The organism is Virgibacillus alimentarius, assembly GCF_017874635.1.
Lineage (GTDB): Bacteria > Bacillota > Bacilli > Bacillales > Amphibacillaceae > Virgibacillus_B > Virgibacillus_B alimentarius.
Map to the genome: position 1 here is coordinate 1 of NZ_JAGIKX010000006.1, position 57671 is coordinate 57671.

The window sequence follows — 57671 nt, forward strand, 5'->3', positions numbered from 1 at the left end:
CCCAGAGCTCAGTAAAGAAGAGCAAGTACAGCCCCTTTGGATGCTTTTTTCCTTGAGGTAAGTCTTTCACCGAAGCTTCCATCAAAACCCTCCTAAATGATTGCAACGTTACTAATTATAAAATAGTAAGAATCGTTATACAATAAAAATTCTAAAAGAATAAGTTTTAGCATTTTTGAAATTATTCTTAAAAAATGAATACAGATCCACTTTAGTTTGTTGCGAATAAAGAATGATATTCTTTTTGAGGGATATTAATTAAAATGGGAGTACAGGATAATATTCTTTCTTTAAAAAAGAAGGTTTATCAATTGTTATTAATTAACTGGTTAGTAAAGCTTTTTTCGTCAGAATTGATGTTTGCAACTGCTGATAATTACATTTTTGTTCACATTGCATCTCATTTTTTAGGGTGTTTTTAGTATTTGTTTCTATTCTCCTATATACTTAAGTGTAATAATACATACTGTAATTTCACTGTAAAAACACAGCCATTTAAATTAATAAAAAAATTTTTTCGATTTTCATCAAATTTTCATATTCGTATTGTATGATACGAATGGAATGCAATGGACTGGAGGAAATCAATGATGGCAGTAGCGAGTAAATTATCATCTATCGCAGTCATAGTCATAACCTTCATCTTAGGGTTTGCTTTTTTCTATCAGATAAGCAACTTACCCAAGGCACAAAAAAAGCACCATATGGAGGAAATGGCTAGTCAGCTTATTAATTTTTTTATATTTTTATGGATCGGAAAAATTGTATTAAATTTGTCTGTATTTGTTCAAGATCCATTGGCGATTTTAGCTTATCCAAGTAATTCTTATGCATTTTACTTTGCATTTTTCGCCTGCGCTGTGACGTTTGTTTATAAGTCGAAACGTAAAAACAGGAACATTTTTTCATACATGGATTCCTTTATGATAACGATTTTGGTTGCATCGTTTGTCTATGAGTTTATTCAGCTGGTGTGGGTGAATGATACGTTTTCAATTGGATATATGATTTTACTCTCTGTTCTACTCCTGTTTGTCCTGCTCATTCGTGATCGGATAGCTACTAACACATTGACATTGATTGTGTTAGTGATCTGGTTGATAGGAATATTATTATTAGCATTCATACAACCGTATGTAACAATTTTTGGCTACATAATAGCACCATGGTTTTTAAGCCTGTTGTTAGCAATATGTTTAATAGCTATCGTTATAAATCTAAGAAAGAGGGTGTCGTAATTGGGTGGAATAGAAGCAGATACGATGTTGGTGGTAGGAATGCTTCTTGCGATAGGCGCAGGTGCGTTATCCTTTTTATCACCTTGTGTGTTGCCGATTTTTCCAGCATATCTATCGTACATTACTGGGATCAGTGTAAAAGAGTTGCAGGGAGATAAAAATATAAAGATTCGCAGTAAATTATTAAGTCATTCTGTCTTTTTTCTTTTAGGGGTTTCACTTGTATTTATTAGCTTAGGTGTAGGAGCTTCCTTTTTAGGAAAGTATATTCAGGATTTATTAGTCGGTGATTCGGGACTTTTAATACAACGTCTTGCGGGAATCTTTATTATATTTATGGGTTTGTTTGTTGGTGGCTGGATTAATATAAAGGCGCTGATGGTGGAGAAACGTTTCCATGCTTCTAAAAAACCAGTCGGCTATTTAGGAACATTTTTTGTTGGTTTGGGATTTGCTGCTGGATGGACACCATGTATTGGTCCTATTTTTGCATCTATCCTGTTTTTAGCAGCAAGTAACCCTGGCCAAGGTATATTTTATACAGCAATGTATGTTGTTGGCTTCGCATTGCCATTTATTGTTTTGACCTTTTTCCTTGGCTCTACCAAATGGATTGTTCGCCATAGTGGAATCATCATGAAAATCGGCGGCGTTATTATGGTAATAATGGGAGTTGTCCTGTTTTTGGGACTAATGCCGCGTATCACAGAATTTTTACTTAAGTTAGTACAAGACACATGGCTAGAAAAGCTAGGCTAATCATAATCATTAGCTGCTTACCTTTAAGTTTAATATAGTAGTATATAAATGTAGAATAATACTATATAAACGTTGAGATAAAATAAATTCATTACGTTTTGCGAGCTTGAATAAAACGAAAGGAATGGATATAAGCATGAAAAAATTAATAATTATCTTGATTGTGGTAGGAATGGTCGGCTACGCTGTCTATGATTTTGCCTTTACATCGGATAAACAGGTATCAGAAGAACAAAACAGTCAAGAGCATAGTGTTTCGGATAATGCCATCACCTCCCCTCCGAAAGAAGATGAAGAGGTCAAGGAGTCCGATGAAGTAGGACTTGATAAGGGGCAACTTGCTCCAAATTTTGAACTTACTACTTTAGACGGAGAAAAAGTAAAATTATCCGATTTCAAAGGTGAGAAAGTGTTTCTGAATTTCTGGGCAACATGGTGTCCGCCGTGCCGTGCAGAAATGCCAGATTTGCAAAAGCTTCATGAAAATAAAGATGTAAAGATTTTGGCTGTTAACTTAACACAAACAGAGTCAGACCCAGATAAGATCCAAGCGTTCATGGATAAACTTGACCTGACATTTACTGTTCCTTTAGATAAGCAATCAACCGTAGGAAATCAATATCAAATACAGCCAATACCGACTACTTTTATGATTGATTCTAATGGCCGTATCCAGAATAAGGCTTTTGGTGCCTTGAACTATGAAATGATGGTTCAAGAGGTAGAAAAGCTGAAATAAGCCATGATTACGCGTAAACTAGTACTGGGGTGAACGTGATGAAACAAACTGTCATGGTTGTAGAAGACGATAAAATGATTCGCGACCTTGTAAGTATTTATTTGAAGAAAAACGATTATCATGTTGTAGAAGCATGTGATGGTGAAGAGGCACAAGAAGTGTTCCTTGAGCACCATCCATGCTTAATTATATTGGATTTAATGCTGCCTAAAATAGGCGGTGAAGAATTTTGTACATGGGTGCGTGAACGGGAAGGAAATGACGTATCAATTATTATGCTTTCTGCCAAATCCCAGATCGATGATAAAATTTCTGGACTGAAATTAGGAGCGGATGATTATATGACAAAACCTTTTGACCCAAATGAGCTCATCGCTCATGTTGAGGCCGTTTTGCGCCGAACTGGCCAGTTTTGTCAAAAGATCGTGCATGAAGGATTATGTATTAAACCGCGAAAAGGAGAAGTCCTGCTTTTCGATAAACCAGTAAATCTAACAAAATATGAATTTAATATTTTGTATTACTTCATGCAAAATCCAAACATTGTTTTATCACGAGAGCAGCTCGTCAATCAAATTTATCCAAATACAGAACACGATGTAATGGAAAGAACAATCGATGCGCACATCAAAAAAATACGCGAAAAGGTAGAAGAACATGCGAAAAATCCAAAGCGCATCCAAACTGTTCGAGGAATGGGGTATAAATTTGTCACTAAGTAAGAAAATAAAATCAATTATACCCTCTGGATTTTTGTGGCGTTTAACCTTTTTAAATACAATCGTTGTTTTCATAGCTACTGCAATTAGTGGGTGGGCTATATATAATACAGCCTGTTTTCTGGCTGCAGGTGTGGGAGACTTCAATGCACAAAGACAAGAGCAGTATAATAGCACGCTTCTAAATTATTTGTGGATATTTATGATTATCGCTGCTATTGCGGGAAGTTTATTTCATTATTTTTTAATAAAGCGATTGATAAAACCAATAAGACAGTTAATTCATTCGACCAAACAGATGAAACTAGGGCATTTTCCAAAACCAATAGAAGTTTATAAACAAGACGAAATAGGACAATTAGTCATACAGTACAATGAATTGCTTGATCAATTGCATGAAAATGAACGGCATAGGAAAAAATTAGTTTCTGATTTGTCTCATGAAATCAGAACGCCGATATCAAATTTAAATGGTTATCTTCTTGGACTGAAGGACGGGGACATTACAGGAGATAAAGAATTATACGCATCACTTTATCAAGAATCCAAGCGTCTATCACAAATGATTGAACAGCTTGAACAATTAAAGGAGTGGGATAATCTATCTGCTCAATCTTTAACTAATAAAGAAGAAATAGAAATAGGAGGTTTACTTAAACAATGCGTAGCGATGTTCAAGTGGACGCTTAGTCAAAAAAACATTACCGTACAGGTAGATGCTGTTCCTTGTAATACGTTTATTCATATTGAAGGGATACAACAAGTTATTAGTAATTTACTTGATAATGCAATTCTTTACTATGAGGGGGAAGGCCCAATTTTCATAAAAGGTGAAAAAAGAGATGAAAATTATCTTATCTCTATCACTGGACCAAGTAAACCTATACCAGATCAAGAAAAAGAAAATATATTTAAACGTTTTTATCGATTAGATTCCTCACGCAGTCGCGAAACAGGTGGATCTGGTCTTGGACTTGCCATTACGAAGAAAATAGTTGAGAAGCACCACCAAGGAGAAATTGGAGTTAAAATGGGGTCAAACAGTAACACATTTTGGTTTTTGCTTCCAGTAGATGAAGAAACAGATTGATAAAAGGTTTAACGGGATTGTAAAGCAATTGACAATATACGCTTGAGGGTATATCATATATTCTATAAGTGACTACTCTGTATAAAATGAAGAGTTATACGATAGATTGGTTGTAAATAGAATAGACAGGAGAGATTACTTATGGAATATGATGATAAAATAAAAAATAGAGTAAAGCGTATGGAAGGTCAACTTAGGGGTATTTTAAAAATGATGGAAGAGGGAAAGGACTGCAAATCAGTCACGACACAATTGTCTGCTGTACGTACAGCGGTAGATAGAACGGTGGGTGTCATTGTCAGTTCAAACCTTGTTGAATGTGTTTTAGAAGCAGATGAAAATAAGGATAAAGAAACGGATGAATTAATAAAAGAAGCAGTTAATTTGCTTGTTAAAAGCAGATAAGTTGTTTTCTTCCTTTTTTTATCTCATTAAGAACAATCAAAAAGTTGATCAAACGTTTGAATAAAAAGTAATGGACCAAAAGTTATATCTTTTTCTGTTTTTTTATTATAATGAAAGTAACTAAATTTTTAAGGAGGGATTTTAATGGCAGAGTTAAAAAAGATTCATTCCAATGAAGATATGAATGAAGTATGGGAGAGGTCTGAGCAAAAACCAGCTATTCTTTTTAAACACAGTGCAACTTGTCCCGTCAGTGCAAATGCTTTTAATGAACTTAACGCTTTTTGGAAAACTACACAAGAAGATGTTGATTGCAGTTATTTAGTAGTAAGTGAAAGCAGAGATCTATCCAATCAAATAGCGGAAGAAACAGAAGTGAAGCATGAGTCACCCCAAATCTTTCTTATTTCAAATAAAAACGTAATTTGGCATACTTCTCACTCAAAAATATCGCAGGAAAGTATAAATGAAGCGCTAAAAAATGTAAAATAGGGGAAAGACTAGTCAAAGCCACAGTAAGAAGCTGTGGTTTTTAATGTATCTTCTATTAGGGTGATATAACAAAACATGCCAATCATACTTAAATTTGATATACTTAAGTTAGCCTCATTGCTTACAAGGAGGAAAATAAGTTGAGCAATAAAAAGTTACAAAAAGAAGCTATGCATATATTAAAACTTACAAGCAGAACTTTCTATATTCCAATTACGTTGCTTGGATCAACACTAAAGAAAACAGTAGGGTCCGCCTATTTGTGTATGCGTGCCATTGATGAAATAGAAGACCATGAAGCATTGGATATAGAAACAAAACAACATTTATTACGCTCCACCAGTGCCCTTTTAAAAAGTGAATTCGATGCGGCAGCTTACGAACAATTAATGCATCCATATAAATCTGTAATGCCTGAAGTAACCTTACGATTAGGTGACTGGATTAGCGTATGTCCTCCTGAAATAGTTGAGAAAGTAAAAGAATCAACAAGCGTAATGGCAACAGGTATGGCTAAATGGGCAGGGGAAAATTGGCATGTAAAAACAAAGGAAGATTTGGATGATTATACATACTATGTAGCAGGTTTGGTAGGTGTTATGCTTTCAGATATATGGGAATGGTATGACGGTACACAGACCGATCGAGAGCTTGCTATCGGGTATGGAAGAGGGTTGCAAGCAGTTAATATGCTCCGGAATCAACAAGAAGATGAGGAAAGGGGAGTTAAATTTTTTCCTGACGGATGGAATGCCAACGACATGTTTATGTATGCTGAGAGAAACATAGAATTAGCGGATGAATATATGAAAGACATAAGTACTCGAACGATAACACTGTTCTGTAAAATTCCGCTAGCACTAGCAAAAAAGACGATAAAAGCTTTAAAGAGCGGCAGGGAAAAAATTTCTCGAGATGAAGTGGAAACGATTGTAGATAAGATTAAAAATGAGTAGTTTACACCCCCCCTTAGAATCAAATAAAGCCAACGTATGTTTACATTGGCTTTATTTGATATCATTCATTTAAGTTTTCTAAATAGGTTAAGGACACTTTTAAATTAGCATTTTTCTCCCGGACATGGTCAAGTAGTTCTTTATCTTTTGTAGTGTTTTTACTTCGGATCGCATAGGTATATAAAATCATTGTACCAAGATTCGTCGTTTCGACTTGTCGAAGTTGATAGCTCTCTGTATACATATCAAAAACATCATCTAGCAAATGTTCATGATTTAAATTTTCTGGTATCGTTACCTTTAATATTTGTGTGTCCTTTCCTTTTCCATATTGAAACTTATAAAGTAAGTAAAAGATAAGGCTAGCAAAAATAGTTAATATAATGGCTAAATCAAAATGGTATAACCCGCTCGTCATACCTACACAGAGGCCGAAAAAAATATAGGCAATATCTTTTGCATCTGTAACGGCACTCCTAAAACGAATAAGCGAAAAGATAGCAAATAACCCAAAGGCAACACCTGAATTTCCGCTGATCACATTCATAACAACCGAAACAATGACACTCATCATAATAATTGTATGCACAAAAGCCTGTGAATATCGCTCACCTGTAAACGTGACTTGATATATCTTCGTAATAATTAAACTTAATCCTGTAGCAATAAGCATGGCTAATATAACCATGTATATAGATGTCTCACTTCCTGTATCATTTGTTGAAATAAGTTCGTTAATAAAATCCAATGTTATCTTCCTCCCCCTACAAATACGTTTTCCATCACAATTTCATTCGGTATCTCTTCACTTTTTAACAATTCTGTACTCGTGCAGTACTTGGATGCACTTTTTTGCTCGCAATGTAAATCTTGCAGTATACGAGTCAGCCACAAAGGAACACTATCATTTACCTTCACTTCAAGAACCACTAGATTAGGATCAATAAAGTGTTCCCCCTGCGGACCATACTCCAGAAGAAGATCATCCTCGCGCAGCGTAAATTTAAATCGAATGTCACTCTAAGTTCCGGATCATATACGCCATGAAGCGCGTGTCTGTCATAACTAACGATCATCTCAGGATGTAAGTTATACAAACGGCGAAAATTATCAATCTCCCGCAGCACTTGTGTGTTAGAAGCTTCAAAGTGATTCAATGGTTCTTCAGGTGTATCTAAATAGCGATAAGCTTCCGAAAGCGGAAGAATCATCCGTCTTTTGTTCACCACCTTTTTATGCTTTTGTTTGATTTCAAAAAAAGCAGTTCCATCTTTATCTATGTCATCATATACACGCAGACGAAGCTTTTGACGAAACGCTAATTTGTTTTTTGTTTCAAAATAAATCGTGTTTTCCGGACTCTCAAAGTATAGACTTGTTACCGTATATTTACCTTCCTCTCCATTTATGTCTGCACGCATATAAGGAGACATTCGTCTGACCAGCTCTTCATACTGATCCGTGGTAATTAAGTATTTTTGCTCTTTCCTCCTAAAAATTTCAATCGTCATCTATTTCATCTCCCTCTGCTATGTTTATCGTAAATGTTTGATCTGAAAACATACTGTGAGAAGGATTAGAATCTCATGAGAAATCTAAGGTCATTCTATTTTAAAGTAAAAGGGTAATGGTCTATTTAACACTGATCAGGGGTAAACTATTTTTTCGATTAAAGAAAAAGAGACCATTTATGATCTCTTTTCAAAAAGAACCAAAGGGATAGGAGCGTTAGGGTTGAATGCAGAAGTAAAAATAGCCTTTGATACGTTAACATACGCTTTATAAGGAAAGGTGGGGCTGGTTTACATGGATGGTAAGAAACAAAACTAGCGCCCGTATCTTATTTTTATAACATAAGTGTCTTGACAATGGGACCACTTTATTTCATTTAAAAACATTGAAATGATTGGATGCTGTTTAGATCAATTCCGAAGTAAGTCCATCTATTATGACTCCATCTGAATCCAGAAATAGAGTTTCTGCCAACAAAGATGGGAAAAAACCAAAAAGCTTCTCTTGAAAGCCAAATATAGGTGAAGCGGAAAAGGCAGCCTTGTATTGCACCAGGATCAATAGCAAAGGGCTGAATCTGCTGTTTTGTTGGTGTGAAATTAGGTGGAGGTGTTGTTGGGGGCCCACCCCCACCTTGAAATCCCGGATATTCGCCATCAGGAGATCCGGTAAATGGCGGATAATAGCCGGTAGAATTTACGCTATGCTGTCCTCCTCCGAAAATTTGTCCAAGCAAATACCCCGGCGGATTAAATTGTCGATTGTTTCCAAAATCATTATGCATTATTTTTCCTCCTTTATCACTTCTTTCTTTTTAATATATGGGGATTCGCATAGAGTGGGAATGATAATGAAAAACGAAATGAAAAATAGGCGCAATAAGAACTTGCTATGATAGAAGATATATGGTAAGGTTACTCTACAATTTCTGAACGGAGGTTTTTTAAATGAAGCATATCCAATTCCGATTAATTACTGTGCTTGGCTAAATGAATAGTATGTAAGACTCTGCTTGTGTGGAGTATTCGGGATTGGTCTGCTTAATTTAGGAAACCTAATATTAAAAATGGGGAGAGGATCAAGTCTTACTCTCTTTTTTTGTTTTAAAGAAAGAACTTGAAGGGATTGCTTTGTTTATGGAGCTGCTAAAGAAATGCAACAGCTTTCTCATGCTCTTGCAAATGACCAATAAAATGGGAAATAATTTATTTGTTTCTAATATCGTTCAAACTTCCCGATTACTTCTGCACAAACTGAAACTTGTGTTTTTAATTTGTATACGTACGGAAAAGGAGATTTTCTTAGATGAATGATGAAACAAATAATAAGGAATATGAATTTTTAGCGGATGACCCCAATGGAAAAGTAATGCCTATTATGCTTTCTTTAATTATTGGTGCATTTTTCGCAATTTTAAATGAGACGTTGCTGAATATTGCGCTTACAACGCTAATGAAAGAATTCGATGTATCGGTTTCGACAGTACAGTGGATGGCAACAGGATTTATGCTTGTTATGGGAATCGTTATCCCGATGTCCGCTTTACTGATTCAATGGTTTACGACAAGACAAATGTTTATAGGAACAATGACTGTTTTTACCATTGGTACGATTATTTGTGGCCTAGCTCCAGTGTTTTCTGTATTACTAATAGGACGCTTCCTGCAAGCAGCTGGAACAGGTCTGTTAATTCCAATTATCTTTAATACGTTTCTTTTACTATTTCCGCCGCGACGCAGGGGGGCAGTTATGGGGATTGTAGGATTGGTTATCATGTTTGCCCCCGCGATCGGTCCAACATTATCAGGGATTATTGTGGAACATCTTGGGTGGCGTTACCTCTTTATAACGGTGATTCCTTTTGCTTTATTTTCAATTGGATTTGCCTATAAATATTTAGTAAATGTTTCAGAAGTAACCAAGCCAAAAATAGATATACCCTCCATCTTATTTTCTACGATCGGATTTGGAGGGGTTGTATTTGGTTTTAGTACTGCCGGAAATCAGGAAGAGGGATTTCTTGCTCCGGTTGTTTATATTTCAATCCTTATAGCGATTATTTCGTTAACGCTGTTTTCATTCAGGCAATTAAAGCTAAATGAACCGATTATAGATATCCGTGTGTTTAAATTCCCTATGTACTTACTTGGTGTGGTTATGTTTATTATCATCATTATGGCAATGTTTGCCTCGGAGATTATTTTGCCGATTTTTATGCAGGGTCCCTTGGCTTTAGCTGCAGCGACTGCAGGATTGGTTCTTTTACCAGGTAGTTTGTTAAATGGACTATTATCACCAGTGATGGGAAAATTGTTTGACAAAGTAGGACCGCGTTTTTTGATGATCCCGGCAACAGTACTATTATGCGGCACCATGTTTGTTTTAACGAGATTAAATACAAACACCCCGGTTGTAGTGATCATTATTAGTTATATATTGTTAATGATTTCGGTTTCAGCGATTATGATGCCAGCGCAAACAAATGGATTAAATCAATTGCCCAAGCATTTATATCCACATGGAACAGCTGTGATGACGACCCTGCAGCCTGTAGCGGGAGCGATTGGAGTTTCTGTGTTTATCAGTATTATGAATGCCAAGCAAAACAGTATTTTAGAAAAAGCAGCGAACCCAGCTGACCCGGAAGTAATTAATAATGCAATGGTTGCTGGTGTTGAATTAGTTTATTTTATTGCATTTTGTTTTGCTATTTTTGCATTTATTGTCTCCCTTTTTGTTTATAGAGCAGAGCCAACTGAAATGGAGCAGCTGCATGCAGAAGAATAAAAAAACAGTTTTATTGGTCAAAAATGATACCAGACCATGGTAAAAGAGTAAGCAAAGGTATCAGAATAATAGTGATTCGTTGTAACCTTTTCCATGAAGTTGTAAAATAGATACAGGTTGACAGAAGGCTGTCCCATTTCTTTTGGGACGGTCTTATCTTTTTGTTTGAATATATATTTGCCAAAAACGGGTAAAACGATTGAGAAAGGAAGGAGGATGTTTCTTTACATGACAAGTCTAATATATACAAATTTGAAGCAGGCTTTTGAAATCAAAAAGAATCCACTTCCTTGGATAAAGGCTATTAGTGCTGGGGTAGCTGCAGCACTCCCGGCATTCATTGGATTGTTATTTGGTCAATTGCAATACGGGCTGTTAGCTGTAATTGGGAGTTTCACTTTTCTATATATGTTTAATGAGCCTTATGTGCAGCGGGCGAAAAAACTCTTTTTTGTTTTATTAGGAATAAGCTTTTCTGTTGGCTTAGGAACACTTCTTGCTCCTTTTCCAATAGCTCAAGCCTTCACAGTTGGCATTATTGGTATGGTTGCTACATTTATTTTTGGGGCACTGAAAATACCAGGACCAGCGGCAATATTTTTTGTTTTAGCATTTACTATGACGTCCGCTATGCCAGTTGACCCTGCTCTTGCACCTGTTCGGACTGGATTCGTATTTCTTGGAGGGGTTTTATCATGGCTCATTGCGATGGTTGGTTGGTTTTTTAATCCGCGTAGACCTGAAATAAACGCTGTTAGAAATATTTATAAGGAACTTGCTGCACTATTAGATGCCACCGGGACAGAAAGATTCAGCGAAGCAAGGCATCAAACAGTGTTGAAAATAAAAGCTGCAGAAGAAGTATTAAAAGCAGGGTATGCACCTTGGGGGAAACCACAGCTTTATAAGCGTCTCTATCTATTATATGAACAGGCAAATGCTATCTTTTTAGAGATACTTGAAAATGATGCAACGAACAATACAAAGCTGTCTGCAGAACTGGGAGAGTTTCTCAGGACCATTGTAAAAGCAATTGATAATAAAGATAATAATATATCATTGGATACGATCGGTGTTAACGATATACAAGTAGAGAATACGGAACTTATTGAAAAGGTACGTAAGGCTGGATCGATTTTAATAGATGAGCTAAGTGAAGAATCGATACGAATTTCAAAACCTTCTTTCAAAACTATCTTTGGTGGTAATATCCATAAAAACTCCATCGTTTTTGTGTCCGCATTACGATATGGTTTTATCCTAATGATTGCTGCATTAATCGCCCATGCATTTGGTTTTGACCGTTCATACTGGGTGACCCTATCATGTGCAGCAGTGATGCTCGGTTCAACAATCATGAGTACTTTTCATCGTGCTATCCAGAGATCGTTTGGAACCATTATCGGTATTTTAATAGCTATGTTACTTTTATCATCGCATCCAGAAGGGCTCGTGATCGTTATAATAATATTTTGTTTAACTACGCTTACAGAGCTTTTTATTGTACGGAACTATGCACTTGCAGTGTTTTTCATTACACCGAATGCGATCTTTATGGCGGAAAATACAACACAAATATATGATTTGAGTTTTTTTGCTGCGACTAGAATAACAGATATTTTTATTGGCTGTATCATTGGGTTAGTGGGAATCTTTTTGATTGGGAGAAGGTCTGCTTCGAGTCGACTTCCGCATTTAATTGCTAAATCAATCCGAAGTCAGATGCAGTTTATTGTGTTGCTTTTTTCTGTGCAAAAAGGAGATATTGACCTTAGTGAAAGTAAAGAAAGCAGAAAAATGCATACAAACCTGACTAATTTAAAAGTTGTTTATACAACTGCATTAGGGGAAATTCCAAATAATAGGAAAGTATTAGAATTTTTATGGCCAGTCATGTTTTCTATCGAACATTTAGGATATTTACTGGATGCTTCGGCAAAGCACCCAGGACGTCCGATGCTTTCAGATGCGAATCTTGCACAATTGTTGCTTGTTTTTGAAACAATGGCAAAATCTGTGGAGCACAAACAATTGCTAGTTTCTAAAGTTGTTCCGAATATTAATGGTTTTCCACATATTGAAAAGGAAATCAAAGCTCTCCAAGAGGCGTTGCAAATAGGCGGACAGGCCTCTATTAAGTACGGATCGAAACGCAACAAATAGAAGGATAACGTGCAAATATTTTGTGGGGATTGTACTTGACAGATGATGAATCTAGGCGTATAATCCTTCTTTGTTCGTAAAAATTAGTTTAGTACTAAGATACTTTTAGGTTAACTAGTTTTAATAAGGAATGGACAAAGGGGATTCTACGGTGGACAAAGATTTTTTTGAATTAGAGAAGGTACTTAGACAGATTGTAAAAAAAATTCCAAATGAATGGCGGAAACATAGTAAATTGGAGCTATCACGAACGGAGTCTCTGGTTTTATATAAATTAAATAAGGATGGAAAGCAGCGTTCTTCTCATTTAGCCAATGCCCTATCCGTTACAACTGGCGGCTTGACTGGTATTACGGATAAACTCGTTCAGGAGGATTTTATCTTTAGAGAAAGAGATAGAAAAGATCGAAGGGTTGTTTATTTAACCATTTCTGAAAAGGGAAAAGATGCCTTAAAGATGATGTATGCGGCCAGAAAGTCGTTTATTGAATCACTATTTCATGGTTTAACACTAGAAGAGCTGGATCAGTTGAGTACGATCACAAACAAAATAGTAGCAAATCTTGAAAGCGAGACAGAATAATAGTGGACATTGTTTTAGGAGGAAGGAGTTGAAAAGTCATGACGGATACAGTGAATATCAAAAAAGGCCCGATTTTATTTGTCATTATTATGGGAGCGTTTGTCTCCCTTTTAAACCAAACATTAATGAATGTCGCGCTGCCTTCGATTATGGCAGATTTAGATATAACAGAAAGTACTGCACAATGGATAACGACTGGATTTATGTTAGTAAACGGAGTGCTTATTCCGATTACAGCATTTTTAATGGAAAAGTTCTCCACAAGGCAGTTATTTATAACTGCTATTAGCCTTTTTACTGTTGGAACGTTGATTTGCGGGATAGCTCCAGGATTTGAAATACTTATGACTGGAAGAATTATTCAGGCAATTGGCGCAGGAATTATCATGCCACTTTTAACAACGGTTGTGCTCGCATTATTTCCAGTTGAAAAGCGTGGCGGAGCAATGGGGCTAATTGGTGTTGCCATTATCTTTGCACCCGCAGTTGGCCCGACACTTTCGGGATTTGTCGTACAAAATTATTCTTGGAGAGTACTATTCTACGTTATTTTTCCGATCGCACTCGTAAATATTATCCTGGCAGTTATTTTTCTTAAAAATGTTACAAAGCAAACCTTTCCTAAAATCGATATGATAGCAGTTATTTTGTCTACATTTGGGTTTGGTGGTATATTATACGGTTTTAGTACAGCAGGTACAAATGGATGGACCAGTGCTTTTGTATTGACAGGGCTTTTTGTTGGCTTTGTAAGTTTGTTTTTATTCGTATTGCGTGAATTAAAATCTGAAAGTCCAATGCTTGATTTTAGAGTCTTTAAAAGCGGAATTTTTTCCTTAACAACGGTTATTAATATCATGCTGACAGTAGCTATGTTTGCACCAATGCTGCTAATACCAATCTACCTGCAGCAAATTCTCAATATCAGTCCATTGAATTCAGGTCTTATGCTTATGCCGGGGGCTATTGTGATGGGCATCATGTCTCCAATCACTGGTAAGATTTTTGATAGGGTCGGGGCAAGGCCGCTAGCAATTGTCGGTTTATCGATAACAGTGGTGACAACTTATCTATTTACCCAGTTGACAGACACAACAGGATTTCTTTATTTAATCATTATTTATACAATCCGTATGTTCGGGATGTCCATGATTATGATGCCAATTATGACAGCTGGACTAAATCAGCTTCCACAACGTCTTTACCCACATGGAACAGCGATGGTTAATACAGTAAGGGCAGTTGCTGGTGCGATTGGTACGGCATTCTTAGTTACAGTCATGACGAATCAGGCTAAGCATAGCATAGAAGGCATTATCGCTTCTCATGGTTTTAATCCGGCTAATAGTCTGGATATGCTGGAAGCTGCCAATTTAGCCCAAGTTCAAGGGATCAATGATGCATTTATGGTATCAACAATCTTTGCATTGATTGCACTTATTTTATCTTTCTTTATTCAACGTGGAAGAACAACGCAAGACCAAGTACCAGGTTTACAAAGACAAGATAATTTCAATGTTGCAACAGATTAGTAAATAAAAATGATAGGGGTTTTCACATGCTATTTACTACGAATGACGGAGACTTTAATTGTATACCCCCAGACTGCACAGTTGTTTTAGGTATTGTAAGTAATCAATGAAACCCTTATTCTTTGTAATTTGATTGGAATCGGTCACTCATCCTTTATAATTCCCTAATAAAATATAGATATAGAAAATAGCAGGGCAAATGACCCTGCTATTCTTAATCCTAAATTACATGCTAAACCAAGAAATACAGTCACCGAAATGATATGTCTGCTCCTTTTTATCTGCTTTTTAAACGTATGTTGCCTGGAAGTCTCATTGCTAAGAATAATACGAAACCACAAAAAATGAGACAGATGAGCGCTACACGATGAAAATGTTCAAAACTGATATTATTGTTAAATGCAAGACCTAATAAACTTGACGATAAAATAGAACCAAGATAACGGCTTGTTTGGAATAATCCAGATGCTGAACCAGTCTCTTCTGGCTTAACATGCTCAAAAAGCGCTGTTTGCATTGAGATATTATTAAATCCGTTACTCGTACCAAGGATTGCCATGATGATAAGCAGCCAGAACAGTGGTGAAGATTCATTAAAAGTGAGCAGTAATGCTGTTCCTATTAGAAGGGTTGCTGCCCCCATAAGGAGTGGCAATTTCGAACCATACCGATCAATAAGACGCCCTGCAAATGGTGCAATAAACACGCCAAATCCTGCCAGAGCAAGCATGATTAGCCCTGTATGCTGTGCGTCGTAGTGCAGCACTTGCTGTAAAAATGTTGGAAATCCAAAGAAATAACAGTAATAAACAAGATTAATACTTATAAATTGCAGATAAATAAAGGATACATTGGAATTGCTTTTTAATGACGCCAGATCAATAAAAGGTTCTTGCTGCCGTTTTTCAAAAAAGTAAAAAGCGAACATACCAGCAAGAAAGATAAACATGGCTACAAAGTTAATGTTATTTTCCAGTGAGAGTAAAAATAAAATTAGTCCAACGATGGATACCATAAACAGAGAGATACCAATAAAGTCAATACGTCCTATTTCAAGCTTCGCCTTTCCGGTATTTGGCAAGACGAAAATCGCTAAAATGAACGATAAGATAATAAAAGGAAAGTTGATGATGAAAATAGACGGCCAATCCCAGGAAGCAATTAAAAAACCGCCCACAGATGGTCCAAAAGCTGCGGACGTTGTTGAAAAAATCGACAACGTGGCTAATGCCTTGGCTTGGCCATCTGTAATATTGGTTCGCACCATACTCATTCCACTAGGAAATAATGTAGAACTGCCAATCGCCTGCAGTGCACGGCAACCTAATAAAAAGGGAAGATTAGGCGAAAATGGAGCTAAAATACAAGATACAGCTACCAAAAAAAGACCGGTTAAAAACAGCCTTTTAGGACCAAACATATCACTTAGTTTTCCCATAACAGGCTGCCCGGCTGAACTTGCAAGGTAAAAAATGGATATTAACCATGACGCATCAGCAAATGTTAATGCGAATTCATTTTGAAGTCTAGTTAATGCTACTGAAATCATAGATGAATTTAATGGATTAAGCAATGTGCCAAGCCCAATCGTTAATACAAATAACCTTTGCTTCTGTAGACTTTTAGTCATTATATCACCTGAATTTTTTAAAAAATATAATAATAACTTCTATCATATACAACTCTTTTGTAATAAAAAAGTAGATTGCTTATAAAGTGTGTAGAAGCTGTATAATAAAAAAATGCCTTCTGTTATTACAACAGAGACATTTTAAATGAAACTTCGATAATTTTAAATGATTAGATAAGCTAATAACGAAAGACAAACTGATGTGATCGTCATAGCTGCCAGAGGCTTTAATGCCCTTCTTCGCAAGTCCTGTAAGCTGACATTCAGTCCGAGTCCAACCATCGCAGCAGTTAGTAACCAGGTTGATGCTGTATATACACCTTCTAATACATTTTCTGAAACAGGAATGGAATGACCAAATACGTAGCTTCCTAAAATACTAAGTAAAATAAAACCAAGTAAAAACCATGGGAATGCTACCTTATTTTGTTCTTGATTAGAGCTTTTTCTTTTCATGAAATAAATAAAGATGAAACAAAGCGGCACAAGTAAAAACACACGTCCTAATTTTGCAAGCAGGCCTATTGCCAGTGCATCTTCCCCTGCAGGTGCGGCTGCAATTGCGACGTGGGCAAGTTCATGTAAACTAATACCTGACCAAATACCATATTCGTCAGGGAGTAGCGGTAAAATAGGTCTTAATAACGTATATCCTATCGCAAATACAGTTCCCATTAAAGCAATAATGCCGACTCCTATCGCGGTGTCTTCATCTTTTGCTTTTACAATAGGTGCGACAGCTGCTATTGCTGCTGCTCCGCAAACCCCGGTTCCAACACCAAGTAATAGGGAAATGGATTTGTCTGCTTTTAGCACTTTAGCAAGCCAGACTGTTACCGAAATGGCAAAGACAATGACCAAAGCATCACGAGCCAGCAACCCCAACCCCTCATTAAAGACGGTAGCCATATTCAGCCTAAGACCATATAAAATGATCGCTAATCGTAGTAATTTTTTCGAAGAGAATGTAATACCTTGGCGAAGGACTTCTGGATATCCAAAGATTTGACGATAAAGAACTGCAATTATGATGGCACATGCTAATTGGCCAATATGATCAAATCCGGGTATCAATGCTAATAAATAACCTAGTAGTGCAATAAAAAAGGTAAATGCAATTCCTGTAATCCATAAAAGCGATTCATTTGGAATTCGTTGTGGTTTTTCCTGCTGTAATTGTGATCCCATTTAAACACCTCCTTACTTCAGCATAGTTGAATATTGTTTATAAGGAAAATAATTTATCGTGATATTAATGATAAGTAAAATGGTATAATAGCAAAAGAACAGGATAAGGAGGTGTAGGACAATGGATCAACATTTACAAGTATTTGTAACAGTGGCGGAACAACAAAACTTCTCCCGAGCAGCTAATGAGCATCATATGACACAACCAGCCGTCAGCCAATATATCCGTGCTCTTGAAGATACGATTGGAACAAGACTGCTTGAGCGAACGAATAAATATGTACGTTTAAATAAGGCGGGTGAAATTGTTTACCATCATGCAAAGGAAATTCTAGGGCTTTATACAAAAATGCAAAATTTAGTGGATGATTTGGAACATAAAGCAAGTGGCCCGCTGTCGATTGGAGCGAGCTATACATTTGGTGAATATGTACTTCCGAGGATCATTGCTAATTTACAGGATATCTATCCAGATATTGTGCCTACTGTAACGATCGGAAATACATTTAAAATTGCTGATTTAGTAGCAAGTCATCAACTGGATATCGGGATTGTTGAAGGGCATTTTAATGAATCGAAGTTAATAGCAGAGCCATTTGCGGAGGATCACATGGTAATTGTAGCCTCCCCTGACCATAAATGGATTCAAGGGAAAGAACGAGTAAAAATCAGTGATTTAGAAAATGAGACATGGATTGTACGTGAACATGGTTCAGGCACGCGGGAAGCAACGGAAAAAATGTTTCAGCTCTTTCATATTACCCCCGATAATTTTATGCATTATAGTAGCACACAACCGATTAAAGAGTCTGTTGAGGCTGGTTTAGGAATTAGCCTGCTATCACAATGGGCAATTCAAAAAGAATTATGTCATGGTGATCTGGAAATCATAAAAGTCAATGGTTTACCGCTTTCCCGTCAATTTTCCATTGTGACGAAATCACCATTTCAAACAAAGGCTTTGGAAGTTTTTATCGAATTATTACGTAATAATAAGATGTTAACTACATTACAACAAACGAAGGAACCCAACTTATAAGCGGGTTCCTTCGTTTGTTGCTTAACGAAAAGATGTCTTAAATTGTTTCTGTGAAGTGACCAAGGAATGAACAAGCAGAGCGATTTCAATAATTAAAATAGCTGCAATGATCCATTTTCCATAAATTAAAATTGCCTCTTGAGTGGAAGCAATACAAGCCGGTTTGATATTAAAATTTGTATTAAATTTCAAAGTAAATGTATAAAACATACAAAAAGTAAAGATACGTGACCATTGTGAAGGGTGATAAAAAGCAATTCCTTTTATAAAACCATACCGCTGTATTCGAAACACACCCCGACTTATTTCCAATATCTCATGAATGATAAAGATAAAGAATACAACACTCCATAAAGCAAGAAGATTTCTGTAACTGAAAGTTTGTGAGATCAATGCAGCAGAGCCAATGATAGAGAGTGCCCCGTGTAAAATACAGTTGGGTGCCATCCAGTCATCCACCAGACTCCATGTAAATTTTACGTAGCGCTTAAGCATTAATAAGGCACTCAATAGGTAAAAAATAAACCCTAAAATAATTAATGTCATATTAATATAAAAATAAGAGCTGAAATCGTCCCACACATTATTATACATAAGTGCTAATGATTGTGTGCTCACTGTAGTTAATAATAAGATTCCGTTAACATTTTCATTTGATTTTCCTGTCCATATTTGTATTATTGTTTTTATAGATACAATAAAATAGATCAGCCATAAACATGTATTTATAATGATTAACGGGATTACGATCCGATTAAAGATAGGAAAATAGTTGCTAATAATGATGACAGTTACTGATGTACTGGCTACCCATGTTCCAATACGAAAGCGTCCAATAGGGTGTTCATAATGGATTTTTTTAAATTTGCTTGTCAAAATAGAAGCTGCAAAAGATGTCATAAAGAAAGCCCAGATGATGATTGTTACTAATGCCAGTAATTTATACCATAAAGCATTTTCACTGAAATTTGGTCCAACATTTAAGCTGAAGACACCAACCGCCATCACAATTGCACCGGAAACCGTTTGAACAAAAATTAGCCTTTTATATATGAGATAGTAAACAAGGAAGAATAAAGCAATAAACCCTATAATATATAACACACTAAATCCTCCTTGAATAGTTAGCTTTACCTACTCTATTAGTATATATTATTTGATATCGCTATGAAAGCAGATTATCTTTTCACTCGTTTCGTAATCTTAAAAAATTATATAAAAAAATAGTATGACATATTTATAATCTGTTATACTAGAGTTGTATTATAGTAATAGTCCCTCTTTTTTAAATCTTTGCAATTAAGTGGAAGTAGATGAAGGAGGAGTTATACGCGTGAAGCAAAATGATTTGAAACAGGATGATTATCGTTTTAAAGTAGCGAATAGAGAAGCATTAATAGGGGTCGGATTAGTTGTTTTTAACTTTATCTGGTGGTTTGCTTTTGCATATGGTTTAGGTAGTAAAGACCCAGCTAATTATAAGTATGTATTTGGATTTCCCGCATGGTTTTTTTACAGTTGTATACTCGGCTTTATAATCATGACTGTGTTAGTAACAGTAATTGTAAAGAAATACTTTGTTGATATTCCATTTGATGACGAAGGAGAAGTAAAATGAACTGGCAAGCATTGGTTCCTTTACTTGGATTCTTGATCATCATATTTGGTGTTGGCATGTGGTCCAGCAGGTATGTTAAATCATCTCATTCATTTTTACAGGAATATTTTTTAGGAAACAGAAGTTTGGGTGGTTTTATTTTAGCAATGACAATGACGGCAACATATGGCAGCGCCAGCAGTTTTATTGGGGGACCGGGTGCCGCTTACGACAAAGGATTAGGCTGGGTATTATTAGCAATGTCACAAGTTGCGACAGGCTATTTTGTGTTAATGGTATTAGGGAAGAAATTTGCCATTATCACTCGTAGGTATAAGGCAGTAACTATGATCGACTTCCTAAAAAAAAGATATCAATCGAAGTGGGTTGTATTGTTTTCAGCAATCAGTATTATTATTTTCTTATTTTCAGCAATGGCGGCACAATGGATTGGTGGCGCTAGATTAATTGAGTCTTTAACAGGGATGCAATATACGACTGCATTATTTATTTTTGCCGTCTCTGTTTTGTTTTATGTAATCATTGGCGGATTTCGAGCTGTTGCTTTCACTGACGCTATACAAGGCAGTATTATGTTCCTTGGTACACTCATATTACTGATTGCAACAATTATTGCCGGAGGCGGGCTTTCTAATATTATGGCAGACCTTTATACGGAGAACCCAAATCTATTAAGTCCTTATGGAGCAGAAAGGGATTTGACGCCTGCTTATGTATCTTCATTTTGGATTCTTGTAGGGGTTGGAGTTGTAGCACTGCCGCAAATTGCTGTACGAGCCATGTCTTATAAAAATGCTAAATCCATGCACCGTGCCCTGATCATTGGGACATTTGTCGTCGGCTTTATTATGTTGAATATGCACTTAATCGGTGTGCTGGCAAGACCCATCTTGCCGGATATCGAAATAGGTGATAAGGTGATGCCTCTTATTGCATTAGAAGTTTTACCGTCATGGCTGGCAGGAATTGTTTTAGCAGCCCCAATGGCAGCAATTATGTCTACTGTAGATTCTTTATTGCTAATAGTAAGTTCATCGATTGTAAAGGACTTATATTTAAACTATATACAGCCAAAAGCCTCACATGTACGGATCAAGCAATTAAGCATAGGTGTTACAGCAGTTTTAGGAATGATTGTTTTTGTTATGGCACTGAATCCGCCTGATTTAATAATATGGCTGAATTTATTTGCATTTGGCGGACTGGAAGCGGCCTTCATTTGGCCGATTATTTTAGGGCTTTATTGGAATAAAGGAAATAAATACGGTGCACTTGCTTCTATGATCGTTGGAGTAGGATTGTATATTCTTTCGGATACATTTTATCCAGAGCCATTTGGATTTCATTCTGTAGTGTTGCCGACAGTGTTAGCATTGTTGGCATATGTAGTAGTTAGTCTCGGTACGCAGAAAAAAACTTTTAGAACTTAATAAAAAATTCTACTCGATTATGATATGCTCTCCTGAAGGTAGACAGGCCAAAAAATAAAAATCTGTTTCACTAGACCAACCTATATAAAAGAAACAATAAAAAACACCTTTGAAATGGTATAATCAAAATATACTAATTCGGAGGTGTTTTTGCGTGGGCAAAAACGTGTAAAGCGGTATAATGGTCATAGAAAATTAATAGATACGGCAAAGGGAAGGACGACCTCTATGAACAAAGATAGAAAAACAATTTGGAAAGTACGTATGGATATTGTGCAGGACGCTTTAGCGGCCTTAGCCCTATGGAATATAGAGCTAAAGCCGCTCAGACCCTGTTATTATTTCCGCTGTCTACTCGACAGAGGGCAGTTCAAATTTGAGTAGACTTTTTTGCAAATGAAACAAAACTTTCCAAAGACTTTGCATTCGCCAATGACCCTTTGTTAACAACCTCTTCAACGTCTTTTCCCATTAATATTTTTTTCACTGGAATTTCCAATTTCTTGCCGTTTAATGTTCTAGGTAAATCGCTAACTTCATAGATTTCGGTTGGTGTATGCCTTGGAGAGCATTGTGTTCTAATTTGCTTTTTGATTGCTTGTTTGATTTCGTCGGTTAATGGATATCCTTCTTTCATCACAACAAATAATGGTACGAATGAGTCTCCATCATTTTTTGGAATATCCACTATTAAACTATCAGCTACTTGACTAATTTGATCTACAGCCCGGTAAATTTCACTTGTACCAATACGAATACCACCGCGGTTTATCGTTGCGTCAGATCGGCCGTAAATCACACAAGTATGCCGGTCGGTTATTTTTAAATAGTCTCCGTGTCTCCAAATGCCTGGATATACATCAAAATAGCTTTCATGCAATCGAACACCATCTTGGTCATTCCAAAAATAAATCGGCATGGATGGAAACGGTTCGGTTAAAACAAGTTCTCCTACTTCGTCAATCAGGGGTTTACCACTGCCATCGAAGCTTTCAATTTTTGCCCCAAGTCCCCTGCATTGCAATTCCCCTGCATAAACGGGGAGGATCGGTGCGCCTAATATAAATGCTGTGCAAATATCAGTTCCTCCACTGGCAGAAGCTATCCACAAATCCTTTTTCACATTTTCATAGCACCACTGGAAACCTTCTGGTGGCAAGGGAGAGCCAGTCGAGCTGATATTTTTCAAGTGTTGTAAATTAAAGTCTTCTTTAGGTGTAATTTCATCCTTCATACAGCCAGTGATGAAACTGGCACTTGTGCCGAAGATAGTCATTTTTGTCTGCTCTGCAAATTTCCAAAGCATCTTTTTATTCGGATATCCTGGGCTTCCGTCATATAAAATAATGGTACTTCCAGTTAGCAATCCGCCAACAAGAAAGTTCCACATCATCCAGCCGGTTGTGGTAAACCAAAAGAAACGGTCGTCTTCACTGAGATCCGCATGGAAAGTTAACGCTTTTAAATGTTCCAGTAAAATACCACCCTGGCTTTGTACGATCGGTTTTGGTTTTCCCGTTGTACCGGAAGAAAATAATACCCATAGTGGGTCATTAAATGGAACATATTCATAAGTAAGGTTTGCTGTTGGGCTAGGTTGCATTGCTTCTTCCCAATGAATAACGTTTTTCAGTCTGCTGAAATCTGGGTTGTTATCTAAATAAGAAATAGCAATCGTTGCTTCTAGTGTTGGAAGTTCCGACTGGATTTCTTCAGCAATTTGACTACGATCAAAGTCTTTTCCGTTATACCGGTAGCCATCAACGGTAATCATCACTTTAGGTTCAATTTGTTTAAACCGGTCAATAACACTTTGTGTTCCAAAATCCGGAGAAGCACTGGACCATATAGCACCTAAACTAGCTGTAGCTAGAAAAGCTACAATTGTTTCATAGATATTTGCTACGTAAGCAACAATGCGATCTCCTTTTTTTACTCCCAACTTTTTCAGTGTATGCTGGAGGTTTATCGTATCCTGATAAAGCTGTTCCCAAGTTACTTCAGCAGTCTCCCTGTTTTCGGAAGCATGAATAATCGCTGGCTTTTTTTGATTACGATTTCTGAAAATATGTTCTGTATAATTGATAGTCGCCTCCGGAAACCATTTTGCTCCAGGCATTTTATGTGTTGTTAATACATTTTGGTAAGGTTTATTGGATTGAATATCAAAATAGTCCCAAATGGATGCCCAAAAGTCTTCCAGTTCATCGACAGACCACTTCCAAAGCGAATGATAATCCTGAAAATCAAGTTCCTTATGTTGTTTTAACCATTTCATATAGGCGTATATATTTGATTGCTGCATCCTGTTGTGAGTCGGTTCCCATAATAAAGTACCTTCTTTCACTGTGTTCATATTATTCCCCCTAAATGGTTCGATGCGTACCTTCATTATAAGAAAACGCTTACCATAAGTAAAGGAGCGGATGAATTTATTTGTAGAAGGTATAAATCGGTACGCAATTTCTCATAATAGGAGGGCATATTCCCGTGAAAAAGGAGGGTTTATTTGGTGACACGAAAAAAATCAGCTAATAAAGTAAGGAAAACAAAACATATATCGATTGATCGGGACCTCGAAAAAAACAAAGCACATATTAGGAAAATACTGGGGGATAGTCCTGACACTTCTTGGGGAGAAGTTACTTTACATAATAGGAAAAACGAGGAAATTCACATTTTGATTTTAAGCATTGGAGGATTAGCTGATGAAGCGTCCATTCACCAAAATATACTTGAACCCCTGCGTAAACAATCTAAGGTCGCTGACAATATCATTGAAGGTGTAAAAGAAAAAATATATATTAACGAAGTCAAATATGAAGCTAATCTATATAATGCCATTTTAAAAACGTTAAGAGGAAATACCTTCATTTTAATAGAGGGTTATACAACGGGTATCATTGCTAGTACAGAGGGAAAAGAGACCAGAAGCATTGAAGAGCCTCCAACAGAAGCAGTTGTAAGTGGATCAAGGGAAAGTTTTATCGAGAGTGTTCATACAAATATATCGCTATTAAGACAAAGAATCGCCTCCCCTCAATTACGATTTCAGTTATATACGTTTGGAGAATACAGCCAAACGGAAGTTGTTTTAGCGTATGTAGAGGGGATTGTAGATCCGCAAGTGTTAGAGCGTGTCAATAAGAGAATTAGAAAAATTGAGGTGGATGATATTGCGAGTTCTGGACAAATAGAGCAATATTTAGAAGACCAAACATACACGATTTTTCCTGTAACAGGCAATACGGAAAGACCAGATGTAGCCGCAGCTATGCTAATGGAGGGGAGAGTTGTTCTCATCGTAGATGGAACGCCTATTACCTTATTTTACCCAAGTTTATTTTTAGAAAAAATGCAAGACGTAGAAGATTATAGTTCCAGGCCGTTTAGCTCTTCCGTTGTAAGGCTGTTACGTTTGTTTGCTTTTGTAATAAGTACCATGTTGCCAGCTCTGTACATTTGTATTGTGAATTTCCATAAAGAGGCCATACCATCTGGATTTCTTCTGGCGCTGGAAAAATCAAGGGAAGGTGTACCTTTACCATTAGTACAAGAAACGTTACTTTTGATTGTTTTATTTGAAATTGTAAGGGAAGCAGGAGTACGGATGCCGCGAGCGATCGGGCAGGCGGTGAGTATTGTTGGAGCATTGATTTTGGGAGAGGTATCTGTTGCTGCAGGCTTAATCAGTGCACAAACGATTATTGTTGTTTCAACAGCAGCTATTACTGCCTTTATTGTGACACCAGTTGCCGAAGTAGTTACCTTGCTTCGAATTATCTATATCATTCCTAGTGCTACTTTTGGATTTTATGGGCTGATGGTCAGTGTATTATTTACGATCATGCATATGGCAAACCTTAAGTCAATGGGCGTCTATTATATGGCACCTATTATGCCATTGTATTTCAGAGATTGGAAAGACGCATTCATCCGACTGCCATACAGATTATTAAAATACAGACCGAAAAGTATACCGAATGTCCGTCCAATCAGATACAAAAGGGTACCACCTTCCCCAAATAAAGGAAATGAAAAGCATGATAAGAATAATTAGTGCAGTAGTTATTGTTCTGATGTTATTTTTAGCGGGTTGTAAGGATAGTGTTGAACTGGACGAATCAATGATGGTGGTAGGAGTAGGAATAAAGAAAGCTGGAGATGAATATGAAATTGCAGTTGAAGCCATCGCACCTTCAGATGTAACCCCAAACGAGGAAACAGTGAAAGAAAAAAGTATTATTTTAACAACAAAAAGTAAAACATTTTTTGATGCTGCAAGAGAAGTAATCAGAATATCCAAAAGAAGATTATTTTTCACGCATGCCATTGTATGGATCATTCATGAAGACTTAGCTTCAGAAGAAGACATGCTAAATTTTTTAGATGTGCTGAGAAGAGAGCAAATGCTTCGTTTAAATAGTTATTTATTTATCACAGATGAAGATCCAAAAGATATATTTACTACAGATCCTATCTTCAGTAATAACATTTCAAGAGAATTAGTTTCAGGTCTTGAATCAGGTGAATTTGTATCTAGCTACCCTACCGTCAGAGCAAGGGAGCTTTTTAAAATGTTGATGAGTACAATGAATAATGGTTACCTTCCTATCATAAAACGAAAGGAAGAAGAAGCGGGTAGTCAATTAACACAAATTAATGGTACGGCCATTATAAAAAATGGAAGAAAAGTAGGTAAATTAGATGTGTTAGAATCAGCTGGATTAATGTTGCTTAATAACAAAACACAAGGCGCAAGTGTCCGGGTTACTTTTGATGACGTGAAAGGATCCTTTGAATTATTAAGAGGGGATACCGATGTGAAAACGAAACTGCAAGGGAATCAATTAAAAGTTGATATTCATATGGATGCAGTTGGAGAGATAACAGAACAAATTATTGAAGGGACAACAATGCCTATACAGATCTCTGATTTTGAAAAAAAAGTTGCTGGAAAAATTGAAAAGGCAATTCACAAAGCACTTAATAAACTTCAGAAAGACTTTAAAGCAGATGTCACTTTAATCGGGATGAACACTTATCGCAAACAGCCAAAAGCGTTTAATAAAGTGAAAGACAAATGGGAGGATATTTTTTCTGAAGCAGAAATAAATGTAAATGTTGACGTAGAAATAACGGAACAAGGTTTAATCGATAGTCCAGGTGAAAGTTACAAAAAGAAGAAAAATCGAAATCCATATGATTTTTAAAGGGAGGGAGTAGAGTGGTCAATAAATGGCAAATGTTTTTTCTTATTGTTTTAACCCTCCCGATTATGGGTCATGTTGTGTTGCTTCCTCTCGCAATTAATCTTGCTGGAAGAGATGTTTGGATTTCTGCAATTATAGCCATCCCGATCGGCTTTTTATTTTCTTTCATTTTGTATCGTTTGAGACTGATATATCCGGATGAGCCAATTTATAAAGCGCAAAAAAGCTTATTTGGTAATTTTGCAGGTAATGGAATAGCTATTTTATTCTTCTTGTATTTTACTTTCTTAGCATCTTTATCAATAGCTGCATTAATCGATATGGTAAATGCATCATTTCTTATAGCCACACCTTCATGGATTTTAGTCGCTGTTTTTTTGCTTTTATCGATGTATGGGGCCGCAAAAGGAGCAAAAGGGATTGCTTTAACAGCCGGTATATTGTTTTTTATAGTGATGTTAACAGGACACTCGATTACTTTTACAAATTTTCGTGAAAGAGATATATATGAATTAATGCCGTTTTTAGAACATGGGTGGAAACCTGTATTGCTTGGAGCTTTACTATTTTCTACTGTATGGATCGAATTATTGTTTCTATTAACAATACCGCTAGAACATCCTTGCAAAAAGTATACATTTACCTTGTGGCTAGTTAGTGTCATTGCGAATGTATTTATGATGTTATCGACATCGACTGGAGCAATTATGACCTTTGGTTTAGAACAGACAGATAACTTTGTTTACCCAGCATTAGAAATTGTCCGGGTCGTCACCTTGAAGTTTATTGATCGATTGGATGTATACGCCTTAATACTAATGACGTTTGGTTCGTTTATTCGTGGCAGTTTATTTCTTCTCATTGCTTATGAACAGCTAACGGTGTTAAAAAAGCCGAATAAAAAAGGAAAGAATGTGGTTGTTTTTACTGTTATAAGTATTTTAATAGGCATATTCGCTTACATTATGGTGGACACGAGAAGGCATTTAGAGTTTTTTTTGACCCTTTATGCGTATACGATTGTGCTTTTTCCACTTCCATTTCTTCTTTTGTTCTTAGCTAAGTACAGAAAAAGAAAGGGATATTATTAATCCTTTGAGCTAAACGAATGGAATTCTAAAAATATAGCGCTTGCATCCAACCTTCTTTATTGCAGAAAAAAAGAAGAAACGATAGTATAAAAGAACATCGGAGAGTAGAGAGTAATAACTTTTCATAAACGGAGGGGAAAATATGGGAAATAAAATTAGAGTTGGAATTGTAGGTTACGGAAACTTAGGAAGGGGCGCAGAGGCTTCTATTGCTCAACAATCAGACATGGAGCTTGTCGCTGTTTTTTCTAGAAGAAAACCGGAAAGTGTCAATGTAATTAATCCAGATGTAAAAGTACTACATATTGATGAAGCAAAAAATTACACGGAAAAAATAGATGTCATGATTCTATGCGGTGGTTCTGCAACAGATCTTCCTGAGCAGGTTCCGGCATTTGCTGAAATGTTTAACACGGTTGATAGCTTTGATACCCATGCAAAGATTCCTGAATACTTTGCATCGGTTGATAAAGTTGCTCAAGCAAGCGGAAAAACGAGCATCATTTCCGTTGGCTGGGACCCTGGTATGTTTTCGATTAATCGTGTGATGTCTGAGGCGCTACTACCTGAAGGAAATACGTATACATTTTGGGGAAAAGGCTTGAGTCAGGGGCATTCAGATGCTGTGCGAAGAGTAGATGGTGTTAAAAACGGAGTCCAATATACGATTCCATCGGAAGAAGTGATGAAACAGGTAAGAAATGGCGAGAATCCAGATGTATCTAAAAATGACCGACATGTCCGTACATGTTATATTGTAGCGGAGGAAGGCGCTGATACAGAAAGGATAGAGAAAGATATTAAGACTATGCCTAATTACTTTGTGGATTATGAAACAACCGTTCACTTTATTACGGAAGAAGAATTGAAAAGAGATCATGCTGCTATGCCTCATGGTGGTTTTGTCATACGTAGTGGAAAAACTGGTGAAGGAAACAATCAAATTGTAGAATATAGCTTGAATTTGGATAGTAACCCGGAGTTTACTGCAAGTGTAGTCACTGCGTATGCTCGCGCTGCATATCGTCTAAACCAAGAAGGACAAAAGGGTGCTAAAACCGTTTATGATGTGGCACCTGGATATATTTCTCCAAAAACTGCTGAGGAATTGCGTAAAGACTATCTATAAAGAAATAAAAGTCCCTTCCTTTTCATTGAGTGAAGGGATTTTTAAATAATAAAGCAGTGTATAAGGTTGCCTATTTTTTTTACGACGCAGCTAGTTTATCAGAAAATGCTTCAGTCTAAGTATTTTTATTATTGAATTGCGCATATTTAATAAACGTTTCCTCTGACTCAATAAGCCCACAAGAAGCACATTGAATTCTAAATTGCGGACCTTCGTAGAGAATGTGATAGACTTCTACACTTTCATTTGAATAATCGTTGATAATCTTTCCAGTAGCAGCATTTAATTTTACGGGTTTGGCGACCTGTTCGATGACATTAAAACGAGAATGATTTGTTTTACAATTCGGGCATAGATAAGGTTGTGACATATTTAACACCTCCACTATTATTATTCCTTACAAAGGATTTTTTATGAGGAAATTCCATTTTCACGACATAGACAACGTCAAATTGACATGCCTGTGAAATGTATTTACAATATAATGATTGGATAGTCTTAACTGAATGAAAAGCCACTATTTTTTATAGGAAGGATTTAAAAAGTGATGGAATTTAAACTAAAAGAAAACAGTTCTATTATTCAATATATACAGGTCATTATTGGAGCGTCGCTTGTAGGATTCGGCTATAACATGTTCTTACTCCCCTCCAAGCTTGCAGCGGGAGGACTTTCTGGGGTCAGTACCATTTTGTTTGAAGTATATCAACTTAGCCCTGCGCTCACACAATTTCTTATTAATATACCTATTTTTCTAATTGGCTGGTTAACGCTAGGAAAGGATTTTAGCGGAAAAACATTAGTTGGAACGTTTTGGGTTCCTTTTGTTATATGGCTTACTACAGATCTACCATTTGCCATTACGAACCCGTTGCTAGGAGCGTTGTACGGGGGGATTTTACTTGGTGTGGGCCTAGGTATTGTTTATAAGGGAAATGGTTCGACCGGCGGGACAGCAGCAATCGCCCAAATTGTAAAAAAATTTACGGGCTTATCAAGCGGTTATTCTCAATTAATCGTAGATAGTCTTGTCGTCATCACTTCGCTGATTGTGTTTAATTTAGAACTGACGTTATTTGCATTAATAAGTATTTATATATCAAGCAAAGTAATCGATATTGTTCAGTTAAGAACTTCATCAGCAAAGCTGATCATGATTATAACAGAAGAAGAAAAGCGGATGGAATCACTTATAAGAACGGGAATTGATCGCGGCCTTACCAAAGTCCGTTCATTAGGCGGTTATACAAATGACAATAAGACAATGATTTTATGTGTAGCAGAACGAAATGAAGCAGTCTATTTAAAGAAATTATTACAACAAGAAGATCCGGGTTCCTTTGTTATTTTCCTGGATGCGTCAGAGATTATGGGCAGAGGATTCTCACTAGATAAATATTACGGACAAAAATTATAATTCAAAAAAACATAAACAGCCAAGCTAATCATTTCATTGAGTAGCTCGGCTGCTTTTTTGTTATTTAGGAGAGGTGAACCAATCTTTAATTACAGAAAAAATAGAGCTGGATCTTTCTTGTTTTTTATCTTCCATAATGTCTTCTTCCTCTATAAAAATATTTCCATAATCGATAGCATAGTCATAGGTTAAGACGGCCCCAATGTCGGTTTCATATTCTTCATTCGAAATGACCGTATATGGAATGTTATATTTATTCGCCAAATTTTTTTCAGCCTTTAAAAAACGATAAGATATATGGCCATTGATTAATAATTTACTATCACGATGATTCTTCATAGCATCTTCTAGCTTGTTGATTCCCGAGTCAGTCATAACCTGTCCTATGGTTAATGCTAGGACGATCCGTTCTCTTAGAGTACCTAAAAAATAGTGACGCTCAGCTTCTTTCGGGCGATTTAAACCGTATATTCCTTCTGTAAGATAGTCTTCAACATTTTTCTTTGACATGTTTTTTCCTCATTTCCCCACAATTACAAATTATTGTACATAATACTACCGAATAGATGCAATATAAAAGGTGTAAAAACAGCGAAGCGATTCACTGTAATGAATCGCTTCTTAAAAGTGTGCCCGGCATGGGCTATAGCCTGGTGGTGAAAGTCCACTACAGGCTTGGCAGTAGGAACTGTTAGCCGGAGGCAAAACCCCGAACTGACGAACAGGAACTGTATATAAGGCTGACTTGGAATGGACGAGTTTGCTTTACAAAACAAAGTCCAATACTGCCCGAGTTCCATACAGTAAATACAGCAGTTACATGGGGGGGTTATAGCTCTTACCCGGGGAGCTCTTACAAGGGTTCCCGACAAGAAGGAAGGAACTTCCTACAGGAACAATCCTCCGTATGAAAGAAAAGATTTATTGAAGTTATTTATTTATGGGTATTTTAACAAGATTCGATCTTCACGTTCCTTAGAAACAGAATGTAAAAGAAATATTGAATTAATGTGGTTAGTGAATGGAATACGCCCTGATCATGGGACTATCTCATTATTTTTGAAGGAAAACCGTAAAGGTTTTAAAAGATAATGCGTACATTTACTTGCCTACTCAAAGGATGGGGACTGATTGATGGCCAACTTATTGCCATTGATGGAACAAAGATACAAGCTCAGAATAGTAAGGGTAACTATATTACTCCAAATGGATTAGCGAAGAAAATTAATTATTTTGATGAAAAAATAGAACATTATATCCAACGATTAGAAGAAATGGCACAAGAGGATGAACTAACAAACGAAACAGTTTCATTAATGGAAATAAAAATTGACAAATATCAAAAGAAAAGAAAGCATCTAGCAGAATTGAAAAAGAAAATGAATGAAGAGGGAAAGAAGCAATTAACAATTACAGATCCTGAATCTAGAGCTATGAAAAATAATGGGAAGGTAGATGTCGCTTACAACATGCAATCTGCCCGTAGATAGTAAGCACAAGATAATTGTCACTTTAGATGTAGTGAATGATGTAAATGACCAAAGTCAACTATCCCCTATGACTTCCCAAGTAAATGAAATTCTATCAAAAAACAAAAACAGAGCAATCGTAGCAGACACAGGATATTATAATGCAAAAGAAATAAAAGATTGTCTAGATGATGGGAATACTTTATATTTAAAACCACAAAAAGTTAAAAGTGTATCTGGAAATTCGGCTTATTCAAAAGATAACTTTCGTTACCAAAAAGAAACTGACACTTACCTTTGTCCTCAAGGGAGGGAGCTTCCTTACATGGAAAAGTCCTCTAAAAATGGATTAAAGTATAAAAGATATATCGGAGGAGAGATATGTTTATCCTGTCCCGTCTATGGTTTATGCACAAAAGCCAAAAGCGAAAGGAACATACAACGCTGGGAACAAGAGGAAGTTCTAGAAAAATTAAAAAAGGATACCATAGCAAATAATGAAATCTATAAAAAACGGTCGCAAATTGTGGAACACCCTTTCGGGACAATTAAGCGGTACTTTGGTTATACTTATTACCTGGGAAGAGGGCTGGATTCTGTAAAAGCAGAGGCAGCTCTAATTGGTGTTGCTTATGATTTCAAAAGGTTAACGAAAATCAGAAAAGTTTCGGATATTGTGGAGCTTTTAGCAGCTTAATAATATCGAAATCTTTTTAATTTTTAGGTTTCAGGCTTTTTTAAGGTTGAAATCATGAAAAGTGTTTTTTATAGTGTTGTATTTATATGTTTGTTAAACAGTCTGACGTACGGTGTATGAGAGGTGACTAATCAAATAATGATTAGTCACCTACTCGATTTGCTTACTTTTTCTTCGCACGCTTATCTGCAGCTCGGCTTCTTGCTTGTGCCTGTTTATCATCAAAGTCCGCAAACTCCTCATTAAATTCAATATCTCTGCCATCAGATAGTTGGTTTTTTGGAGTTTGTGCTAAGCGATTTTTCCCCTTTGACTGATTATGTTCGTCTCTTCCCAAGTTTTCACCTCATTTCTGCCATGATTCATGAGTAGTATTTGCAATAAATGGACAATATAATACATATAAAACAAGCCTAAATTTAAAGGTTTTACAGGAGGTTATAAAATGGTTGACAGAGAGAGTGTATGTAAAGCATGCGAAGGCACAGGTATGTTAGCAGATGATGAAGGGTGGCAATATATGTGCAGTGTTTGCCATGGTGAGGGGACGGTTCATAAAACTGCTTCTAGACAGGCGAAGCTAATGTCTGTGGATAACAATAATCGGTTATTAGATTAAATTTATATAGACCATAAAAAAGCGATTAACCTAAAAAGTGGAAAGATTAATCGCTTTTTTAAAATGTAACAAAAATGTAACAATTTGGTTTAAAAAAGTAACTTTCTTGTCATGTAAATGATGTAAGCGCAACCATTGAAAGCACGCTTCTCGCAGTCATATGAAAAACTTCAAATAGATGTTGACCATTCACTTAAAAAGTTGTATTATTTATTTCAATATCATTTTCAGAAACTTCCCATGAGGCATATAATTTTAAAAAATAAGGGAAGTTAAAAATTTTTATATAAAAATGTCAAAAAATTAAAAATAGAGAAGAAAGGAGTGCTTACGTATGAACAGTCAATGGATATATGTAAATGGCCAATTTGTAAATAAAAATGAAGCTGTTATATCTGTATACGATCATGGATTTTTATATGGCGATGGCGTTTTTGAAGGTATTCGCGTTTATAGTGGCAATGTCTTTCAATTAAAAGAGCATTTAGACAGACTATATGCTTCTGCACATTCGATCAGATTAACAATTCCTTATAGCAAGGAGGAACTCACTCAAATTATTGTAAATACAGTTCGCAAAAATGAACTATCCAGTGCCTATATTAGAGTTGTTATATCCAGAGGCGAAGGAGACTTAGGGTTAGATCCTAGGAACTGTTCGAATCCCAGTGTCATTGTCATTGCGGAAGCACTCTCTATTTACTCGCAAGACTTATATGAGAATGGACTAAAACTGGTTTCAGTAGCAACCAGAAGAAATCGGCCAGATGTACTAAGTCCACAAATTAAATCATTAAATTATTTAAATAATATATTAGTAAAATTAGAATCTACACAATCTGGAGCAGATGAAGCTTTAATGCTTAATGACCAAGGTTATGTAACAGAAGGGTCAGCAGATAATATTTTTATCGTTAAAAATGGTGTAATTATAACCCCGCCTGTATATTTGGGGGCTTTAGAAGGAATTACACGTAATGTCATTATAGATGTAGCTAGAAACTTAAATTATCAAATAGAAGAACGCCCATTTACAACGCATGATGTATATATTGCCGATGAAGTATTCTTAACTGGAACAGCAGCAGAAGTTATTCCAGTGATAGAGGTCGATGGTAGGCCAATTCAAAATGGTAAACCAGGAGAAATAACAAAACACTTACTTCATACATTTCGGGATTTAGTTACAACGGCTGGCATACAATGTTATCCGAAGCAAGGAAATGAATTAGACGCTGGTTAGTATAGATAAAATAAAAAAGTTGAACTCGATGACGGGAATAAAAGAACATGGGTAATGTATTCACAGAGATCTAGGGTTGCTGAAAGCCTAGAAATACATATTGTTCCGACATCATCCCCGAGTGCTAGGTTGAACGGTTTTCTATTAGGCTTAGCCAGGTATATCATTATGTACCTGTTATCAAAAAAAGGCTAAATTTTTATTAGCTTAATGAGGTAGTATTTGCGAGAATACTATGAACCTGGGTGGTACCGTGAAAAGCAGACTCTTTTCTCCCCAAAAAATCTGAAATAGAATCAGAATTTTAGGGAGAGAAGGGTCTTTTTTCTTGAATTTGTAAATCATTCCAATTTAAAAATGCTATAGATGTATGATGGATGGAATGGCGAATAGGTTTAGGTAACAGTAGATATTAGAAAATTTGAAAATATATTAACCATGACTTTATTACTTAGGGAGGTAAATAAAAGTGAAAGTAGAGAATCACGCGGCAGAAAGTGCAAATAAAACAATAACAGGTGCTGATTTATTAATTGAAACACTAGTTGAAGCCGGTGTAGACACGTTATTCGGATATCCGGGTGGTGCAGTATTACCAATTTATGATGCGATGTACCGAAGCGACGCTCCATTTAAGCATATACTTTCCAGACATGAGCAAGGGTCAGTTCATGCAGCAGAAGGTTATGCACGTGTTACTGGTAAAGCAGGAGTAGTATTAGCAACGTCTGGTCCTGGAGCGACAAACTTAATTACTGGTATTACGGATGCAATGATGGACTCTTTACCCTTGGTTGTATTCACTGGTCAAGTAGCAAATCAGGTGATCGGAACAGATGCCTTCCAGGAATCTGACATCATGGGAATTACTACCCCTATTACAAAATATAACTACCAAGTAAAAAAGTTATCTGATTTGCCGAGGATTGTAAAAGAAGCCTTCCATATTGCAACCACGGGACGGCCTGGGCCGGTTGTCGTTGATATACCAAAAAATATATCGCAAGAACTCTCTGCAGAAAAATTTGAAACAGAGTTCCATTTACCAGGATATCAACCTACAACAAAACCTAATCCACTGCAGATTGTAAAACTAGCTGAAGCATTAGGAAGGGCAAAAAAACCATTAATTCTTGCAGGAGCAGGTGTATTGTTTTCGGAAGCTTCAGCAGAGTTGAAGGAATTTGTTGAGAAGTATGAACTTCCTATTACAAACACATTGCTTGGATTAGGGAGTTTCCCTGGGACGAATCCACTCTTTTTGGGAATGGCTGGAATGCATGGTACTTATGCGGCCAATATGGGGATTTATGAGAGCGACTTATTAATTAATATTGGTGCAAGATTTGACGACCGTTTAACAGGAAATTTAGAGCACTTTGCACCAAATGCACGGGTAGCTCATATCGATATTGACCCTGCAGAAATTGGAAAAAATATTTCTACAGATATTCCAGTTGTTGCAGATGCCAAAGAAGCTTTAAAGGAATTATTAAACAGTGAGATTGATATGCCTGAACACCAGGCCTGGAAGGAAAAACTTCAACAAAATAAAAAAGAATATCCTTTATGGTACGAAAGTCCAAGTGATCTCCTATCTCCACAATGGCTATTAGAACAGGTATATCAGATATCTAATGGTGAAGCGATTGTCACCACAGATGTTGGGCAGCATCAAATGTGGGTAGCTCAATTTTACAATTTTGATAAACCAAATCGCTGGGTTACTTCTGGTGGCCTTGGGACAATGGGCTTTGGGTTTCCGGCGGCAATCGGAGCACAACTTGGTGCACCGGATGATTTGGTAGTTTCTGTCGTAGGCGATGGCGGGTTCCAGATGACTGCACATGAGCTCTCTATTATTTACGAAAGGAATTTGCCTGTTAAGGTAGTCATTGTTAATAACAATGCACTTGGAATGGTAAGGCAATGGCAGGAGAGTTTTTATGATAAACGTTATTCCGAGTCCGTATTTTCAACTAACCCAGACTTTATAAAGCTTGCAGAAAGTTATGGGGTTCGCGGAATTAAGATTGATCGTGAGGATGATGTAGTCAGTACTTTAAAAGATGCTTTTGCTTATAACGGTCCTGTTGTTATTGATTGCAGAGTTGCTCAAGAGACATGTGTTTACCCGATGATTGCTCCTGGAAAAGGAATTCACGAAATGATAGGGGTGAAAAAATGAAACGTATCATAACGGCTACTGTTCAAGACAGGGCAGGGGTTTTGAACCGTATTACAGGGATGCTATATAAGCGGCAATTCAATATTGAAAGCATTTCGGTTGGTGGTTCAGAAGTGAAGGGTATTTCAAAAATGACATTTGTTGTGGAAGTAAGTGATGATCAAAAGTTAGAGCAGTTAACAAAACAGCTGAATAAGCAAATTGATGTACTAAAGGTATCTGATATTACAGATAAAGCGATGGTGGCAAGAGAATTAGCCTTAATTAAAGTGGCCAGCAACGCACATTTAAGCGCTGAAATCCAAGGTGTAATCGCACCATTTCGGGCGTCCGTAATAGATGTTAGTAAAGACAGTCTAACTATCCAGGTAACTGGAAAGCCAGATAAAGTTGATGCTTTGATTAACTTGTTAGGAACTTATGGTATTAAGGAATTGACAAGAACTGGAACAACTGCATTTCTGCGTGGACAACAACCACATGTAACGGAAATAAGTTCATTTTCAGTGTAAGTATAATAAACGGGTTTTATTTTTCTATGTAATGAGTAGAAAAAATAGCTATAAATATAATAAAAAACATAAAATTGGGAGGAAGAATAAAATGCAAAAAGTACTTTATGAAAAAGATATTCAAACAGAGGTTTTAAGAGAAAAGAAGATCGCGATTGTAGGTTATGGTTCTCAGGGGCATGCTCATGCACTTAATTTACGCGAAAGTGGATATGATGTCGTGGTCGGTTTAAGACCAGGAAAGTCTCAACAAAAAGCAGAAGAAGATGGTTTTACAGTTATATCTGTAGCTGATGCAGTTAGGGAAGCCGATGTAGTTATGGTTCTTTTACCGGATGAATTACAAACGGCTGTGTACAACGAAAGCATCAAGCCGAATTTACAACCAGGCAATGCAATTGCCTTTGCTCACGGTTTTAATATTCACTTTAGCCAAATTGTACCACCAGCTGATGTAGATGTATTTCTTGTAGCGCCGAAAGGACCAGGTCATCTTGTGCGCAGAACATATGAAGAGGGCGCAGGGGTACCTGCTTTGTATGGTGTACAGCAAGACGTTACTGGTAATGCAAAACAAATTGCGCTTGCTTATGCACAAGGTATTGGAGCTGCAAGAGCAGGTGTACTTGAAACGAGTTTCCAAGAAGAAACAGAAACAGACTTATTTGGCGAGCAAGCTGTATTATGTGGCGGTCTTTCAAGTTTAATTAAGGCAGGATTTGAAACATTAACAGAAGCTGGATATCAGCCGGAAGTAGCTTATTTTGAATGTTTACATGAAGTAAAGTTAATTGTTGACTTGATTTATGAAGGCGGATTGGAAAACATGCGCTACTCTATCTCTGATACAGCGCAATGGGGTGACTTTGTATCTGGGCCACGAGTAGTCAATGACGAAACAAAAGCACGTATGAAAGAAGTTCTTGCAGAGGTCCAATCTGGTGAATTTGCTAAAGGATGGATTCTTGAAAACCAAGCAAATCGTCCTAAATATAATGCAATCAATGCTCAAGAAAATCAACATCCAATTGAAACGGTTGGAAAAGAGTTACGTGAGTTAATGCCTTTTGTCAAACAGCCTGTAAATAACAAATAAAAACAAAAAGGTGTGAAAACATATGTCTCACATTAAAATTTTTGATACAACGCTGAGAGATGGAGAGCAATCTCCAGGGGTGAATCTCAATCAATTGGAAAAGATGGAAATTGCTAAACAGCTTGAGCGCTTGGGAATAGATCGCATGGAGGCAGGGTTTCCTGCTTCCTCCCAAGGTGATTTTAACGCAGTGAAAACCATAGCAGAAACGATTAAAGAAACTTCTGTTACAGGTTTAGCCAGAACAGTTAAGTCAGATATAGACACCGCTTGGGAAGCACTTAAAAGTGCAGCTGAACCAAGATTGCACTTATTTCTTGCGACATCACCTATTCATATGACATATAAATTGAAAAAATCTCCAGAGCAAGTAATTGGAACTGCGGTTAACATGGTTTCTTATGCCAAGCAAAAATTCCCGCAAGTTCAATGGTCTGCAGAAGATGCATCACGTTCAGATTGGAAATTTTTAGCTCAAATAATTGAAAAAGTGATTGATGCTGGGGCTACAGTGATCAACCTGCCTGATACAGTTGGGTATACAACACCAACAGAATATGGGAACATGTTTCGCTTTATGAAAGAAAATGTGCCAAATATCGACAAAGTTAGTCTTTCTTGTCATTGCCATAATGATCTGGGAATGGCAGTTGCCAATTCGATTGCAGCAGTTGAGAACGGTGCAACGCAGGTTGAAGGGACGATTAACGGTATCGGTGAACGTGCTGGTAATGTTGCTTTAGAGGAAGTAGCTGTAGCATTAAACATTCGTTCTGATCAGTATCCTTATACAACTGCTTTAAAATTAAATGAAATAAAACGCACAAGTGACCTAGTATCTAAATTGACTGGAATGTATGTTCAAGCAAACAAAGCAATAACAGGTCGCAATGCATTTGCACATGAATCAGGAATTCACCAGGATGGTGTATTAAAAAATGCAGAAACCTATGAAATAATTACACCAGAAATGGTTGGCGTAAATTCGAATACATTATTTTTAGGGAAACACTCTGGCCGTCATGCATTCAGAGATAAAGTCGTTGAACTTGGTTATGAACTATCTAGTGAAAAACTGCAAGAAGCGTTTGAAGCTTTCAAGCGTTTAACAGATAGAAAGAAAGAAGTAACCGATGATGATTTATTTACGATTTTAATGGATGTTCAAACGGACACGTCGGCAATGAATAAATATGAATTGGAAATGTTCCAAGTGCAGTATGGCACAACTAATATTCCAACAGCAACGGTAGTATTAACGACCCCCGATAATGAACGTGTAGAAACGGCTTGTACTGGGCAGGGAAGTGTTGAGGCATTATATGAAACGTTAGATACTCTCATTAAAGAGGAAATCCAGCTTGTGGATTACCAACTTAACTCTGTGGGACGTGGTAAGGATGCACTTGCAGAATCTCACGTTCAACTTATTGTAAATAGCGAGCCTGTTAACGGAAGGGGAACTGCTCAAGACGTTGTAGAGGCCTCAGCTAATGCATTTTTAAACGCAGTAAACCGGTATGTTATTCAGGAACAAACAAAACTGAAACAACAAGTTAAATAAAAATGAAGGTGGTGAGTGAAATGAATAAACAAATTATTCTACTTCCAGGAGATGGGATTGGCAAAGAAATTATGGAAGCTGCAAAAGCTATTTTGAATACGATAGCCAGTGAATATGGCCATCGCTTTACTTTTCATCAGCATGCAATTGGCGGAGATGCATATGAACAATGCGGAACACCATTGCCGGAAGATACAGTGAAAGCATGTCAAAGTGCAGATGCTATTTTATTAGGTGCGGTAGGAGACAAAAAATATGACTCCCTTCCACCACATCTTAGACCAGAAAAAGGGTTGCTGGGGATTCGAAAGGCTCTCGAATTGTATGCAAATTTACGTCCTATTAAAGGATTTACCCCTTTAATGCATGCTTCTCCATTAAAAGAATCAGTAATTAACGGAAGTGATATCCTAATTGTTCGAGAATTAACAGGTGGACTGTATTTCGGAAAACCAAGAGAGCGGCGTGAGAATGGTCTGGCGGCAATTGATACACTGTATTATCACCGAAGCGAGATTGAACGAATTGTAGAGCGCGGATTTCAAAGCGCGCAATTAAGAAATAAATATCTAACATCTGTCGATAAAGCTAATGTATTAGAATCAAGTCGGATGTGGCGTGAAATTGTGAACAAAAAGAGCAAAGAATTCCCAGAGGTTACTGTAGACCACTTACTGGTCGATGCGGCAGCTATGAAGCTAGTTACAAATCCTAATAGTTTTGATGTTATTGTAACGGAGAACCTGTTTGGTGATATTTTAAGTGATGAGGCGTCTGTTTTAACAGGGTCACTAGGAATGCTTCCATCTGCAAGCTTACGTTCTGATGGAGTAGGTCTATATGAGCCCGTACATGGATCCGCACCAGATATTGCCGGAAAGGGAATCGCTAATCCGCTAGCTATGATTTTATCCGCTGCTATGATGTTAAGGCATTCCTTCCAAATGATAGAAGAGGCGGATGCCATTGAACTGGCAGTTAATGCAGCACTTGATCAAGGTTATTACACACCGGATTTAGATATTCCAAATGGGAAACAAATCGGTACCAAGGAAATGACAGAAGTGGTTATAGAAAATCTAACAAATAAAAGTGTATCGAACAGCATTCTTAGTACGTATGCATAATAAAGGGAGGTGTCACCAATTTACCAATTGAACAAACCAAAAACAATTATTCAGAAGATTTGGGATAAACATATCGTGCATCATGAAGAAGGAAAGCCAGATTTACTATATATTGACCTTCACCTTGTTCATGAAGTGACCTCTCCTCAAGCGTTTGAGGGGTTACGCATGAATAATCGCAAGGTTAGACGTCCCGATTTAACATACGCAACAATGGACCATAATGTTCCGACTAAAAATCGTGAAGTAATAAAAGATCCAATATCTCAAAAACAAATGGAAACACTGCAAAAGAATTGCGAAGAATATGGAATCACATTGGCAGATATGTATCATCCTGATCAAGGCATTGTCCATGTGATAGGCCCTCAACTTGGCCTAACACAGCCTGGCAAGACAATCGTTTGTGGAGATAGCCATACATCCACACATGGCGCATTTGGTGCATTAGCATTTGGTATCGGCACAAGTGAAGTAGAACATGTACTTGCATCACAAACATTGTGGCAAGAACGCCCGAAAACATTAAATGTTCAGGTAGATGGTGAACTTGGATCAGGAGTAACAGCGAAGGATTTGATACTTGCTATCATTGCTAAATTTGGAGTACGCTTTGGCACAGGTTATGTTATCGAATATACTGGCAAAGCGATTCGAAATTTATCGATGGAAGAGCGCATGACAATTTGTAATATGTCCATTGAAGCTGGCGCCAGAGCAGGTTTAATAAGTCCGGATGAGACGACGGTTGATTACTTAATTGGTAAGCGATATGTACCAATTGGCGAGGAGTTTGAAACATTAGCCGAAGAATGGAGAGCACTGGCTACGGATGAAGGTGCTGTCTATGATAAAACCGTAACAATTCAGGCGGAAGAGGTTGAACCACAAGTAACATGGGGAACGAATCCGGGAATGTGTGTACCAGTAAGTGGGATGACTCCAGATTTAAGTAAGGTCGATCAGAAGGAAGATGTGGAAAGGGCGCTTGCCTATATGGGGTTAAATGAAAAACAGCCTATTACGTCAATAGAAATTGATCATGTATTTATTGGTTCATGTACAAATTCTAGGCTTAGCGATTTGCAAAAAGCTGCCTTTATTGTAAAAGGAAAAGAAGTAAATAAAAATGTTAGAGCAATCGTTGTACCTGGATCCTTTAGTGTGAAAATGCAAGCAGAAAAAGAAGGGATTGACACAATCTTTAAAGAAGCCGGATTTGAATGGCGTGATGCTGGATGCAGTATGTGCCTAGCTATGAACGATGATGTTGTCCCGCCAGAGGGTAGGTGTGCTTCTACTTCAAATCGAAATTTTGAAGGAAGGCAAGGAAATGGAGCACGTACACATTTGGTTAGTCCAGAGATGGCAGCTGCTGCAGCAATAGAAGGAAGATTTGTTGATGTACGCGAGTTTTCAAGCGTGCCAAACTAGGAGGTCAGGATAAATGGAACCAATTCAAAAACATCAAGGTCTTGTTTATCCGATTAATCGGGCAAATATAGATACGGACCAAATCATACCAAAACAGTTTCTAAAGCGTATCGAACGTAAAGGGTTTGGCCAGTTTTTATTTTATCATTGGCGCTTCGATGATCAAGGGAATAAAAAGTTTGACTTTTCCCTGAATCATTCAATATATAACAATGCATCGATCTTACTGGCAGGGGAAAATTTCGGATGTGGATCCTCTCGCGAGCATGCCCCTTGGGCTCTGTTGGATTATGGCTTTAGAGTTATAATAGCTCCAAGTTTTGCAGATATATTTTATAACAACGCTTTAAAAAATGGTATTATTCCGATACAATTAAAGATGGCCCAGTTAGATCAATGGATGGACCAGGCGGAAAGAAAGAAGCTAACTTTAACTGTTGATCTAGTGAATCAATATATTATTGATGAAGATCAACAGAAAGTATATTTTGATATTCCTTCCTATCATAAAGAAAAACTTATTAATGGTTGGGATGAAATAGCATTAACACTACAGCATCAGGAAAAGATTGATGCCTACGAAAAAAATAACGTTTAAGAAAATGGGAGTGTGAAATCATTGGGGATTTCTTAACTGGTGAAAAAGTTTATACTGCGATGGGGAAATTAGCACCTATCGTTCACCGAACACCACTAATGACATCAGAAACAACAAATAAAATCGTTGGAAAGAACATTTATTTTAAAATGGAAAACCAACAAAAAACAGGCGCATTTAAATTTAGGGGTGCAAGCTTTAAGCTTATGCAGCTATCGGGTGAACAGCTAAAGCGTGGCGTTATAACAGCTTCAGCTGGAAATCATGCACAAGGTGTCGCACATGCAGCCGCAAAACTAGGAGCAAAAGCAACGATATTTATGGCTGAGCGCACCCCTCTTGCGAAAGTGAATGCAACAAGAGCGTATGGAGCAAATGTTGTTCTAACAGGAGATTCATTTCAAGAGGCATATGAAGCTTCTTTAAAACATCAATTGCAAAGTGGTGCAGTTTATATTCATCCATTTGACGATTATGATGTAATGGCAGGACAAGGAACAATGGCTATGGAAATGCTAAAACAAGAAGACCGCATTGATACGATTATTGTTCCAATCGGTGGAGGCGGATTAATTAGCGGGATTGCAGTAGCCGCTAAACATGTAAATCGCAATATCAAAGTCATTGGCGTCCAAGCACGTGAGGCATCAGCAATGTATGAAAGTTACCATTCAGATCGCCTAAAGAAATTAAAAACGGTAAACACAATTGCTGAGGGAATTGCAGTAAAGCAGCCAGGTAAATATACACTGCCAATCATACGGGAATACGTCGATAATATTGTAACAGTAACAGATGAGGAAATAGCATCGGCCATTGTATATATGCTAGAACGTAATAAGGCACTGATGGAAGGTGCTGGAGCTGCAGCATTAGCAGCTTTATTCGCTTATAATGAACAAATTAAGTCAAGGCATTGTGGTATTATTGTAAGTGGTGGAAATATGGATATCGGTACGATGCCGATGATTCAACGACTTGCGGAAAAACAGCACTGTCCGGCATGAGAAGATAGATAAATCATACAAAAAAGGAGCAATGAAGTATTGTTATATACTGATTGCTCCTTTTGTTATATAGTTATAGGGAAAACAAAACGATGATCATTTCATATTCACGCACTCAAATAGAAAAGAAGTAATCAACGGAAACAATGTGTGTCCATGATTACTTCTTTCTAATTAATTCTTTTTAGTCGAAGAATTTTCATCTGTATCTTTCGTTTCTTTATCATCTTCATTTTCTTCTATATTCTCATCATTGTTTTTATCTTCTTTTTCCACAGGTTCATCGTTGCCATAATGATATTGCGTAGGATCAACGGGTTCCCAATCTTCTGTAGGTGTATAGAATCGTAACAGGTCACCTAAGAGAACTTTATCTGAAAGGCTCAATTCGCGTTGAACCCCTTTTTCTTGTTCTTTCATTTTATCAGTTGGTTCTTCGATTACCTCACCCGTATCATTGTCATAGTAATTACCTTTTATAAAACTGTATTCTGGTGTAATAAAGTCACCATTACGGAAAGGTACAAATTCTTTATGATCCTTGGAGAATAAATCTGTTCCAAATTGAATGTAGTCTTGGGCATCAATTCCAAGTAAATGAAGTAATGTTGGCATAACATCCATTTGTCCGGAATATTCGTGAACAGTGCCTTTTCCTTCTACTCCGGGAACTTTAATCATAAACGGAACGCGTTGTAATTGTGCATTTTTAAATTTCGTAATTTCTTCACCCAGTAACTCTTCCATTGCTCGATTATGATTTTCTGAAATGCCATAATGGTCACCATATATCATAATAATAGAATCTTCATATAGTCCTGCTTCTTTTAGGTCATCAAAGAATTGTTCTAATGATTCGTCTAAATAACGAGCTGTTTGGAAGTAACGGTCAACAGAACCGTCACCAGTTTCTGCAGGGTCAATTGTTGCATCTTCTTCATCAATTAAATATGGGTGATGGTGTGTAAGAGTCATCAAATGTGAATAAAATGGCTCCTCAAGCGATTTGAGCATTGGCATGGATTCCTCAAAGAAAGGTTTATCTTTTAAGCCATAGTTAATAACTTGCTCATCACTCATATCATAATAACTTGAATCGTAAAATTCATCTATACCGAATTCTTTATATACTTCATCACGGTTCCAAAATGTCTTGTTATCTCCATGAAATACTTGACTTTGATACCCTTGCTGTTGTTTTAAGATAGCTGGTAATGCTTGGTAGGTATTATTACCTTTTGTTACAAAAGCAGCTCCTTGTGGTAATCCATACAAGGAAGTATCCATAATAAGTTCAGCATCAGCAGTTTTTCCTTGTTCTGTTTGATGGAAAAAGTTATCAAAATAAGTGAAGTTTTTTTCCTGGTCATGAACCAAAGAATTTAAGAATGGTGTTACTTCTTCACCGTGTAATTTATAATCAATAAGAAAAGATTGAAACGATTCTAAATGAATTTTAATGATATTTTTACCTTCAGCAACCCCAAATAAGTCGGGATTTGGTTCAGCATATTTATTTTTTGTATAATTTTCAACCTCTGTAATATCACTGCTGTCTGCCAAAACACGTTGCGTGGATGACTTTAAGCTTTGAATGCCATCATATATTGTAAAGTTGTAAGTTCCCAGATATTTGACAATGTAATTACGGTCAAACGTACGCTTCAATAATTGCGGACGGTCAGCTTCTGCTAGTCCAAGGTTCACAGCAAAAGTAATAACACCAGCTGCAAGAACCAGTAAAGGTTTTTTGATTTTCATACGTTCGGATGACCAGCTCTTTCTAGTCCAAACAAAAACAGCGATTAAAATAACGATATCAACAATATATAAAAGATCATACCATTCTACTAAACTAGCAATACTTCCACCCAAGCTTCCGAAATTACTAGTCTGAGTTAACATTGGTATTGTTATAAAGTCATTATTAGCACGGTAGAACACAACGTTAGCATATAAAAGAAAGCTCATCAGCGTATCAATGATAATGATCCATATTCCTGCACGTTTTCCTTTAGCGAATAATGCAATGCCAAGGAAAATGAGTGCCGAGCTAAGTGGATTGAAAAATAATAAAAATTGTTGTACTTCATTTTCGATGTCTAAGTTAAAAGCTGTTAAATATATTAGATACGATTTCAACCATAATAGGACAACTGCAACACTAAAGAACCCCATTTTCGAAGAAAGAATTTTTTTCATTGTATCCACCTCAAATTTGATCTTCCCTATAAAAAATAATTTTCCTAATTTTACATTATACTCCAGAAATAATTAATATGCAAGAATAAAAATAATAAATATATATCTATCTATGAAAGTTATTCCCTTTAAGAATATGTGAAGAGATTTCAAAAATTCATAGAAATTTTGCGTGTTTTTAACTTGTTTATTTAGCCTACATGAGGAAAAAGTAAAAACCAACCGATAATTTTTGGAAATCAAAGGTTTTTAAAATAATATGGATGTATGATGTAACCTTAGATTAAAAAATGGTATATTGATTTTAGCTTATATATAATGAAGAGAAGGTGATCGGGTGGTTAGTCAAATAACAATAACAGTGTTGATTATAACGATGTGTTTATCAGTTCTCATTCCAATTTTTCTTTTCTTTCTTTTTAAAAAGAAGTATGACATATCCATGAAAGTAGTTTTATTTGGTGCTCTAACATTTATTCTCTTTGTTCAAATTTTAGAAGGTATCATTAATGGATATATTTTGAATAGCGCTACAATGGCCTCTTTTATTGAAAATGCATGGGTATTTATTCCATACACTGTTTTCATGGCGGGTATTTTTGAAGAAGTCGGAAGATATATAATGATGCGATTCGCTTTGAAGAGATACCGGAAATGGAAAGATGGCCTAGCTTTTGGAATTGGGCATGGCGGAGTCGAGTCCATACTTATATTAGGATTATCTAATTTAAGTATGATTATTTTTGCCTTTCAAATTAATGCCGGTACATTTGACCAACTGTTAACAAATGATAGCATAAAAGAAGTTCTCATGCCTATAAAAGAACAATTAATAGCTGCATCACCATATATGATGATGTTAGGCCCGGTAGAAAGATTATGTGCAATAGCTTTGCATATTGCTTTATCTATCCTAGTTTTGTATGGAGTAAAAAGCAAAAAGATTCAGTATTTAGTTTATGCTGTTTTAGCTCATGCAGTCTTCAACCTTCCTGCAGCCTTTTACCAAGCAGGACTTCTTTCAAATGTGCTAATTATTGAATTACTAACTGTGTTATTCACAATAATTATTTTGATATTTGTTTTCAGATCCGGGAACTGGTTTAAACAGCTTGAGGAATAAAAGGAGGTAAACCTTTATGGTGAACGATTCGGGACCATCGAGTGAAAAAAATGAAGTGAAAGAAAACGTTGAAATTTGGGAAGACGTAGTAAATATTAAAGATTTATTAATAAGTTTAATAATCAGTAGTATTACAACACTAGGGGGTTATTTAATTGCTCCGGATACTCCGCCGAAACCATTAATTTTTGGATTAATTGGAGCAATAATTGGTTTCATTATCAGCAGTGTGATTATAAAACCAAAACGTACATTTCAAATGATGGATGAGGAGAAGTAGTTATGGATGCCATTTTAATTATGGAAATGATTGCTGCTGCTATCGCTGGTGCAGTATTATATACAGTTATTGGAATAGCGCCTGGAACAGATGAAACTGCAGTACTTGCACCAGTAACGCTTGTGTTAGTTCTAGCGGGATTTGAACCAATTGTTATTTTAACGTTTTTTATTTCAGCTATTGTTGCTAAAAAACTAACCGATTCCATTCCTGTGGCGATAGCGGGAATACCTGGTGGCGTTATGTCAGCTCCGATGGTGGAGCATGCGATGGTGCTGAAAAAACATGGAGTGCCTGACTTAAGCATTCGAAAAATGGCATCAGGATCTGTAATAGGTACGATTATCGCGGTGCCAATGAGTTTGGTTTTAGCAAGCCTAATCGCCCCCTTAGCCGATGTAATAACAGATTATTCCAATCAAATATTTTTTGGTGGAGCAGTATTTTTAGCACTTATGACAAAAAACCGCATCCTCGCGTTAGTATCTATTGTTCCTTTCGCTTTACTTATTCAGGGATTACGTCATTTATACTGGGGGATAGGGGCGGTACCAGAAGATACAACAGTGTTTACATCCTTCTTTCTGGGAATTACGATTGGCCCTGTTATTTTAAAACTATTTGAATTACTAAATAAGGATATTCGAAAAAAGCTACCGCGTCATAATAAAAAAGAAATAAGGGTTAATAAGCATAAAGTAGAAAAAGGATTTCCTAACCCATTTAAAATTTTAGATAAAAAAGAAATCGGGACCACTTCCTTTGCCTCTGTTATGGGCGTACTTACCTTTTTCATGAGTCCAGTAGGGATGACGATATTTTTGGGAGAAACATTATCAAGCAGGGTGAAAGATCCAATAAAAAGAGCAGCCAGAGCTATTTCAAGTATGGATGGGTTAACGAACGCCGCATATATTTCAGGTACATTAGTCCCTTTAATTGCACTAGGTGTTCCCTTGTCTCCAACAGCAATTGGTCCGGGAAGTGCATTGTTTAATGCCCCGCCAGTATTTACACTGGAAAATAACCTGCATCACTTATTGTCGATGAGTGATTTTATCATAGCAACAGTTATCGGCTCGATAATTGCGATTGGTTTTACATTCTATATTACAATAAAGTATTCACAACAAATTTGTGCATTTGTGTTTAAATATATACCACACGAAGCAATGCTTGGCCTGTTTTTTGGGCTCGTATTAATGCTTTCCTTTATGGATGCAGGATGGATTAACATTGGTGGTGTTTTATTGATCAGTTTAGTTGCTGGAATTCTACATCGCTGGGGTGTTAATTATGGTGTCCAATTTATGGTATTATATGCAGCGCCGTGGCTTGTATCTGTTTTGGTAGGATAATCTGTTGTATTAATAAAATTAGTATGTCATTTGATGGGAGGATTTGTTATGCGAGAGAAAGAGCCAATTTACTTAGGTAATCGAATTCATTTGATCGACGGATTTGATATGGGTATTCCTGCACGTACGGGTACATATGTTATTGATGAAGAAGCACTGACTCTGGTGGAAACCGGACCCAGTCCATCGATAAAATATGTAAAGAAAGGGTTAACATCCTTGGGGTTTTCATTAAATGATGTGAAGTATATCATTGTTACTCATATTCATTTGGATCATTCTGGAGGTGCTGGGGTGCTATTGAAGGATTGTCCAAACGCTACTGTCGTTGTTCATCCAAGGGGCGCAAGACATCTTGTTGATCCAAAGAAATTAGCAGCAGGAGCAAGAGCAGTTTATGGCGACAGCTTTGAAGAATTGTTTGAGCCGATTCTTCCGATACCGGAGGATCGTTTACTTATTAAAGGGGAAGGAGATACGCTCCAAATTGGGACAAATTGTACACTAGAATTTATGGATACACCCGGTCACTCAAGACATCACTTTAGTATTTTTGATCCATTAAGCAATGGTATTTTTGTAGGTGATACGGTCGGTGTTTATTATAAGCAATTAGCACGTGAGGGAATTGACTTATTTTTACCGAGTACTTCCCCTAATCATTTTGATCCAGATGCAATGCATACATCAATAGAACGAATAAGGAATATGAATGTTGATAAAATTTACTATGGACATTTTGGGATGACAGATAAAGTAAACCTTGCATTAAATCAAGCTTCTAAGTGGATAGATGAATATGTAGAGTTAGGTGAACAGGCAATAGAAGAAGGGAAGGGGTATGATGAACTTTCCGAGCGAATGCTTCAAAGAGTCAGGAGTTACTTAAAAACATTACATGTGTCTGATAAACATGATGTTTATGTGATTCTTAATTTGGATATGAAGGTTTGTGCATTAGGATTGATTGACTATTTTCAGAAGTTGAAAAGGCAATAGTAAAAAGATGTAGGAATAGACCAGTCGATAGTGGGACTGGTCTTTTTAGAGTAGCAATATCTTTGATCACTTAATTATTTTCTTCTTGCGTTTTCATAAATGTTAGAATTGCAAAAAATACAAAGCTTAATAATAAAATCGTTCCACCAACGATAAAGAAAACGGTTGGCATAGCACCTTCCATTCCAAATGGTTTTACATAATAAAACCACATTCCAACGGTTAAACCAATTGCTCCAATAATGGCTGACCATACATGTAGCGTTGCAATAATTGTATTAGCGGGGGTGAATAGTTTATAGAAAACTGCCCATGCAAATAATGTTAACCAGCCAACAACAAGTATATGTGCATGTACGGATTTAAAAGCAAGACTGCCCGCTCCAGCCATATGTGATCCTAAAAATGCCCCTACCAATGCAAATAGGGCTGAAAATCGAAGTAATAGTTTACTATATTTATTCAAAATGTTTCCTCCTTTTTGTTTATTTATATCAATAGGTTTTATTCGCATTATATTTATAGTTTATATATCAAATATGAACGGAGTATGAACAAATGGTTACATTATTAACAGGAGGCAGGAATATTTATTTCCAGTGCAATCGGGCAATGGTCACTTCCCATGACTCCTGCGTGGATTTGTGAGTCTTTTAATCTTTCTGCTAACCTTTCTGAAACAATAAAATAATCAATACGCCATCCAATATTTCTTTCTCTTACTGTTTTCATGTAGGACCACCAGGTATATAGCCCTTCCGTATCTGGATAGAAATAGCGTAGACTATCAATAAAGCCGGATGCAAGTAAGTTGGACATCTTGCTGCGTTCTTCCACGGTGAATCCGGAATTACCGCGGTTTGTTTTAAAATTTTTTAAGTCAATCTCCTGGTGTGCTACATTAAAGTCACCACATAGAATAACAGGTTTGATTTCATCCAACGCTTTAATGTGATTAAAAAATGCATCTTCCCAAGCCATACGCACATCCAGCCTTGCCAAATCCCGTTGTGAATTTGGTGTATACACATTGACTAGATAAAAACGTTCAAATTCAAGTGTAATAATACGTCCTTCGTCTTGTGAATTATTTTCGCCAAGGCCATAATGAACAGATAATGGCTTTTGCTTTGTAAATACAGCTGTTCCGGAATACCCTTTTCTTACCGCATAATTCCAGTACTGATGATAGTTTTCTAAATCTAACGTGATTTGACCGGATTGTAATTTAATTTCTTGCACGCAGAATATATCTGCATTTATTTTATGAAAATAATCCATAAAACCTTTCCGCACACAAGCCCGAAGTCCATTCACATTCCAAGAAACCAATTTCATGTTTTCGTTCTCCCTTTTCTGATTTTAAGCTTGTCTATTAGTTTAGCATATTCTTTGAAGGAAGAAAGAACGATTTGTTATAGGTAGGAAGGGAGTTGGTATTAAAAAGAAGAAGTTATAGAAAACCACAAGTAAAAAACACCTGCCTCCATGCTTTTAGCAAAGAGACAAGCGTCCCTCTGTTAATACACTTCATAATTTTGTCCAGTTTGAGCACCACAAACACTTTTCTTAAAAGCAAGTGCTACACGGTGGGCAGGTACAGGTTCAAATCCGAGAAAAAAAGGCTCCAACCTCTCCCAAGATTCTTCCACTGCATTGGGGCTTACACTGTTTATCCGTATTCCTCTTGGCATTTCAATGGAAGATGCTTTTACAAATGATTTTACACCGCCATTCGCCATTGCGGCTGAAGCACCTTGAGGAATAGGGTCATCCATCATGATGCCGGTAGTTAATGTGAAGCTTCCATTATCATTTACATTATTTAAACCTAAAAGTACCAGGTTGATTTGTCCTTTTAATTTACTCTCGATACCTTTCTCATTAAGTTCTGGTGTCAATTCAGAAACGGAAGCGAAAGTTGCACCACCGGCTGCATTTACAACGGCATCAATTTTACCTACTTATTCATACATTTTTTTAATGCTGTCGGGCGATGTTATATCTACAGTTACATCTGCACCATTACGGCCTGCGCAAATAATTTCATGTTCTTTTTCTAATTCCTTTTTAATTTCTTTTCCAATAGTGCCACTGGCACCAACTATTAATATTCTCATTTTTTACCTCTTTTCTTATTTATTTAATACATTCGTTTATCAAATATGTACCCTCTATACGTATGCCGTTAATGATACACGTATGCATATTAAAGGCTGAAGATGGTTTATTTTACTAACCTTTCTATGGAAAATATGTTGTTTTGGGTTCAGCCTACTAGGTTTTCATATATTTTATCTATCTTTTCTTCTAAGCGTTGCAAATGAACAATGCGAGCCTCACGTATATATTCCTTGCCATCAACAAAGAGGAGTAATACAGGAGCAGTAAATACGGAAAAGCGACCCGCAACGGCTTCTACTTCACTCGCATCGATATAACCTAATTGAATTTTTGGATACTTAGACATCAATTGTTTCATCTGGGGCAGCAATCCTTTGCATACACTGCAATTGGTCTGTGATATAAATAAAAAAGAAAGCTGATTTTGCGAAATAAATTGTTCAATCTTTGCTAATGATGAAATATGTTGAAATTCCCTCATGCTCTCACCTCTTTCATGTATTATATAAGCAGTAATAAACTTTTTCCTTTTATTTGCTCAAAATAAACTGACTAGGGCAAGGGAGCACTAGTCAGTTTTAAACAGATATTATCTTGCAAGAGGTTTTGTTGCAGGCAGGCAAGCGATTCCGTTAAAGGAATGCAAGTCAACTGTTATACAGATGCCTGTTTCTATAAGTTTCCCACTGTTATTTGGTGGTACCACAGAAAAACAATCATCATAGTGAGGATGGTTGTGATAATCATGGTGTTCATGATGATCATGATGATCATGGTGATCGTGGTGTCCATGATGTGCTCGTTGTTGAAACTCTAGTAGTTCTAATTCTACACAGCACCCAGATCCGCCTTTGACAAACCTTTTAGCTTTGAAAATGCTGGACTCTACACAAATAAAGTTCCAGTCTTTTGTAACTCCTTTTGCTTTAAACACATCACAATTGCCTTTGCAATAAAGCATGAATGGTACTGTTGTAAAATTATTTCTATTGCGATTAGGTGAAAGCAAATCTTTAATTGATTGTTCACAACCTGTAGAACAGCAATTTTCATTTTCTTCTGTTACTCGATCCTGTTCGCGTATAATCTTTTTAACGGTGTCACATACACAGCTTTCTTGTTTAGAACACTGGCATTGGCTATTGCAACAATGGCTGTGCCCATGTTCATGGTGATGAACGGGTTCTTGATGACGACGAAACTTTTCACGATAATATCCCATTAAAAAACCTCCTTTTGTTATTTGATACATTAATACTATATGAGAAGGATTAATTAATGGTTGTATAATAGTCTAATTCTAGTAAATATGAGCAAGTTATCCATGTACATATATAAAAATGATGTGAATGTATTGAGCAATAAGCCAAAACAAAGCTGTAATAATCGCATAATTTATATAATAAATCTAAACAAGTCTTGTAATAGATTGATACAACTCATGATAACTCTGCTAGGGAAGTTAACTGATCACTAGTTTCCCTTCAATAAGACACCTTTACTTTCATTGCTTCCATAATGAAGAAAAGAAGCACGCCATAAACCATGAAATAGGTACGGCGTGTTTTGTCATTTCCCGGGAAATATCGACACCATGTTTTATGCTTTTTTAGATGTATTTATACTTTGTCTTCAAATTCGACATTTTTTCCGTTTTCAAAGGATATTTCTAGTTCAAATTTTTGATAATCAGGGTCTAAATCGAAAGCTTTTAGAGCTTCTTTAATAGCATTATTTTTGTTTGTATTTTGATCAATCATAAGCTTTTTCAATCTAGGGAAGATTTTATTGAAGGCTTCCTCTCCGCTTGATTGTAAACCGTTTACATCGTCTTCTAAGTCTGCTTCCATTCCATTGGCTTCTTGTTCGATACTTGCTTCGTACTCTTTATCGCCTTCATATTCAACGCTTAGTTCAAAGCGTGTATAAGCTAATTCATCCATTTTTTGTTTCATATCATCAGGGGATGTGGCGTCCAAATTTTCATTATTGGCAGTGCCATTGTTCTCATAATTCATATCATCTGCATTATCATCATTATCCACGGCTCCTTCGTTTTTTTGATTCGTATTAGCATTTTCTTCAGTTGGATCCCCTTGTGTACCGCAGGCTATCAAAGTTAAAGAGAGTATAAGCATTGTTATAAGTAGTGAATTTTTCCTCATGTTATTTTAACCTCCTCAAAAGTTTGTTGTTAATAATTTGTCCATCTTTCAGGAAACTAAACGAAAGAAGAAGTTTTATTGATCATACGTTTGATTAACGAATCTCGTAATTAATGCATAAATCAAAAATAGGAACAAACCTATAATAAGTCTGCTCCTATTTTTTGTTAGGAAATTTTTAAAATGTGAAATCTACTGTTTTATTTTCTTGATTTTCGTAGCCCTTCATATATTTAATTCTGCGTTGAGCAGATGCTTGGTTAACTTGCTCATCAGCGTGATAGGAAGATCTTACTAGTGGACCAGCCTCACAGTGACGGAACCCTTTTTCTAAAGCAATCTTTTTCAGTTCAGCAAATTCATCAGGATGATAATAACGCTCTACATTTAAATGCTTTTTTGTAGGTTGCAAGTATTGGCCAATCGTCATGATATCAACGTCATGTGCTAATAAATCATCCATTGCTTGAACAATTTCCTCTTTTTCTTCACCTAGTCCAACCATGATGCTTGATTTTGTTGGTGTATTTGGTGCAATCTCTTTTACGCGCTGCAGGAGAGTTAATGATCTGTCATACATTGCCCGAGCCCGAACGCGTTTTGTCAGTCTTCTAACGGTTTCAATGTTGTGATTAAAGATGTCTGGTTCACTGTCCATTAATGTGTGTAAGCTTTCATAGTCGCCTTTCATATCAGAAGGCAAGATTTCAATGGTACATCCAGGATTTTTTCGGCGGATTGCGCGAACAGTTTCTGCGAAAACAGCTGCTCCACCATCATTTAAGTCATCCCTAGCAACGGCCGTAACAACAACGTGCTTCAATCCCATTATTTCTACAGAGTCTGCTACACGTTCAGGTTCTCCCCAATCAAGTTCGTTCGGAAGTCCGGTTTTTACTGCACAGAATCTGCAGCCACGTGTACACGTATCTCCTAAAATCATGAAAGTTGCCGTTTTGCGCTCACTCCAGCATTCATGGATGTTTGGGCATCTTGCTTCCTCACATACCGTGTTTAATTTTTTGTCGCGCATTAATTTCTTTAACCCAGTATATGATTTGTTTGTATTTAATTTTATTTTAAGCCATTCCGGTTTGCGTATGTATTCTTCCTGCTTTGACATTTTATATATACACTCCTTTAATAGTAAGATAGTAAAAATTTTATGTTAATATATCAGCTGTATACTTTTCTTTTGCTAATTGAAGAACTTCTTCCCATTTGGATTCAGACAATGTAAATGGCTTTAGTTTAATATCTAGCCCTGTTTGAAACCCTTTAAAGAAGGATTCTTTCAACATGTCATACGTATGCTTTTTATTTGTGATCTGATTGATAGCAATCGCCTTTTTGGAAAATGAAGCCCGTTTGCGATTTTTGACTTTTTCAGATGGAAAAAGAAATAAATCAAATAACATGTTTTCATCAATACTCATCGGGATTGATCCATGTTGTAGCAATACACCTTTTTTCCGTGTTTGCGCATTGCCGGATATTTTTTTCCCATCAATAATCATTTCATAATATGCCGGTTTTTCAAAACAGACAGCAGTTCTATCTTTTAGGGACTCCTTATCTGGATATGCATATTCCGCGTGAATACCTAAGTTCTTATAACCTTCTAGAATGCCTTTGGTTAAGATATAATAGGCCTCACGAACTGATTTAGGAATGGACGGATGATTTTCGCTAACAACTAGGCTATATGTTAATTCATCATCATGCAAAACAGCGCTGCCGCCAGTTAAGCGACGCACAAATTGGCAGCTGTGCCGCTCTATTGCAGAGAAATCAATGGTCTTTTCTATTTTTTGAAAGTGCCCGACAGAAAGACTGGGAGCTGACCATCCATAAAAACGTAATGTAGGAGGGATTTCCCCATTGCTATGCCAATTTAATAAAGATTCATCCAGTGCCATATTTACAGAAGCATCGAGGTGCCCTGTATCAATAAATCCCCACTCTTCTTTTTCAAAAATAAGCTCCACCTCCTATGTATTTTAACTGCCTTTTATAGACGATTAAAAGGTAACAGACTATTCCTTATTTTAACATAGACGGCATGCTTTTTGTTATTAACTTCAGCTTTTCTATTATAGTACAGTCCATGCTTTGCGTGATTTATTCCTCATATTAACGGTCCGGAAAAATCATGGGAAGGAGGATGCAAGGAGTTTGCATGAAATCCTAATTTAGTGGGAATGTATAGGTAGAAGAGGAGGTAAAAAATATGTCTATATTAAATCTAGGCTATATACGTATTTTTTTATCTATTATTGTGTTCGTTGTATTGGTTATTATCCTTATTCGCTTTAGGGCAAGCAAAAATCCGGCAAAAGATTCTTTAGATCTATTAAGAGAAAAATATGAAAGAGGAGAACTGACAAAAGAAGAATATGAAGAAGCACGTAAAATGCGCGAGTGATAAATAGGCGATTTATGTATAAACAAAGGTTTCCAGTTATTGTTATATTACACAAAAGTGCCTTTTAGAAAACAGCACTTTTGTGTATGAAATAGTAAAAGACTAATTTACTGATATGTTTTTCTTGTCACTTGCTCCTTGGATCAGCTCTTTAATCGCTTCTGTCTTTCCGTGATGAAGCAAATCCACAATTTTACTTCCGACAATCACACCGTCACAAGCACTTCCTAATTTCCTTGCCTGTTCTGCATTGGATACACCAAAGCCTGCCAGGACAGGTAAAGAGGTAAATTCCTTTAATTCCTGTAAATAAGAGTGAACTTCTTTTTCATGTGCCGATCTGGCTCCTGTTGTCCCTTTAACAGATACCGCATAAAGAAAACCTTCTGTTCGGGCAGCAATATCACGAAGCCGTTCTTTAGGACTTGTTAATGCTGCAAGACGTATGAAAGCTACTGCATGCTGTTTGAGGAGGTTAGCGAGTAAATCTTCTTCTTCCATTGGCAGATCAGGAATAATTACTCCGCTAACTCCAGCCTCTTCACAGCTTTTTGCAAATTTTTCAATGCCGTATGCATAAATTGGATTTAAGTAGGTCATAAAAACAATAGGTAATGTTCGTTTCTCCCTAAACGTTTGTAATGTTTCAAAAATTCCTGATAAGGTTGTTCCATTTGCAATGGATCGTTGGCCAGACTCTTGTATTGTAGG

The 57671-nt window shown here is 36.7% G+C and carries 56 protein-coding genes and 2 pseudogenes (1 of these 58 running past the window's edge); 38 read left to right on the forward strand and 20 right to left on the reverse strand.

The annotated features are described in order from the left end of the window. Nucleotides 1-587: 587 nt before the first annotated feature. The 8 genes from J2Z81_RS05500 to J2Z81_RS05535 all read left to right on the forward strand — a co-directional run bounded on the left by J2Z81_RS05500 (nt 588) and on the right by J2Z81_RS05535 (nt 6398). Nucleotides 588-1238, forward strand: coding sequence for a hypothetical protein (locus J2Z81_RS05500; protein WP_198020930.1), 651 nt, complete (start codon nt 588-590; stop codon nt 1236-1238). Then, the gene (locus J2Z81_RS05505) at nt 1239-1997 is read left to right on the forward strand and encodes a cytochrome c biogenesis CcdA family protein (RefSeq protein ID WP_038221145.1); all 759 of its coding nucleotides are present in this window, start codon (nt 1239-1241) and stop codon (nt 1995-1997) included. It abuts the gene before it with no gap. Between the two features lie 136 nt (nt 1998-2133). Further along, the gene (locus J2Z81_RS05510) at nt 2134-2736 is read left to right on the forward strand and encodes a TlpA family protein disulfide reductase (RefSeq protein ID WP_029269011.1); all 603 of its coding nucleotides are present in this window, start codon (nt 2134-2136) and stop codon (nt 2734-2736) included. 38 nt (nt 2737-2774) lie between these two features. Further along, on the forward strand, nt 2775-3458 hold the full coding sequence (locus tag J2Z81_RS05515; protein WP_029269013.1) for a response regulator transcription factor: 684 nt from the start codon (nt 2775-2777) through the stop codon (nt 3456-3458). Then, complete coding sequence (locus tag J2Z81_RS05520; RefSeq protein ID WP_029269014.1) at nt 3445-4545, forward strand: sensor histidine kinase; 1101 nt, start codon at nt 3445-3447, stop codon at nt 4543-4545. The genes J2Z81_RS05515 and J2Z81_RS05520 overlap by 14 nt, the downstream gene beginning before the upstream one ends. Nucleotides 4546-4686: 141 nt before the next feature. Further along, entirely contained in the window at nt 4687-4950 is a 264-nt protein-coding gene (locus J2Z81_RS05525) for a metal-sensitive transcriptional regulator (protein ID WP_029269016.1), read from the forward strand. Nucleotides 4951-5094: 144 nt separating this feature from the next. After that, nucleotides 5095-5442 (forward strand): bacillithiol system redox-active protein YtxJ, encoded by a 348-nt coding sequence (ytxJ, locus tag J2Z81_RS05530; RefSeq protein ID WP_029269018.1) that lies wholly within the window; start codon nt 5095-5097, stop codon nt 5440-5442. A 140-nt stretch (nt 5443-5582) separates the two neighbouring features. Next, a complete protein-coding gene (locus J2Z81_RS05535) occupies nt 5583-6398 on the forward strand; it encodes a squalene/phytoene synthase family protein (protein WP_029269020.1) in 816 nt (271 codons plus the stop codon). A 61-nt stretch (nt 6399-6459) separates the two neighbouring features. Here the strand turns inward: J2Z81_RS05535 and J2Z81_RS05540 are convergent, their stop codons facing one another. The 3 genes and pseudogenes from J2Z81_RS05540 to J2Z81_RS05550 all read right to left on the reverse strand — a co-directional run bounded on the left by J2Z81_RS05540 (nt 6460) and on the right by J2Z81_RS05550 (nt 8694). Beyond that, a complete protein-coding gene (locus tag J2Z81_RS05540; RefSeq protein WP_051681447.1) occupies nt 6460-7146 on the reverse strand; it encodes a DUF4956 domain-containing protein in 687 nt (228 codons plus the stop codon). A 2-nt stretch (nt 7147-7148) separates the two neighbouring features. Then, nucleotides 7149-7909: pseudogene (locus J2Z81_RS05545) on the reverse strand (VTC domain-containing protein). Between the two features lie 377 nt (nt 7910-8286). Continuing rightward, complete coding sequence (locus J2Z81_RS05550) at nt 8287-8694, reverse strand: hypothetical protein (protein ID WP_156947715.1); 408 nt, start codon at nt 8692-8694, stop codon at nt 8287-8289. Between the two features lie 521 nt (nt 8695-9215). On the opposite strand from J2Z81_RS05550, the gene J2Z81_RS05555 reads away from it, so the two are divergent. The 4 genes from J2Z81_RS05555 to J2Z81_RS05570 all read left to right on the forward strand — a co-directional run bounded on the left by J2Z81_RS05555 (nt 9216) and on the right by J2Z81_RS05570 (nt 14975). Next, a complete protein-coding gene (locus J2Z81_RS05555; protein WP_029269035.1) occupies nt 9216-10697 on the forward strand; it encodes an MDR family MFS transporter in 1482 nt (493 codons plus the stop codon). A gap of 228 nt (nt 10698-10925) precedes the next feature. Further along, nucleotides 10926-12860, forward strand: a complete 1935-nt coding sequence (locus J2Z81_RS05560; RefSeq protein WP_226981253.1) for an FUSC family protein — start codon at nt 10926-10928, stop codon at nt 12858-12860. A 151-nt stretch (nt 12861-13011) separates the two neighbouring features. Further along, nucleotides 13012-13443 (forward strand): MarR family winged helix-turn-helix transcriptional regulator, encoded by a 432-nt coding sequence (locus tag J2Z81_RS05565; protein ID WP_029269039.1) that lies wholly within the window; start codon nt 13012-13014, stop codon nt 13441-13443. Nucleotides 13444-13481: 38 nt separating this feature from the next. Continuing rightward, nucleotides 13482-14975 carry a DHA2 family efflux MFS transporter permease subunit gene (locus tag J2Z81_RS05570; protein ID WP_051681449.1) on the forward strand — a complete coding sequence of 498 codons (1494 nt, stop codon included), beginning with the start codon at nt 13482-13484 and terminating at the stop codon, nt 14973-14975. Between the two features lie 277 nt (nt 14976-15252). On the opposite strand, the gene J2Z81_RS05575 is transcribed toward J2Z81_RS05570, so the two are convergent. Together J2Z81_RS05575 and J2Z81_RS05580 are read right to left on the reverse strand one after the other, a co-directional pair. Further along, complete coding sequence (locus tag J2Z81_RS05575) at nt 15253-16605, reverse strand: MFS transporter (RefSeq protein ID WP_226370880.1); 1353 nt, start codon at nt 16603-16605, stop codon at nt 15253-15255. A gap of 162 nt (nt 16606-16767) precedes the next feature. Continuing rightward, on the reverse strand, nt 16768-17793 hold the full coding sequence (locus J2Z81_RS05580; protein WP_029269045.1) for a YeiH family protein: 1026 nt from the start codon (nt 17791-17793) through the stop codon (nt 16768-16770). Between the two features lie 121 nt (nt 17794-17914). On the opposite strand from J2Z81_RS05580, the gene J2Z81_RS05585 reads away from it, so the two are divergent. Next, the gene (locus J2Z81_RS05585) at nt 17915-18832 is read left to right on the forward strand and encodes a LysR family transcriptional regulator (protein ID WP_226370881.1); all 918 of its coding nucleotides are present in this window, start codon (nt 17915-17917) and stop codon (nt 18830-18832) included. Nucleotides 18833-18853: 21 nt separating this feature from the next. On the opposite strand, the gene J2Z81_RS05590 is transcribed toward J2Z81_RS05585, so the two are convergent. Then, nucleotides 18854-19936, reverse strand: a complete 1083-nt coding sequence (locus J2Z81_RS05590; RefSeq protein ID WP_226370882.1) for a TDT family transporter — start codon at nt 19934-19936, stop codon at nt 18854-18856. A gap of 229 nt (nt 19937-20165) precedes the next feature. On the opposite strand from J2Z81_RS05590, the gene J2Z81_RS05595 reads away from it, so the two are divergent. Both J2Z81_RS05595 and panF read left to right on the forward strand, forming a co-directional pair. Next, nucleotides 20166-20450: a YhdT family protein gene (locus J2Z81_RS05595; protein WP_226374373.1), complete on the forward strand. Its 285-nt coding sequence runs from the start codon at nt 20166-20168 to the stop codon at nt 20448-20450. After that, a complete protein-coding gene (gene panF / locus J2Z81_RS05600; RefSeq protein ID WP_226370883.1) occupies nt 20447-21880 on the forward strand; it encodes a sodium/pantothenate symporter in 1434 nt (477 codons plus the stop codon). The genes J2Z81_RS05595 and panF overlap by 4 nt, the downstream gene beginning before the upstream one ends. Before the next feature lie 370 nt (nt 21881-22250). On the opposite strand, the gene J2Z81_RS05605 is transcribed toward panF, so the two are convergent. After that, nucleotides 22251-24236, reverse strand: coding sequence for an acetoacetate--CoA ligase (locus J2Z81_RS05605; RefSeq protein ID WP_226370884.1), 1986 nt, complete (start codon nt 24234-24236; stop codon nt 22251-22253). A gap of 156 nt (nt 24237-24392) precedes the next feature. On the opposite strand from J2Z81_RS05605, the gene J2Z81_RS05610 reads away from it, so the two are divergent. The 4 genes from J2Z81_RS05610 to J2Z81_RS05625 all read left to right on the forward strand — a co-directional run bounded on the left by J2Z81_RS05610 (nt 24393) and on the right by J2Z81_RS05625 (nt 29313). Next, nucleotides 24393-25940 carry a spore germination protein gene (locus tag J2Z81_RS05610; RefSeq protein WP_226370885.1) on the forward strand — a complete coding sequence of 516 codons (1548 nt, stop codon included), beginning with the start codon at nt 24393-24395 and terminating at the stop codon, nt 25938-25940. Beyond that, a complete protein-coding gene (locus tag J2Z81_RS05615; RefSeq protein ID WP_226370886.1) occupies nt 25924-27093 on the forward strand; it encodes a Ger(x)C family spore germination protein in 1170 nt (389 codons plus the stop codon). The genes J2Z81_RS05610 and J2Z81_RS05615 overlap by 17 nt, the downstream gene beginning before the upstream one ends. A gap of 14 nt (nt 27094-27107) precedes the next feature. Then, entirely contained in the window at nt 27108-28184 is a 1077-nt protein-coding gene (locus tag J2Z81_RS05620) for a GerAB/ArcD/ProY family transporter (protein ID WP_226370887.1), read from the forward strand. Between the two features lie 142 nt (nt 28185-28326). Then, complete coding sequence (locus J2Z81_RS05625; RefSeq protein WP_029269065.1) at nt 28327-29313, forward strand: diaminopimelate dehydrogenase; 987 nt, start codon at nt 28327-28329, stop codon at nt 29311-29313. Nucleotides 29314-29428: 115 nt separating this feature from the next. Here J2Z81_RS05625 and J2Z81_RS05630 read toward each other — a convergent pair whose 3' ends face one another. Further along, nucleotides 29429-29683, reverse strand: a complete 255-nt coding sequence (locus J2Z81_RS05630) for a hypothetical protein (RefSeq protein WP_029269067.1) — start codon at nt 29681-29683, stop codon at nt 29429-29431. 177 nt (nt 29684-29860) lie between these two features. On the opposite strand from J2Z81_RS05630, the gene J2Z81_RS05635 reads away from it, so the two are divergent. Then, nucleotides 29861-30730: a YitT family protein gene (locus J2Z81_RS05635; protein WP_029269069.1), complete on the forward strand. Its 870-nt coding sequence runs from the start codon at nt 29861-29863 to the stop codon at nt 30728-30730. Between the two features lie 60 nt (nt 30731-30790). Here the strand turns inward: J2Z81_RS05635 and J2Z81_RS05640 are convergent, their stop codons facing one another. Further along, the gene (locus J2Z81_RS05640) at nt 30791-31240 is read right to left on the reverse strand and encodes a YueI family protein (RefSeq protein WP_226370888.1); all 450 of its coding nucleotides are present in this window, start codon (nt 31238-31240) and stop codon (nt 30791-30793) included. Between the two features lie 321 nt (nt 31241-31561). Between J2Z81_RS05640 and J2Z81_RS16180 the strand changes: the two genes are divergently transcribed. From J2Z81_RS16180 to J2Z81_RS05655, 3 genes are read left to right on the forward strand one after another with little or no spacing between them, the layout of a single operon-like run. Next, nucleotides 31562-31822, forward strand: a complete 261-nt coding sequence (locus tag J2Z81_RS16180) for a transposase (RefSeq protein WP_390337477.1) — start codon at nt 31562-31564, stop codon at nt 31820-31822. Continuing rightward, a complete protein-coding gene (locus tag J2Z81_RS05650) occupies nt 31822-32220 on the forward strand; it encodes a hypothetical protein (protein ID WP_226370890.1) in 399 nt (132 codons plus the stop codon). The genes J2Z81_RS16180 and J2Z81_RS05650 overlap by 1 nt, the downstream gene beginning before the upstream one ends. Continuing rightward, nucleotides 32186-32896 carry a transposase gene (locus J2Z81_RS05655; RefSeq protein ID WP_226370891.1) on the forward strand — a complete coding sequence of 237 codons (711 nt, stop codon included), beginning with the start codon at nt 32186-32188 and terminating at the stop codon, nt 32894-32896. The genes J2Z81_RS05650 and J2Z81_RS05655 overlap by 35 nt, the downstream gene beginning before the upstream one ends. 163 nt (nt 32897-33059) lie before the next feature. Here J2Z81_RS05655 and J2Z81_RS05660 read toward each other — a convergent pair whose 3' ends face one another. Continuing rightward, entirely contained in the window at nt 33060-33233 is a 174-nt protein-coding gene (locus J2Z81_RS05660) for a YfhD family protein (protein ID WP_226370892.1), read from the reverse strand. A 108-nt stretch (nt 33234-33341) separates the two neighbouring features. Here J2Z81_RS05660 and J2Z81_RS05665 point away from each other — a divergent pair, with 108 nt between their 5' ends. The 10 genes from J2Z81_RS05665 to ilvA all read left to right on the forward strand — a co-directional run bounded on the left by J2Z81_RS05665 (nt 33342) and on the right by ilvA (nt 44284). Continuing rightward, nucleotides 33342-33515, forward strand: coding sequence for a hypothetical protein (locus J2Z81_RS05665; protein WP_198020932.1), 174 nt, complete (start codon nt 33342-33344; stop codon nt 33513-33515). A 334-nt stretch (nt 33516-33849) separates the two neighbouring features. After that, on the forward strand, nt 33850-34758 hold the full coding sequence (gene ilvE, locus J2Z81_RS05670; protein WP_029269074.1) for a branched-chain-amino-acid transaminase: 909 nt from the start codon (nt 33850-33852) through the stop codon (nt 34756-34758). 469 nt (nt 34759-35227) lie between these two features. Continuing rightward, complete coding sequence (gene ilvB, locus J2Z81_RS05675) at nt 35228-36946, forward strand: biosynthetic-type acetolactate synthase large subunit (protein WP_226370893.1); 1719 nt, start codon at nt 35228-35230, stop codon at nt 36944-36946. After that, complete coding sequence (ilvN, locus tag J2Z81_RS05680) at nt 36943-37458, forward strand: acetolactate synthase small subunit (RefSeq protein WP_226370894.1); 516 nt, start codon at nt 36943-36945, stop codon at nt 37456-37458. The genes ilvB and ilvN overlap by 4 nt, the downstream gene beginning before the upstream one ends. 91 nt (nt 37459-37549) lie before the next feature. Then, nucleotides 37550-38554, forward strand: coding sequence for a ketol-acid reductoisomerase (gene ilvC / locus J2Z81_RS05685; RefSeq protein WP_226370895.1), 1005 nt, complete (start codon nt 37550-37552; stop codon nt 38552-38554). 22 nt (nt 38555-38576) lie between these two features. Continuing rightward, nucleotides 38577-40118: a 2-isopropylmalate synthase gene (locus tag J2Z81_RS05690; RefSeq protein WP_226370896.1), complete on the forward strand. Its 1542-nt coding sequence runs from the start codon at nt 38577-38579 to the stop codon at nt 40116-40118. Between the two features lie 20 nt (nt 40119-40138). Continuing rightward, a complete protein-coding gene (gene leuB, locus J2Z81_RS05695) occupies nt 40139-41245 on the forward strand; it encodes a 3-isopropylmalate dehydrogenase (RefSeq protein WP_226370897.1) in 1107 nt (368 codons plus the stop codon). Nucleotides 41246-41272: 27 nt separating this feature from the next. Then, the gene (leuC, locus tag J2Z81_RS05700; protein ID WP_226370898.1) at nt 41273-42679 is read left to right on the forward strand and encodes a 3-isopropylmalate dehydratase large subunit; all 1407 of its coding nucleotides are present in this window, start codon (nt 41273-41275) and stop codon (nt 42677-42679) included. Between the two features lie 13 nt (nt 42680-42692). After that, the gene (gene leuD, locus J2Z81_RS05705) at nt 42693-43277 is read left to right on the forward strand and encodes a 3-isopropylmalate dehydratase small subunit (protein WP_029269085.1); all 585 of its coding nucleotides are present in this window, start codon (nt 42693-42695) and stop codon (nt 43275-43277) included. Nucleotides 43278-43336: 59 nt separating this feature from the next. Further along, a complete protein-coding gene (ilvA, locus tag J2Z81_RS05710; protein ID WP_029269087.1) occupies nt 43337-44284 on the forward strand; it encodes a threonine ammonia-lyase in 948 nt (315 codons plus the stop codon). A 174-nt stretch (nt 44285-44458) separates the two neighbouring features. Here the strand turns inward: ilvA and J2Z81_RS05715 are convergent, their stop codons facing one another. Next, on the reverse strand, nt 44459-46486 hold the full coding sequence (locus tag J2Z81_RS05715) for an LTA synthase family protein (protein WP_226370899.1): 2028 nt from the start codon (nt 46484-46486) through the stop codon (nt 44459-44461). Between the two features lie 337 nt (nt 46487-46823). Between J2Z81_RS05715 and J2Z81_RS05720 the strand changes: the two genes are divergently transcribed. From J2Z81_RS05720 to J2Z81_RS05735, 4 genes are read left to right on the forward strand one after another with little or no spacing between them, the layout of a single operon-like run. Further along, the gene (locus tag J2Z81_RS05720; RefSeq protein WP_226370900.1) at nt 46824-47609 is read left to right on the forward strand and encodes a YhfC family intramembrane metalloprotease; all 786 of its coding nucleotides are present in this window, start codon (nt 46824-46826) and stop codon (nt 47607-47609) included. Nucleotides 47610-47625: 16 nt separating this feature from the next. Beyond that, complete coding sequence (locus J2Z81_RS05725) at nt 47626-47889, forward strand: hypothetical protein (RefSeq protein WP_029269094.1); 264 nt, start codon at nt 47626-47628, stop codon at nt 47887-47889. 2 nt (nt 47890-47891) lie between these two features. Beyond that, the gene (locus J2Z81_RS05730) at nt 47892-49247 is read left to right on the forward strand and encodes a tripartite tricarboxylate transporter permease (protein WP_029269096.1); all 1356 of its coding nucleotides are present in this window, start codon (nt 47892-47894) and stop codon (nt 49245-49247) included. Between the two features lie 48 nt (nt 49248-49295). Then, entirely contained in the window at nt 49296-50246 is a 951-nt protein-coding gene (locus J2Z81_RS05735) for an MBL fold metallo-hydrolase (protein ID WP_226370901.1), read from the forward strand. Nucleotides 50247-50316: 70 nt separating this feature from the next. On the opposite strand, the gene J2Z81_RS05740 is transcribed toward J2Z81_RS05735, so the two are convergent. The 8 genes and pseudogenes from J2Z81_RS05740 to J2Z81_RS05775 all read right to left on the reverse strand — a co-directional run bounded on the left by J2Z81_RS05740 (nt 50317) and on the right by J2Z81_RS05775 (nt 56514). Beyond that, the gene (locus J2Z81_RS05740; protein ID WP_029269100.1) at nt 50317-50712 is read right to left on the reverse strand and encodes a hypothetical protein; all 396 of its coding nucleotides are present in this window, start codon (nt 50710-50712) and stop codon (nt 50317-50319) included. Nucleotides 50713-50816: 104 nt separating this feature from the next. Further along, complete coding sequence (locus J2Z81_RS05745; protein WP_029269102.1) at nt 50817-51584, reverse strand: exodeoxyribonuclease III; 768 nt, start codon at nt 51582-51584, stop codon at nt 50817-50819. Between the two features lie 182 nt (nt 51585-51766). Further along, nucleotides 51767-52366 (reverse strand): annotated as a pseudogene (locus tag J2Z81_RS05750) (short chain dehydrogenase). 149 nt (nt 52367-52515) lie between these two features. Further along, complete coding sequence (locus J2Z81_RS05755) at nt 52516-52851, reverse strand: thioredoxin family protein (RefSeq protein WP_029269106.1); 336 nt, start codon at nt 52849-52851, stop codon at nt 52516-52518. 108 nt (nt 52852-52959) lie between these two features. After that, nucleotides 52960-53592 carry a CotY/CotZ family spore coat protein gene (locus tag J2Z81_RS05760; protein ID WP_226370902.1) on the reverse strand — a complete coding sequence of 211 codons (633 nt, stop codon included), beginning with the start codon at nt 53590-53592 and terminating at the stop codon, nt 52960-52962. Nucleotides 53593-53989: 397 nt separating this feature from the next. Beyond that, nucleotides 53990-54535, reverse strand: coding sequence for a YusW family protein (locus J2Z81_RS05765; RefSeq protein WP_051681454.1), 546 nt, complete (start codon nt 54533-54535; stop codon nt 53990-53992). 178 nt (nt 54536-54713) lie between these two features. Continuing rightward, entirely contained in the window at nt 54714-55658 is a 945-nt protein-coding gene (gene lipA, locus J2Z81_RS05770; protein ID WP_029269113.1) for a lipoyl synthase, read from the reverse strand. Nucleotides 55659-55698: 40 nt separating this feature from the next. Further along, nucleotides 55699-56514, reverse strand: a complete 816-nt coding sequence (locus J2Z81_RS05775) for a lipoate--protein ligase family protein (RefSeq protein WP_029269115.1) — start codon at nt 56512-56514, stop codon at nt 55699-55701. Between the two features lie 251 nt (nt 56515-56765). Between J2Z81_RS05775 and J2Z81_RS05780 the strand changes: the two genes are divergently transcribed. After that, nucleotides 56766-56960, forward strand: a complete 195-nt coding sequence (locus J2Z81_RS05780) for an SHOCT domain-containing protein (protein ID WP_029269117.1) — start codon at nt 56766-56768, stop codon at nt 56958-56960. A 102-nt stretch (nt 56961-57062) separates the two neighbouring features. On the opposite strand, the gene trpA is transcribed toward J2Z81_RS05780, so the two are convergent. Beyond that, nucleotides 57063-57671 carry the 3' portion of a tryptophan synthase subunit alpha gene (gene trpA / locus J2Z81_RS05785; RefSeq protein WP_226370903.1) on the reverse strand. 189 nt of this gene lie beyond the right edge of the window, so the window shows 609 of its 798 coding nt (coding positions 190-798); its start codon lies off the right edge, out of view — the gene reads right to left on this strand; the stop codon is at nt 57063-57065.

What these genes read in the sequence shown, in the direction of transcription:
- lipA (WP_029269113.1), bottom strand. Translation starts at nt 55,658, where the DNA reads ATGTCAAAGCAGGAAGAATACATACGCAAACCGGAATGGCTTAAAATA.
- leuD (WP_029269085.1), top strand. Translation starts at nt 42,693, where the DNA reads ATGGAACCAATTCAAAAACATCAAGGTCTTGTTTATCCGATTAATCGG.
- J2Z81_RS05555 (WP_029269035.1), top strand. Translation starts at nt 9,216, where the DNA reads ATGAATGATGAAACAAATAATAAGGAATATGAATTTTTAGCGGATGAC.
- ytxJ (WP_029269018.1), top strand. Translation starts at nt 5,095, where the DNA reads ATGGCAGAGTTAAAAAAGATTCATTCCAATGAAGATATGAATGAAGTA.
- J2Z81_RS05550 (WP_156947715.1), bottom strand. Translation starts at nt 8,694, where the DNA reads ATGCATAATGATTTTGGAAACAATCGACAATTTAATCCGCCGGGGTAT.
- J2Z81_RS05650 (WP_226370890.1), top strand. Translation starts at nt 31,822, where the DNA reads ATGCGTACATTTACTTGCCTACTCAAAGGATGGGGACTGATTGATGGC.
- J2Z81_RS05635 (WP_029269069.1), top strand. Translation starts at nt 29,861, where the DNA reads ATGGAATTTAAACTAAAAGAAAACAGTTCTATTATTCAATATATACAG.
- panF (WP_226370883.1), top strand. Translation starts at nt 20,447, where the DNA reads ATGAACTGGCAAGCATTGGTTCCTTTACTTGGATTCTTGATCATCATA.
- J2Z81_RS05585 (WP_226370881.1), top strand. Translation starts at nt 17,915, where the DNA reads ATGGATCAACATTTACAAGTATTTGTAACAGTGGCGGAACAACAAAAC.
- J2Z81_RS05560 (WP_226981253.1), top strand. Translation starts at nt 10,926, where the DNA reads ATGACAAGTCTAATATATACAAATTTGAAGCAGGCTTTTGAAATCAAA.
- J2Z81_RS05500 (WP_198020930.1), top strand. Translation starts at nt 588, where the DNA reads ATGATGGCAGTAGCGAGTAAATTATCATCTATCGCAGTCATAGTCATA.
- J2Z81_RS05625 (WP_029269065.1), top strand. Translation starts at nt 28,327, where the DNA reads ATGGGAAATAAAATTAGAGTTGGAATTGTAGGTTACGGAAACTTAGGA.
- ilvN (WP_226370894.1), top strand. Translation starts at nt 36,943, where the DNA reads ATGAAACGTATCATAACGGCTACTGTTCAAGACAGGGCAGGGGTTTTG.
- J2Z81_RS05580 (WP_029269045.1), bottom strand. Translation starts at nt 17,793, where the DNA reads ATGGGATCACAATTACAGCAGGAAAAACCACAACGAATTCCAAATGAA.
- J2Z81_RS05755 (WP_029269106.1), bottom strand. Translation starts at nt 52,851, where the DNA reads ATGAGGGAATTTCAACATATTTCATCATTAGCAAAGATTGAACAATTT.
- J2Z81_RS05575 (WP_226370880.1), bottom strand. Translation starts at nt 16,605, where the DNA reads ATGACTAAAAGTCTACAGAAGCAAAGGTTATTTGTATTAACGATTGGG.
- J2Z81_RS05570 (WP_051681449.1), top strand. Translation starts at nt 13,482, where the DNA reads ATGACGGATACAGTGAATATCAAAAAAGGCCCGATTTTATTTGTCATT.
- J2Z81_RS05630 (WP_029269067.1), bottom strand. Translation starts at nt 29,683, where the DNA reads ATGTCACAACCTTATCTATGCCCGAATTGTAAAACAAATCATTCTCGT.
- J2Z81_RS05765 (WP_051681454.1), bottom strand. Translation starts at nt 54,535, where the DNA reads ATGAGGAAAAATTCACTACTTATAACAATGCTTATACTCTCTTTAACT.
- J2Z81_RS05605 (WP_226370884.1), bottom strand. Translation starts at nt 24,236, where the DNA reads ATGAACACAGTGAAAGAAGGTACTTTATTATGGGAACCGACTCACAAC.
- leuB (WP_226370897.1), top strand. Translation starts at nt 40,139, where the DNA reads ATGAATAAACAAATTATTCTACTTCCAGGAGATGGGATTGGCAAAGAA.
- J2Z81_RS05745 (WP_029269102.1), bottom strand. Translation starts at nt 51,584, where the DNA reads ATGAAATTGGTTTCTTGGAATGTGAATGGACTTCGGGCTTGTGTGCGG.
- J2Z81_RS05715 (WP_226370899.1), bottom strand. Translation starts at nt 46,486, where the DNA reads ATGAAAAAAATTCTTTCTTCGAAAATGGGGTTCTTTAGTGTTGCAGTT.
- J2Z81_RS05640 (WP_226370888.1), bottom strand. Translation starts at nt 31,240, where the DNA reads ATGTCAAAGAAAAATGTTGAAGACTATCTTACAGAAGGAATATACGGT.
- ilvC (WP_226370895.1), top strand. Translation starts at nt 37,550, where the DNA reads ATGCAAAAAGTACTTTATGAAAAAGATATTCAAACAGAGGTTTTAAGA.
- J2Z81_RS05515 (WP_029269013.1), top strand. Translation starts at nt 2,775, where the DNA reads ATGAAACAAACTGTCATGGTTGTAGAAGACGATAAAATGATTCGCGAC.
- J2Z81_RS05730 (WP_029269096.1), top strand. Translation starts at nt 47,892, where the DNA reads ATGGATGCCATTTTAATTATGGAAATGATTGCTGCTGCTATCGCTGGT.
- J2Z81_RS05510 (WP_029269011.1), top strand. Translation starts at nt 2,134, where the DNA reads ATGAAAAAATTAATAATTATCTTGATTGTGGTAGGAATGGTCGGCTAC.
- J2Z81_RS05735 (WP_226370901.1), top strand. Translation starts at nt 49,296, where the DNA reads ATGCGAGAGAAAGAGCCAATTTACTTAGGTAATCGAATTCATTTGATC.
- J2Z81_RS05780 (WP_029269117.1), top strand. Translation starts at nt 56,766, where the DNA reads ATGTCTATATTAAATCTAGGCTATATACGTATTTTTTTATCTATTATT.
- ilvE (WP_029269074.1), top strand. Translation starts at nt 33,850, where the DNA reads ATGAACAGTCAATGGATATATGTAAATGGCCAATTTGTAAATAAAAAT.
- J2Z81_RS05655 (WP_226370891.1), top strand. Translation starts at nt 32,186, where the DNA reads ATGTCGCTTACAACATGCAATCTGCCCGTAGATAGTAAGCACAAGATA.
- J2Z81_RS05615 (WP_226370886.1), top strand. Translation starts at nt 25,924, where the DNA reads ATGATAAGAATAATTAGTGCAGTAGTTATTGTTCTGATGTTATTTTTA.
- J2Z81_RS05665 (WP_198020932.1), top strand. Translation starts at nt 33,342, where the DNA reads ATGGTTGACAGAGAGAGTGTATGTAAAGCATGCGAAGGCACAGGTATG.
- J2Z81_RS05760 (WP_226370902.1), bottom strand. Translation starts at nt 53,592, where the DNA reads ATGGGATATTATCGTGAAAAGTTTCGTCGTCATCAAGAACCCGTTCAT.
- J2Z81_RS05690 (WP_226370896.1), top strand. Translation starts at nt 38,577, where the DNA reads ATGTCTCACATTAAAATTTTTGATACAACGCTGAGAGATGGAGAGCAA.
- ilvA (WP_029269087.1), top strand. Translation starts at nt 43,337, where the DNA reads ATGGGGAAATTAGCACCTATCGTTCACCGAACACCACTAATGACATCA.
- J2Z81_RS05525 (WP_029269016.1), top strand. Translation starts at nt 4,687, where the DNA reads ATGGAATATGATGATAAAATAAAAAATAGAGTAAAGCGTATGGAAGGT.
- J2Z81_RS05725 (WP_029269094.1), top strand. Translation starts at nt 47,626, where the DNA reads ATGGTGAACGATTCGGGACCATCGAGTGAAAAAAATGAAGTGAAAGAA.